55 protein-coding genes, 2 tRNA genes and 1 pseudogene (2 of these 58 running past the window's edge) are annotated in these 57,671 nt (G+C 50.2%); 34 read left to right on the top strand and 24 right to left on the bottom strand.

The features are described from left to right. Window positions 1-842: the 3' portion of a histidine kinase gene (locus LCH85_19535; GenBank protein MCA0354193.1), read on the top strand. The gene continues 202 nt to the left of window position 1, outside the view; 842 of the gene's 1,044 nt are visible here — the last part of the coding sequence; the start codon falls outside the window, past its left edge; it ends in the stop codon at window positions 840-842. A gap of 101 nt (window positions 843-943) precedes the next feature. After that, window positions 944-1,099, top strand: coding sequence for a Flp family type IVb pilin (locus LCH85_19530; GenBank protein MCA0354192.1), 156 nt, complete (start codon window positions 944-946; stop codon window positions 1,097-1,099). Window positions 1,100-1,198: 99 nt separating this feature from the next. On the opposite strand, the gene mtnP is transcribed toward LCH85_19530, so the two are convergent. The 5 genes from mtnP to LCH85_19505 all read right to left on the bottom strand — a co-directional run bounded on the left by mtnP (window position 1,199) and on the right by LCH85_19505 (window position 5,969). After that, complete coding sequence (gene mtnP / locus LCH85_19525; protein ID MCA0354191.1) at window positions 1,199-2,059, bottom strand: S-methyl-5'-thioadenosine phosphorylase; 861 nt, start codon at window positions 2,057-2,059, stop codon at window positions 1,199-1,201. Window positions 2,060-2,156: 97 nt separating this feature from the next. Further along, a complete protein-coding gene (locus LCH85_19520) occupies window positions 2,157-2,549 on the bottom strand; it encodes a response regulator (GenBank protein ID MCA0354190.1) in 393 nt (130 codons plus the stop codon). 26 nt (window positions 2,550-2,575) lie between these two features. Continuing rightward, complete coding sequence (locus LCH85_19515; GenBank protein MCA0354189.1) at window positions 2,576-4,249, bottom strand: HAMP domain-containing protein; 1,674 nt, start codon at window positions 4,247-4,249, stop codon at window positions 2,576-2,578. A gap of 3 nt (window positions 4,250-4,252) precedes the next feature. Then, entirely contained in the window at window positions 4,253-5,326 is a 1,074-nt protein-coding gene (locus LCH85_19510) for a PstS family phosphate ABC transporter substrate-binding protein (protein MCA0354188.1), read from the bottom strand. Between the two features lie 160 nt (window positions 5,327-5,486). After that, window positions 5,487-5,969 carry a cupredoxin domain-containing protein gene (locus tag LCH85_19505; protein ID MCA0354187.1) on the bottom strand — a complete coding sequence of 161 codons (483 nt, stop codon included), beginning with the start codon at window positions 5,967-5,969 and terminating at the stop codon, window positions 5,487-5,489. A gap of 330 nt (window positions 5,970-6,299) precedes the next feature. Here LCH85_19505 and LCH85_19500 point away from each other — a divergent pair, with 330 nt between their 5' ends. The 6 genes from LCH85_19500 to LCH85_19475 all read left to right on the top strand — a co-directional run bounded on the left by LCH85_19500 (window position 6,300) and on the right by LCH85_19475 (window position 12,176). Continuing rightward, window positions 6,300-7,277 carry a MoxR family ATPase gene (locus tag LCH85_19500; GenBank protein ID MCA0354186.1) on the top strand — a complete coding sequence of 326 codons (978 nt, stop codon included), beginning with the start codon at window positions 6,300-6,302 and terminating at the stop codon, window positions 7,275-7,277. Window positions 7,278-7,460: 183 nt separating this feature from the next. Beyond that, window positions 7,461-8,348, top strand: a complete 888-nt coding sequence (locus tag LCH85_19495) for a DUF58 domain-containing protein (GenBank protein MCA0354185.1) — start codon at window positions 7,461-7,463, stop codon at window positions 8,346-8,348. Between the two features lie 10 nt (window positions 8,349-8,358). Further along, window positions 8,359-9,279, top strand: a complete 921-nt coding sequence (locus LCH85_19490; GenBank protein ID MCA0354184.1) for a hypothetical protein — start codon at window positions 8,359-8,361, stop codon at window positions 9,277-9,279. A gap of 154 nt (window positions 9,280-9,433) precedes the next feature. Beyond that, window positions 9,434-10,426, top strand: a complete 993-nt coding sequence (locus LCH85_19485) for a VWA domain-containing protein (GenBank protein ID MCA0354183.1) — start codon at window positions 9,434-9,436, stop codon at window positions 10,424-10,426. Beyond that, window positions 10,426-11,439: a VWA domain-containing protein gene (locus LCH85_19480; GenBank protein ID MCA0354182.1), complete on the top strand. Its 1,014-nt coding sequence runs from the start codon at window positions 10,426-10,428 to the stop codon at window positions 11,437-11,439. The genes LCH85_19485 and LCH85_19480 overlap by 1 nt, the downstream gene beginning before the upstream one ends. Continuing rightward, window positions 11,436-12,176 (top strand): tetratricopeptide repeat protein, encoded by a 741-nt coding sequence (locus LCH85_19475; protein ID MCA0354181.1) that lies wholly within the window; start codon window positions 11,436-11,438, stop codon window positions 12,174-12,176. The genes LCH85_19480 and LCH85_19475 overlap by 4 nt, the downstream gene beginning before the upstream one ends. A 3-nt stretch (window positions 12,177-12,179) precedes the next feature. Here LCH85_19475 and LCH85_19470 read toward each other — a convergent pair whose 3' ends face one another. Next, window positions 12,180-12,761, bottom strand: coding sequence for a redoxin domain-containing protein (locus LCH85_19470; GenBank protein ID MCA0354180.1), 582 nt, complete (start codon window positions 12,759-12,761; stop codon window positions 12,180-12,182). A gap of 204 nt (window positions 12,762-12,965) precedes the next feature. Between LCH85_19470 and LCH85_19465 the strand changes: the two genes are divergently transcribed. The 3 genes from LCH85_19465 (at window position 12,966) to LCH85_19455 (ending at window position 16,384) form a co-directional block, all read left to right on the top strand. Continuing rightward, a complete protein-coding gene (locus LCH85_19465; protein MCA0354179.1) occupies window positions 12,966-13,448 on the top strand; it encodes a DUF2306 domain-containing protein in 483 nt (160 codons plus the stop codon). 94 nt (window positions 13,449-13,542) lie between these two features. Further along, window positions 13,543-15,096 (top strand): histidine kinase, encoded by a 1,554-nt coding sequence (locus LCH85_19460; GenBank protein MCA0354178.1) that lies wholly within the window; start codon window positions 13,543-13,545, stop codon window positions 15,094-15,096. A 352-nt stretch (window positions 15,097-15,448) separates the two neighbouring features. Next, window positions 15,449-16,384: a YitT family protein gene (locus LCH85_19455; GenBank protein ID MCA0354177.1), complete on the top strand. Its 936-nt coding sequence runs from the start codon at window positions 15,449-15,451 to the stop codon at window positions 16,382-16,384. A 29-nt stretch (window positions 16,385-16,413) separates the two neighbouring features. Here LCH85_19455 and LCH85_19450 read toward each other — a convergent pair. Next, window positions 16,414-16,489, bottom strand: a tRNA-Thr gene (locus tag LCH85_19450). Between the two features lie 362 nt (window positions 16,490-16,851). Here LCH85_19450 and LCH85_19445 point away from each other — a divergent pair. Further along, window positions 16,852-17,532: a deoxynucleoside kinase gene (locus tag LCH85_19445; protein ID MCA0354176.1), complete on the top strand. Its 681-nt coding sequence runs from the start codon at window positions 16,852-16,854 to the stop codon at window positions 17,530-17,532. 40 nt (window positions 17,533-17,572) lie between these two features. Here LCH85_19445 and LCH85_19440 read toward each other — a convergent pair whose 3' ends face one another. The 5 genes from LCH85_19440 to LCH85_19420 form a co-directional block, all read right to left on the bottom strand. Next, window positions 17,573-18,667: a hypothetical protein gene (locus tag LCH85_19440; protein ID MCA0354175.1), complete on the bottom strand. Its 1,095-nt coding sequence runs from the start codon at window positions 18,665-18,667 to the stop codon at window positions 17,573-17,575. 86 nt (window positions 18,668-18,753) lie between these two features. Further along, window positions 18,754-19,137: a hypothetical protein gene (locus tag LCH85_19435; protein MCA0354174.1), complete on the bottom strand. Its 384-nt coding sequence runs from the start codon at window positions 19,135-19,137 to the stop codon at window positions 18,754-18,756. Window positions 19,138-19,189: 52 nt separating this feature from the next. Beyond that, a complete protein-coding gene (locus LCH85_19430; GenBank protein MCA0354173.1) occupies window positions 19,190-21,610 on the bottom strand; it encodes an endonuclease MutS2 in 2,421 nt (806 codons plus the stop codon). A 41-nt stretch (window positions 21,611-21,651) separates the two neighbouring features. Next, on the bottom strand, window positions 21,652-22,209 hold the full coding sequence (locus LCH85_19425) for a CvpA family protein (GenBank protein MCA0354172.1): 558 nt from the start codon (window positions 22,207-22,209) through the stop codon (window positions 21,652-21,654). Between the two features lie 138 nt (window positions 22,210-22,347). After that, window positions 22,348-22,896, bottom strand: coding sequence for an RNA 2'-phosphotransferase (locus tag LCH85_19420; GenBank protein MCA0354171.1), 549 nt, complete (start codon window positions 22,894-22,896; stop codon window positions 22,348-22,350). A gap of 226 nt (window positions 22,897-23,122) precedes the next feature. Between LCH85_19420 and LCH85_19415 the strand changes: the two genes are divergently transcribed. The 8 genes from LCH85_19415 to LCH85_19380 all read left to right on the top strand — a co-directional run bounded on the left by LCH85_19415 (window position 23,123) and on the right by LCH85_19380 (window position 32,689). Further along, a complete protein-coding gene (locus LCH85_19415; GenBank protein ID MCA0354170.1) occupies window positions 23,123-24,019 on the top strand; it encodes a hypothetical protein in 897 nt (298 codons plus the stop codon). Further along, window positions 24,020-25,318: a fumarylacetoacetase gene (gene fahA / locus LCH85_19410; protein MCA0354169.1), complete on the top strand. Its 1,299-nt coding sequence runs from the start codon at window positions 24,020-24,022 to the stop codon at window positions 25,316-25,318. It begins immediately after the preceding gene. Window positions 25,319-25,602: 284 nt separating this feature from the next. Next, window positions 25,603-26,319 (top strand): glycosyltransferase family 2 protein, encoded by a 717-nt coding sequence (locus LCH85_19405; GenBank protein MCA0354168.1) that lies wholly within the window; start codon window positions 25,603-25,605, stop codon window positions 26,317-26,319. 94 nt (window positions 26,320-26,413) lie between these two features. After that, window positions 26,414-26,950 carry a bifunctional pyr operon transcriptional regulator/uracil phosphoribosyltransferase PyrR gene (gene pyrR, locus LCH85_19400; GenBank protein ID MCA0354167.1) on the top strand — a complete coding sequence of 179 codons (537 nt, stop codon included), beginning with the start codon at window positions 26,414-26,416 and terminating at the stop codon, window positions 26,948-26,950. Then, on the top strand, window positions 26,950-30,033 hold the full coding sequence (locus tag LCH85_19395; GenBank protein MCA0354166.1) for an AAA family ATPase: 3,084 nt from the start codon (window positions 26,950-26,952) through the stop codon (window positions 30,031-30,033). The genes pyrR and LCH85_19395 overlap by 1 nt, the downstream gene beginning before the upstream one ends. Before the next feature lie 75 nt (window positions 30,034-30,108). Beyond that, entirely contained in the window at window positions 30,109-31,065 is a 957-nt protein-coding gene (locus tag LCH85_19390; protein ID MCA0354165.1) for an aspartate carbamoyltransferase catalytic subunit, read from the top strand. Window positions 31,066-31,125: 60 nt separating this feature from the next. After that, window positions 31,126-31,893 (top strand): HNH endonuclease, encoded by a 768-nt coding sequence (locus tag LCH85_19385; GenBank protein ID MCA0354164.1) that lies wholly within the window; start codon window positions 31,126-31,128, stop codon window positions 31,891-31,893. A 25-nt stretch (window positions 31,894-31,918) separates the two neighbouring features. Further along, window positions 31,919-32,689, top strand: a complete 771-nt coding sequence (locus LCH85_19380) for a class I SAM-dependent methyltransferase (GenBank protein MCA0354163.1) — start codon at window positions 31,919-31,921, stop codon at window positions 32,687-32,689. Window positions 32,690-32,757: 68 nt separating this feature from the next. On the opposite strand, the gene LCH85_19375 is transcribed toward LCH85_19380, so the two are convergent. Together LCH85_19375 and LCH85_19370 are read right to left on the bottom strand one after the other, a co-directional pair. Continuing rightward, the gene (locus LCH85_19375; GenBank protein ID MCA0354162.1) at window positions 32,758-34,050 is read right to left on the bottom strand and encodes an MFS transporter; all 1,293 of its coding nucleotides are present in this window, start codon (window positions 34,048-34,050) and stop codon (window positions 32,758-32,760) included. Between the two features lie 214 nt (window positions 34,051-34,264). Continuing rightward, the gene (locus LCH85_19370) at window positions 34,265-34,531 is read right to left on the bottom strand and encodes a hypothetical protein (protein ID MCA0354161.1); all 267 of its coding nucleotides are present in this window, start codon (window positions 34,529-34,531) and stop codon (window positions 34,265-34,267) included. A gap of 390 nt (window positions 34,532-34,921) precedes the next feature. Here LCH85_19370 and LCH85_19365 point away from each other — a divergent pair, with 390 nt between their 5' ends. From LCH85_19365 to LCH85_19355, 3 genes are all read left to right on the top strand, one after another. Next, window positions 34,922-35,212 (top strand): hypothetical protein, encoded by a 291-nt coding sequence (locus LCH85_19365; protein MCA0354160.1) that lies wholly within the window; start codon window positions 34,922-34,924, stop codon window positions 35,210-35,212. A gap of 237 nt (window positions 35,213-35,449) precedes the next feature. After that, window positions 35,450-36,145, top strand: a complete 696-nt coding sequence (locus LCH85_19360) for an SGNH/GDSL hydrolase family protein (GenBank protein ID MCA0354159.1) — start codon at window positions 35,450-35,452, stop codon at window positions 36,143-36,145. 8 nt (window positions 36,146-36,153) lie between these two features. Continuing rightward, window positions 36,154-37,371: an MFS transporter gene (locus LCH85_19355; GenBank protein ID MCA0354158.1), complete on the top strand. Its 1,218-nt coding sequence runs from the start codon at window positions 36,154-36,156 to the stop codon at window positions 37,369-37,371. Window positions 37,372-37,475: 104 nt separating this feature from the next. Here LCH85_19355 and LCH85_19350 read toward each other — a convergent pair. Beyond that, window positions 37,476-37,549, bottom strand: a tRNA-Gln gene (locus LCH85_19350). 237 nt (window positions 37,550-37,786) lie between these two features. On the opposite strand from LCH85_19350, the pseudogene LCH85_19345 reads away from it, so the two are divergent. After that, window positions 37,787-40,348: pseudogene (locus LCH85_19345) on the top strand (lamin tail domain-containing protein). A gap of 748 nt (window positions 40,349-41,096) precedes the next feature. On the opposite strand, the gene LCH85_19340 reads toward LCH85_19345, so the two are convergent. Further along, window positions 41,097-41,612 (bottom strand): MogA/MoaB family molybdenum cofactor biosynthesis protein, encoded by a 516-nt coding sequence (locus tag LCH85_19340; GenBank protein ID MCA0354157.1) that lies wholly within the window; start codon window positions 41,610-41,612, stop codon window positions 41,097-41,099. 101 nt (window positions 41,613-41,713) lie between these two features. On the opposite strand from LCH85_19340, the gene LCH85_19335 reads away from it, so the two are divergent. Both LCH85_19335 and LCH85_19330 read left to right on the top strand, forming a co-directional pair. Next, window positions 41,714-42,802 carry a DPP IV N-terminal domain-containing protein gene (locus LCH85_19335; GenBank protein MCA0354156.1) on the top strand — a complete coding sequence of 363 codons (1,089 nt, stop codon included), beginning with the start codon at window positions 41,714-41,716 and terminating at the stop codon, window positions 42,800-42,802. A 4-nt stretch (window positions 42,803-42,806) separates the two neighbouring features. Beyond that, entirely contained in the window at window positions 42,807-43,433 is a 627-nt protein-coding gene (locus tag LCH85_19330) for an alpha/beta fold hydrolase (protein ID MCA0354155.1), read from the top strand. A gap of 42 nt (window positions 43,434-43,475) precedes the next feature. Here LCH85_19330 and LCH85_19325 read toward each other — a convergent pair whose 3' ends face one another. Next, window positions 43,476-44,555: a hypothetical protein gene (locus LCH85_19325; GenBank protein MCA0354154.1), complete on the bottom strand. Its 1,080-nt coding sequence runs from the start codon at window positions 44,553-44,555 to the stop codon at window positions 43,476-43,478. A gap of 262 nt (window positions 44,556-44,817) precedes the next feature. Here LCH85_19325 and LCH85_19320 point away from each other — a divergent pair, with 262 nt between their 5' ends. Further along, window positions 44,818-45,312, top strand: coding sequence for a DNA starvation/stationary phase protection protein (locus LCH85_19320; GenBank protein MCA0354153.1), 495 nt, complete (start codon window positions 44,818-44,820; stop codon window positions 45,310-45,312). Window positions 45,313-45,386: 74 nt separating this feature from the next. On the opposite strand, the gene LCH85_19315 is transcribed toward LCH85_19320, so the two are convergent. From LCH85_19315 to LCH85_19295, 5 genes are read right to left on the bottom strand one after another with little or no spacing between them, the layout of a single operon-like run. Further along, the gene (locus tag LCH85_19315) at window positions 45,387-46,136 is read right to left on the bottom strand and encodes a glycosyltransferase family 2 protein (protein MCA0354152.1); all 750 of its coding nucleotides are present in this window, start codon (window positions 46,134-46,136) and stop codon (window positions 45,387-45,389) included. A 1-nt stretch (window position 46,137) separates the two neighbouring features. Next, window positions 46,138-46,941, bottom strand: coding sequence for a hypothetical protein (locus LCH85_19310; GenBank protein MCA0354151.1), 804 nt, complete (start codon window positions 46,939-46,941; stop codon window positions 46,138-46,140). Window positions 46,942-46,952: 11 nt separating this feature from the next. Beyond that, window positions 46,953-47,468 (bottom strand): hypothetical protein, encoded by a 516-nt coding sequence (locus LCH85_19305; protein ID MCA0354150.1) that lies wholly within the window; start codon window positions 47,466-47,468, stop codon window positions 46,953-46,955. 14 nt (window positions 47,469-47,482) lie between these two features. After that, window positions 47,483-47,980: a hypothetical protein gene (locus LCH85_19300; protein ID MCA0354149.1), complete on the bottom strand. Its 498-nt coding sequence runs from the start codon at window positions 47,978-47,980 to the stop codon at window positions 47,483-47,485. A 48-nt stretch (window positions 47,981-48,028) separates the two neighbouring features. Beyond that, complete coding sequence (locus LCH85_19295) at window positions 48,029-48,679, bottom strand: NUDIX hydrolase (protein MCA0354148.1); 651 nt, start codon at window positions 48,677-48,679, stop codon at window positions 48,029-48,031. Between the two features lie 121 nt (window positions 48,680-48,800). Between LCH85_19295 and LCH85_19290 the strand changes: the two genes are divergently transcribed. The 4 genes from LCH85_19290 (at window position 48,801) to LCH85_19275 (ending at window position 53,440) form a co-directional block, all read left to right on the top strand. Then, window positions 48,801-49,769 (top strand): GDP-mannose 4,6-dehydratase, encoded by a 969-nt coding sequence (locus LCH85_19290; protein MCA0354147.1) that lies wholly within the window; start codon window positions 48,801-48,803, stop codon window positions 49,767-49,769. Window positions 49,770-49,784: 15 nt separating this feature from the next. Next, window positions 49,785-50,855 carry an NTP transferase domain-containing protein gene (locus tag LCH85_19285; protein MCA0354146.1) on the top strand — a complete coding sequence of 357 codons (1,071 nt, stop codon included), beginning with the start codon at window positions 49,785-49,787 and terminating at the stop codon, window positions 50,853-50,855. 76 nt (window positions 50,856-50,931) lie between these two features. Then, a complete protein-coding gene (locus tag LCH85_19280; protein ID MCA0354145.1) occupies window positions 50,932-51,912 on the top strand; it encodes an NDP-sugar synthase in 981 nt (326 codons plus the stop codon). A 112-nt stretch (window positions 51,913-52,024) separates the two neighbouring features. Then, window positions 52,025-53,440, top strand: coding sequence for a phosphoglucomutase/phosphomannomutase family protein (locus tag LCH85_19275; protein ID MCA0354144.1), 1,416 nt, complete (start codon window positions 52,025-52,027; stop codon window positions 53,438-53,440). Window positions 53,441-53,557: 117 nt separating this feature from the next. Here the strand turns inward: LCH85_19275 and LCH85_19270 are convergent, their stop codons facing one another. Further along, entirely contained in the window at window positions 53,558-54,184 is a 627-nt protein-coding gene (locus LCH85_19270; GenBank protein ID MCA0354143.1) for a nitroreductase family protein, read from the bottom strand. Between the two features lie 220 nt (window positions 54,185-54,404). Between LCH85_19270 and LCH85_19265 the strand changes: the two genes are divergently transcribed. From LCH85_19265 to pruA, 3 genes are all read left to right on the top strand, one after another. After that, the gene (locus LCH85_19265; protein MCA0354142.1) at window positions 54,405-54,800 is read left to right on the top strand and encodes a CoA-binding protein; all 396 of its coding nucleotides are present in this window, start codon (window positions 54,405-54,407) and stop codon (window positions 54,798-54,800) included. 278 nt (window positions 54,801-55,078) lie between these two features. Then, on the top strand, window positions 55,079-55,825 hold the full coding sequence (locus LCH85_19260; protein MCA0354141.1) for a hypothetical protein: 747 nt from the start codon (window positions 55,079-55,081) through the stop codon (window positions 55,823-55,825). A 78-nt stretch (window positions 55,826-55,903) separates the two neighbouring features. Next, window positions 55,904-57,457 (top strand): L-glutamate gamma-semialdehyde dehydrogenase, encoded by a 1,554-nt coding sequence (gene pruA, locus LCH85_19255; protein MCA0354140.1) that lies wholly within the window; start codon window positions 55,904-55,906, stop codon window positions 57,455-57,457. A gap of 105 nt (window positions 57,458-57,562) precedes the next feature. Here the strand turns inward: pruA and LCH85_19250 are convergent, their stop codons facing one another. Beyond that, on the bottom strand, window positions 57,563-57,671 hold the end of the coding sequence (locus tag LCH85_19250) for a response regulator (protein MCA0354139.1). 263 nt of this gene lie beyond the right edge of the window; only the last 109 of its 372 coding nucleotides appear in the window; its start codon lies beyond the right edge, outside the window; it ends in the stop codon at window positions 57,563-57,565.

The following is a 57,671-nucleotide window of genomic DNA, read 5'->3' as shown; positions in this document are numbered from 1 at the left end:
ATTTCTACACTTCGGCCCAAGAAGTTCAAACCCGTGTTCAGATGATGCGCAGCCAAGTTGAGCAACTGCAAACAAAGCAACAAGTGCTGCGCGAACAACAAGATACGCTGCAAAAACTAATTCAAAGCCTCGATGAGGTCAGCGTTGTGGCCGAAACAACCATTTCCAACTTGCCACACGTTAATCCACAAGAACAAATTGCCGCGATTATTCAAGCCCAAGAAAAGGAGCGCCTGCGGATTTCGTTGCAAATGCACGATGGCCCAGCGCAATCGATGAGTAACTTGGTGTTACGAGCCGAAATTTGCGAACGCTTCCTCGATCACGATACCAATCAAGCTCGTTCGGAGATGGCCAGCCTCAAAACGGCGATTAATACCGTGTTGCAGGATACGCGGCGTTTTATCTTCGATTTACGCCCGATGACGCTTGATGATTTAGGGTTGTTACCAACCCTCAAGCGCTATAGCCAAGAGTTTGGTGATAAAAACAACATCGAAATCAATTTAATGGTGCAAGGTTTAGAAACTCGCTTGCCTGGTCATTATGAAGTAACAATTTTCCGTTTTGTCCAAGAAGCGCTGAATAATGTGCACCGCCACGCCAATGCTTCACATGTCCGAATTATCCTTGAGGCTGATGCTAGCCGCATTCAAATTGCGATTGAGGATGATGGAGCGGGCTTTCATGTGGCCGAAACGCTCAACGACCCAACGGGCAAACGCAATATGGGGATTGCCAGCCTACGCCAACAGGCCGAAGTGCTCTTACGTGGCCAAATGGGCATAGAAAGCACGGTAGGACGGGGGACACGAGTTGTGGCAGTCGTACCTGCACCCTAGTCCCCCCTGTTGATAGTACTATCATCCTATTGTCGTTCCAACCAAGGTCGGATATTATGCACACATCGTAATTATATTCTTTCTCGTAAGGAGATACCGCAATGTTTCGTTCATTTTTCGCTAAAGAAGAAGGCCAAGGCTTGGTTGAATACGCTTTGATCCTCGCCTTGATCGCTATCGTTGTTATCGCTGTCTTGACCTTGCTCGGCAAGAACGTCAACAACAAACTCAACACCGTCGCTACCGCTTTGAACTAGGTTCAACCGGAAGTACACAAAACCAGCACCAATTGGTGCTGGTTTTGTATTTAACGATCGTTTTCGTCAACCTCGATCGGCGCAAACAATCGTTCAGCATCAGCCACGATAGAGCAAGGCCAAACGTTCACGCGCTGCCGCAGGAATCGCTTCTGGAGCAGTCATCACGGCATGAGCCAATGCTGAATGTGCTGGATAGACTGCCGTCGGATCAATCAAGGGAATTAATGCGGCAATTGTCGATTGAGCTGCGGTTACATTGCGATTGATCGTTTCAACCACCATCGCCGCCGTGACATTATCATGATCAGGATGCCAGCAATCGTAATCGGTAACAAGCGAAAGATTGGCATAGGCAATTTCGGCTTCTCGTGCAAGTTTGGCTTCTGGCAATAAAGTCATGCCAATAATCGAGCAACCCCAACTGCGATAAAGCTCCGACTCAGCCTTCGTCGAAAACTGTGGGCCTTCCATACAGCAATAGGTTCCACCATCATGCACGGTTGTATTGCTAGCAGCATGGGCAGCTTGGCTCACTAAAGCACTTAAATGCGGACAAACTGGCTCGCCAAAAGCCACATGCGCTACCATGCCCTCGCCAAAGAAGGTCGCAGGCCGCACGCCCTTGGTACGATCAATCGCTTGATTGGGAATAACCAAATGGCCTGGTACCAACTCTTCGCGCAGACTTCCAACCGCACTAACCCCAAGAATAAAACGCACGCCCAATTGTTTGAGCGCATGAATATTGGCGCGATAGGGCACTTCTGAAGGGGTAAAGCGATGTCCACGGCCATGACGCGGCAAAAATGCCACGCGTTGCCCAGCCAAATTGCCAACAATCACGGCATCGCTGGGGTCGCCAAATGGGGTTGTAAGTTGTATTTCGCTGCGGTCGGTCAGGGCTTCCATCGCATACAGCCCGCTGCCGCCAATAATCCCAATGCTAATTGGTTCCATTATTGATCCTCCTGTTGATATTGGCCTAGTATAGCAGAGCACACGCCAAATGCCCCATCACTAGCGTGACAGGGCAAGTACTTATTGATTAAGAAACTTAAGCGCCTAGCGCCAATTGTTTTTCATTTTTTTTTAGATATTGGGCCACTTTGCGCACAAGCACTTCGTAGTCGATCGGCTTTTCGAGATGATCGATACAGCCAGCCGCCGTGGCGCGTGATAGCTCGTTATAGGTAGTATGCCCAGTTACCGCAATCACCGGAATATGTGAATAGCGGCTTTGAGCCTTCAATTCGGCGGTTGCAGTCCAGCCATCTTTGACTGGCATCGCCATATCCATTAGCACCAAGTCGGGAGTGGTATTATGCACTTTATCAAGGGCATCTTGCCCATTCACAGCACTAATCACGCTATAGCCATTCAACGATAACATCTGTTGAAGCAAGAAACGATTATCGCCATTATCATCAACAACTAAAATCATCCCCATGGGAATCCTCCTAAGTTGGTTGGGTATCAGGCCACAGCGCTCGAATTAACCAGTGGCGATGCTGCCATCACCAGCGTAGCTTCAGATTGCTCTGGACATTGAACGGGTATCTGCAATGTAAAGGTCGAGCCAACATTGGGGCAGCTTTCAACACTGATCGAGCCGCCAAGCATCGCTGCAAGTTGCTGACTAAGCGCCAAGCCTAAACCAGTCCCGCCATAAGTGCGGGTCGTCGATTCATCGGCTTGGACAAATGGCTTAAACAAACGCCGTAATTGATCAGGAGCCATGCCGATGCCAGTATCGCTAACCGCAAATACCAGCCATGGCTCGCCAGCACGTTGCTCATCCCACACGCGCAGGGTCACTGTGCCAGCTTCGGTAAATTTAATCGCATTGCTCAATAAGTTGAATAAAATCTGGCGAATTTTGCCACCATCGCTGTAAATCAGGCTGGTACTAGCAAATTCAGTCGTCAGTTGATCAAAACGGGCTTCAGCTAAGGGCTGAACAATCCCCATCACTTCATCAACTAAGCTGGCCAATTGCACATCGCCAAGATCAAGGTTCATCTTGCCATGCTCAATTTTGGAGAAATCGAGTACATTCGAAACTAAGGTGAGCAGATGTTTGCCCGCCAAGCGAATCCGCTCAAGCTGGGGCAAAACATCTTCTTGGCCTCGCGCTTTGGCTCCGAGATGCAATAATTGGGTATAGCCCAAAATTGCATTCAACGGGGTGCGCAACTCGTGGCTCATGGTTGCCACAAACATACTTTTGGCTTGGCTCGCCGCTTCGGCTGCTGCCTGAGCGCGTAAAGCAATCTCTTCGGCCTGCTTGCGCCGAATAATATCCTCGGTCAATTGTTGCTGCACATACAAACTCTCGGCCAGTTCAGCATTGCGCAGTTCGAGCATATCGCGATGCTCGCGCAAGCTACGCACCATGCTGTTGAAGTTGCTCGCCAAGGTTTGCAATTCATCGCCGCCACGCACTTGCACCGTGCGTTCCAAATCACCACCAGCCACAGCCACGGTGGCATCAGTCAGATTGCGAATCCGCCGTGCCGTGCGGGTTGCCAGCATCAAGCCAATCGCGCCCGAAAGCAGCACGGTAAAGGCAATTTCGCCATAAATCACCAAACGCGCTGATTCAAAGGTTTGGCCAACCGAAGCCAAGGCCTCGTTGGCTTGATTTTGGCTCAACTGACCCAAAATATCGGTGGCACTAAGCACATCTTCATAATAGGGATTGAGGCGATTGAGCGCTGGCTGCACACTGCCAGTATTGCTCAAACGCGCAGTTGGCAAAAACTGTTCGTTAGTTTCTAGCACAAAGCGTTGCCAAGCCATCGCCACCGCGTTCAAGGTTTCGCCTTCGACCATAGTGGTATCAAGTTGGCGATATGCAGCAAATGCATTATCCATTTGTTGCTCAAGCGCTTGCATTTCGCCCTCGATGCGGGCTTTATCAGCAGCACTGTTGTTGATAATATATTCAAGCTGCAAGGCATGATATTTTGTGCTGATAAAATTAATCCGATCGCTCAAATCGAGCGAAGGAATGGTAATTTGCTCAATCATCGAGGCTTTTTGAAAAACGTTACTAAAGCCGTTTAACGCAAAAACACCCAAGGCGATCATCAAGGCCAAGTCGAGGGCAATTGAGCCAAGCAATTTTGTGCGAAAAGAAAGCCGCATCGCTTATTGTCCTTCTAGCTCAAGCAAGCGTTCAATCGAAACCCCGATTTGCGAACCACCTTCGAACAGCGAGCCAAGTTTGCGTTGTTGCACGCGCTCTTGGGCAAATTGATAGGCTCGGGCTGGTAAGGGCACATATTTCACGTCAGCCACCACCCGCGCCAAATCGCTGAGATAAAAATCAACAAACGCCGCCACTTCAGCCCGATCAAGCGCATCGGCTCGCACATAGATGAAAATTGGCCGCGAAAGTGGTTGATACGAGCCATCGGCAATCGTTTGCTCCGAAGGCAGGACGCAGCCATTGCCAGCATCAACCGCAATTAATTTCAGACGTTCTTGGTATTCGCGATAGTAGGCATAACCAAAATAGCCCAAGGCATTGGGGTCGCCCGCAATATCCTGAGCAATCAGATAATCGTCTTCGCTGCTGATCACGTCGCTACGGCTGGAACCCTCAGTTCCAACAATTGCGCTGGTGAAATAATCGAAGGTGCCTGAATCTTGACCTGCGCCATACAATTGCAAGGTACTGGTTGGCCAAATGGGGCGCAACATGCGCCAATTGGTAATAATATTGGTCGCATCTGGCTGCCAGAGCGTGTTTAATTCGGCTACAGTCATACATTCGAGCCATGTATTACTGGGGTTGGCAACCAACGAGAGGCCATCGAAGGCCACTGGAATTTCCACAAAATCAATCTGATTGGCAGCACACTCGGCAGCTTCGCTCTGCTTGATTGGGCGCGAAGCATCGGAGATCACCGTTTCACCAGCACAAAACTTCTTAAACCCGCCACCAGTGCCGCTCACGCCCAATTGCACTTGGACATTCGGCGCAGTCAGGGCAAACTCACGGGCAACTGCCTCAGTAATTGGAAACACCGTGCTTGAGCCATCGATCACGATTGTGCCGCGCAAAGCTGGATTCGCCGTTACTGCAGGAGTTGTTTGAGCGAGGGTGGTTGGAGCGGGTGTTGCTGTCGCGGGGAGGCTTGTAGCCGTCGGTTGGGCGGTAGTTACACCACATCCAGCCAACGTTACGAGGCAGCAAAGCAAAAAAAATCGTTGTAGCACAGCCCAACACTCCACAAACTATACAGCTTGTAGGGTAGTTGCCAATTGTTAAGTGTTGGTCATATCGAGGTTAAGAATCTCAAAAATCTATGTAGTGAATTAAACCAAAACGCGAATGGAAAACCCATTCGCGTTGATTGCTACGAGGCTTACTCGTTGCTTATTTGACGGTCAAAGTACCCTTCATGCCAGCAGCATAGTGGGCTGGGTAGGTACAGATAAAGCTGTAGGTACCTGGTTGCAAGCTGACGGTGAAGGTATCGCTTGCGCCAGCAGCAATCGTTTTGCTATGACCAAGGGTCGAGCCTGCGGGAGGCAAGAAGTCGGGAGCCGAAGCCATCGAGGCATCAACTGCAGCTTGTTCTTCGCCAGTTTTAACGATAACCAAGTTATGGGCCAAAGCGCCTGGGTTATTGAAGGTTACGGTTACTTCGCCAGCGGTGGTTTCGGCTGCCGTTGCGGCAAAAGCTAAAGTACCACCAGCTGCAGCGTCAATCGTCAGAGTCGAGCTACCGCCACCGGTGCTGGGTGCGCTGGTTGCAGCGCCGTTATCTGTTGATGGGGCGGTCGTGGCAGCTTCTCCACCACAAGCAGCTAAAGTTAACGAAACAACAAGCAAGAGTGCAAGACTCAACTTCTTCACGGAAGCATCCTTTCAAACGGTATTCATTAAAACAACCGTTGGCAGCTTGGCAACGGTCGTAAGGCACAAGCTCAGTATACCTGCCCCCACAGGGGATGGGTATCGGGCATTAACCTGATTGTCGTAAACATCACATCTGGTTTGGCAATTTTTAAGCATTTTGCTTGGGTATAGTAGCCTAGCATCGGTCTTCATTATTTCTTCATAGCTTAAGTATGGTGAGAATTGGCTTAAACGCAGCTAAAAAAGCGGGTTTTTGGCCCAAGGTTATGGTATTATCGACAACAGAAAAAAGATTCGGCTACCCGTTGTTGACGTGCGAGGTTCACCTTGGAAACAAATAGTAGCGATGTACGCCGCGCAGGCGAGGCCTTGCAAAGCCTTGTGGGCGAAGTAGGAAAAATTGTGGTTGGGCAGCGGGCCTTAGCTGAACGCATCTTGATTGGGTTGTTGGCCAATGGTCACTTATTAATTGAAGGTGTTCCAGGGTTGGCCAAAACCTTGATGGTCAAAAGTATGGCCGAAGGGATTCATGCCCAATTTGAACGGATTCAGTTTACCCCCGATTTGTTGCCTGGCGACTTGATCGGTACGCAAATTTACAATCAACGCACTGGCGATTTCTCGATTAAAAAAGGGCCAATTTTTACCAACTTTTTGCTGGCCGACGAAATTAACCGTGCCCCGGCCAAAGTGCAAAGTGCTTTGCTCGAAGCCATGCAAGAGCGCCAAGTGACAATTGGCTCGGATACCTTTAAATTGCCCCACCCGTATTTGGTGATGGCAACCCAAAACCCCATTGAAAACGATGGAACTTACCCCTTGCCTGAAGCTCAAGTTGACCGTTTTATGCTCAAAGTCGTGGTCGATTACCCAACCCGCGAGGAAGAATACGAAATTCTCAATCGCATGACTGGGGCAACCACTCCTAAAATGAGCACAACCATGACGATCGAGGAGCTTGATAACGCTCGCAAGATTTTCCATCAAATTTATATTGATGATCGGGTCAAGCATTATATTTTGGATTTGGTGTTTGCCACCCGTAAACCTGAACAATATGGCTTGGCCCAAATCAAGCCCTATATTGAATTTGGTGCATCGCCACGGGCCACCATTTTTATGACCTTGGCCGCCAAAGGGGCCGCCTTCTTGCAAGGCCGCGCTTATGTTACGCCCGATGACGTTAAACATATGGCCTTGGATGTGTTGCGCCACCGTTTGATCGCCACCTACGAAGCCGAAGCCGAAAATATCACGTCGGAAAACTTGGTCGCCCAAATTCTCAATCGAGTGCGGGTACCGTAGGAGTTGGGGATCGGTTTTTGGGGCTCGGGGGTCGGGATTCAATGCAGAGAACGATGGCTATAGACTAAAGGCATTTGGCTATCGGAACATCCTGTGGTAACTCAAGAATTCCGGTAGCCAATAGCCAAATGCCCATAGCCACATCACCCTTCATGTCCTTCGTGGATCAATTGCGGATACATCATGAACTTACAAGAACTCATGCGCCAAGTGCGCTTCATTGAATTGAAAACGACCAAGTTGGTAACTGGTGTGTTTGCAGGCATGTACATGAGCAGCTTCAAGGGGCGTGGCGTTGAGTTCGATGAAATTCGCGAATACGAGCCTGGCGATGATGTTCGTGCGATCGATTGGAATGTTACGGCGCGGACAGGTCGTCCGTTTATCAAGCGCTTCGTCGAAGAGCGTGAAATGACGGTGATGCTGTTAGTCGATATGAGTGCTTCGGCAGATTTCGGCACAACTCGCAAACTCAAACGCGAACTAGAAGCCGAATTATGCGCAACCTTGGCATTTTCGGCAGTGCGCAATAACGACCGCGTGGGCATGCTGCTGTTTACCGAAGAAGTTGAGCGCTTTATCCCGCCGCGCAAAGGCCGCAACCATGTGATGCAAATTGTGCGCTCATTGCTCACAATCGACCCTGAGCATCGCGGCACCAACATTACCAAAGCCTTGGATTACCTCAATAATGTGGTCGAAGGCAAAGCCTTGGTCTTCATCATCTCGGATTTTCGCTCGCTCGATAATTGGATTCGACCGTTGCGGATTACGGCGCGTCGCCATGATGTCGTCGCAGTGCGCGTAGAAGATCCGCGCGAACGCAAATTGCCCAAGGTTGGCTTGGTACGGCTACAAGATGCTGAAACCGGCCAAGAGTTGGTCGTCGATTTGCGCAACGAAAAATTACGCGAAATGTTTGAAAAGCAGGCCGAAGCTCAGCACCAAAGCCATGTGGCCGAACTACGGGCCTTGGGCGTTGATCATATGAGTTTGCAAACTGATGGGCGTTACGCCGATTCGCTGCAAAGCTTCTTTAATCGTCGGATGAAACGCCGTGAACGCGGCTAGAGGAACAGCTATGGCAAAATTGTGGTGGTTATTCGGATTAAGTTGTTTGCTCTTGATTGCTCCGGTCGCAGCCGCCGAGCCAGCCGTAGCCGTGCGTGCCCAACTCAATCGCACCAAAATTACGGTGGGCGATTTGGTCGAATACGAATTGCAAGTGACCACGCCCAACGGTTTCAAAAGCGAACTTCCAGCGATGCCAACCAAAATGTTTGGCGAATGGGAAGTGCGCGATTGTGCTCCGCTGACTGAAACCAGCGTTGCCGACGGCTTACGCCAAGGCTGGCGCTGCCAATTAACCAACTGGGATGTGGGCATTCATGCCTTTCCAACCCAACTGGTCAAAATAACCAATCCCGATGGAACCACTGGCCGAGCCAATACCCAGCCCGTTAGTGTTGAAGTGGCTTCGGTGCTCGATGAAAATGCTGAAGATATTAAACCATTGAAACCACAATTGATTATGAATGAACAAGCAAACTATTTATTGATTATTGGCCTTTCGTTGTTGGCAATTTTGCTGGCTGGCTTTGCGGCTTGGGCGATCACCTACTTCCGCAAACATCGGCCAGTGCCAGTTCCGGCCCAAGCGCTGCAACCAGTCCGTGACCCATTTGCGGTGGCGATGGCTGAACTTGAACGAATTGGCGGTTTACGCTTAATCGATCAAGGCCGAATTGTCGAACATTATGCCTTGATTGCTGATGTGCTGCGAACCTTCATCACTGATCGTTTCTCGGTGCCAGCGCTTGAGCGAACCACCAACGAAGTGCGGTTAGCGCTCTCGCACCCGAGCATGCAACAACGCCGTGATATGTTGTTGCGTTTGCTGGCCGAATCTGATGGCGTGAAATTTGCCCGCCAACTACCCAATCCAATCGAAGCCCACGCCATGATCGATAACGCCCGCCAAGCGATTTTGGCGACACGCTGATCGAAAGGATGAAGGATGAAGGATGAGGGATGAAACCCTATTGGTTGGGAAACTATTCGAAAATTATGCGTATTAATTGATCGATGGTAAAGGTCATGAAGCTGATTAATTCATCCTTCAGCCCTCATCTTTCATCCTTATATCAGAGTTGCTTATGACATTTGCTTATCCATTGTTATTTTGGTTGTTGCCAATTGTGCCGATTGTCTGGTGGTCGATGTATCGCCGAAGTCGCGGCGAAGTGGTAACCATGCGCTTCTCCGATTTGGGCATGCTGCGTGGGGTCAAGCCGTCGTGGCGGATTCGCATGCGGCCTGTGTTGATTTCGTTGCGAGCTGCGGCGGTTGGCTTATTGGTGGTTGTGCTCACCCGCCCACAATATGCCCAAAGCTCCGAACGGGTAGTGCGCGAAGGCATCGATATTCAGCTAGCCTTGGATATTTCGTTGAGTATGAAGGCTGGCGACTTCGATCCAAAAGATCGAATTACCGTGGCCAAAGAAGTTATTGCCGAGTTTGTCAAAGGCCGCAAAGATGATCGGATTGGGCTGGTAGTTTTTTCGGGCCATGCCTTTACCCAAGTACCCTTGACGCTTGATTACGACTTTTTGCAAAATTTATTGGGTCAAGTGCAAACCGTGCGTCGCCCTGATGGTACAGCGATTGGCCTCGCCTTAGCCCACTCGGTCAATGGCTTGCGTAATAGCACCACCAAAAGCAAGGTCGTGATTTTGCTCACCGACGGCTCGAACAATCGTGGCGATATCGAGCCAGCCCAAGCTGCCGAAATTGCCCGAGCTTTGGATGTGCGGGTCTACACCATTTTGGTTGGTAAACCAGGCAACGGCGAATATCCAGTGCATGATCCTTGGCGCGATGAAACCTATTTGATTCCAGCACCAACTGCCGAGGATGAAGTGGCCCTACGTGATATTGCTGAACAGACGGGTGGTATTTTCTTCCGTGCTGGCGATGAACAAGGCCTACGCGATGTCTACGATACGATCGATAAAATGGAACGTTCGCAAGTTGCTAGCGAAAAATTAGTTCGTTACACCGAGGCTTGGCAACCATGGGCCGCCGGAGCACTTTTGCTCTTGATGATTGAAATTTTGCTACGCAATACCATCCTACGGAGTATTGGCTAATGGCACTTGTACCAGCAAATTTATGGCTCTTATTGGTTTTGCTGCCCTTAGCGGGGGTTTTCTGGCTGGCTCGGCGTGCCGAAGAGCGCGATCGCGCCGCTCTCGGCGACCCAGGATTAATTGCTTCGTTGCTCTCGATGCAGCCTACCCGCCAACGTCGCATTCGGATCGTCTTGCAACTCAGTGCCGTAGGATTAATCATCGTCGCATTGGCACGGCCAGTTTGGGGCAGCGGCGACGAAACGCTCAAGCGTAGCGGTTTGCAAGTGTTAATCTTGCTTGATGGCTCCCGCAGTATGGCGGCTCAAGATGTGCGACCATCGCGAATCGATGCTAGCAAACGCATGGTTTTAGCCTTGCTTGACCGCTTAGAAGGCAATCAAGTCGGCATGCTGATGTTTGGTTCATCGAGTTATGTGCAATTTCCCTTGACCAGCGACCTTGCAGCGGCCCGCTCTTTGGTTGAGCCAATCAACCCACGCGGGCTTTCGCTCGGTGGAACCGATGTTGAAGAAGTCATCACCGAGGGCTTACGCTCATTTCCAATTGGCCAAATCGAAGGCCGAACCATGATTTTGATCAGCGATGGCGGCGATTCCGATGAGCAAAGCGATGGTGAAGCGGTTGCCGCCGCCCGCGAAGCTGCCAAAATGGGGCTGACAATTCATACAATTGGCATGGCAACCGAAGCTGGCGGCCAAATTCCAGTCTACGATGATCTCGGCAACATTAGCTATGTTGAAGATCAAGGCCAACGGGTGATTAGCAAACTCAATCGACCTTTGCTTGAACAAATTGCCTCAGCCACTGGTGGAACCTACTTCGATGGCAGCACGTTAGATCTTAACCAATTGCAAACGGCGCTTGAACAAAGCGCTCCGGTTGATCTGACTGATCAAACTCGGCGAGTTTACAGCGAGCGCTTCTATATTTTCGCAGGCTTAGCCTTTATTTTATTGGTTGCCGATGTCTTTGTTGGGCGCTTGGAGCAACGAAAGGTGGTAGCAGCATGAAACCTACAACGATTGTTAGCACGGGCTTGCTGTTATTAGCCCTGACTGGTTGCGGCGCACCGTCTGCCGCCGATATTAATGCTGAGGGCAACGCACTCTACGAGCAGGGCGTGTATGGCCAAGCCCTCAATCAATATAAAGAAGCTGTCTTGATGGCTCCTGATCGGCCTGAACCACAGGTTAATTTAGGCAATACGCGCTATCAAATGGGCGATTATTTAGGTGCAATCGAAGCCCCAAATAATGCCTTGCAAACTGCCGATGCTGCTACCCAAGCGATTATTTATTACAACCAAGGTAATGCCCATTTTCGGCTAGAGGAGCTTGATGAGGCGATTGAAGCCTATAAAAAAGCCTTGCGGATTAATCCCGATGACCTTGATGCCAAATATAACCTTGAGCTAGCCCAAAAAATTCAAGAGCAGCAGCAACAACAGCAACAAGCTAGCAATCAACAAGATCCCAATCAGCAGCCACAGGATGGCCAACAAGATCCTAATCAACCACCACAAGATGGCCAACAGCCTGAGCCAAATCAAGATCCAAGTGGCGGCGGCCAACCACCGGAACGCCCTCAAGCCCCACCATCGAGCATGAACCCTGATGAAGCTGAACGCCAACTCGATCAATTGGAGCGTAGCGAGGATCGCAATCGCGAAGATCTGTATGATAATTACGCGGTTGGAGCCGATGGCAACCCGACCGATAGCCAAGGCGGCGATGACGAAGGTTGGTAGCAGTTAAGCCAATTGACGGGCAAAACTGGGATTGATCTCTTCAGGGGTGTAAAATCGCTGTTGGGTATATTCCAAGACACTTTGCCAAGCTGGGTAGCGATAGATCGGATCGGCGACGTGAATATAACTTGGGGCGGTTGCGCGACATTTAATCAACGCGTGACCGCCATGTTGGGTCAACGATTGACCTTGCCCACCCCCAACCCAATGCCCCTGCAAAAATTGCCAAGCCTGATGCAACATCACCTGAGGACTAGCCACACTGTATAAACTACCCTCACTAAACCCAGTTGCCCGATAAATTTGGCGCTCTGGATCGCTATAGATTGGGATGGGCAAGCGATAAAGCCGCGCAAAGGCTTGGGCAGCGGCTGGCTCGGCCATCGTAATCACCGCCAAATTAATATCCAACATGCGAAAAGCCGTGGTGTAATCATACAAATCGAGCAAATTACGCCGACACACCGCACAACCTGGATGGCGCAAAAACACCAAAAGCGCCGCTTGATCGCGCCATAACGAGCCAAATGGTAAACTCTGGTTGTAGATATCGCGAATGGCAATCAGGGGTAAGGCCGTATCCATCACTAGGTTCCTCGTGGATTAAAGGTGGAGCATTGGAGATACGATAGCATTGCCCGACAGACAATAGTAGGCAACATTATGGTTAACCTCAACTAGTTCTTTTGATCTAGTTTGGTTGTAACACTTAGTACTGATGGACTAGCACGCGCACATTGCTAAACTCCAGTCATTGGAATTAGGCTTCTTTACTGGTGAGGTATGGCAATGTTTCTGATTTTGCATATTATGGGGGCGGTCTTAGCACTTGGCACTGGCTTGGCGGCCCATCGCTGGCCCAACGGCACAACCACCCATCGATGGATTGGCAAAGGCTATTTGTTGGGATGGGTAACCCTCTTCAGTACAGGCATCGTCATCAGTCGGGCAGGAGTTAGTGCGCCCGATGTCCTGAATGGATTGGGAATGGCCTCAGCCAGCTTTGCCTATAGCGTGATTTTCTTTCGTAAACGCTTGGGGCGACGCTGGCTACGCCTACACTATCAATGGATGACCCAATCATATGCCTTTGTGTGTGTCGCAACCCTCAATCAAATTATTGCCCGCCTTGGGGTTGATGTTAACATGTGGATTTTTGCGGCTGAAGTTTCTTTACCCTTCTTCATTCTGCCCTATGTGGGTCGCAAGCTTGATCAACGCTATGGTTTTGCCCCCAAATCCAAGCAATTGGGCAATGCAGCAAGCAACTAAACCGCGTAATTAATCACATAATCATTGGCTTCTAGCTGGGCGTTAGAAGCCAATAATGCTATAGTATGGGCAGATTTAGGTGAGTAGCTGGTTTATGATGCACCCAGAGTCAATCACAATTGATCAACAAACCCCGCAAGATCGCGTTCACAACCAAAGTTTATTGTGGTCGGGCGTTATTGCCGCCTTGGTAGCCTGTGGTGTGCCACCAATTATTGGATTGAGTGATGGCAGTCTGCGTGGCGTGAATTTGGTTATTTATTTAGGCGCAGCCATTGGTTATATAGGCTTGAAAAGTGTTTTTTGGTTTGAAACACCGCTTTGTAACCGTTTTCGCCGCAATCCACAACTGTTAATTAGTGTGGTTTTTGGGCTTGCAGCCTTGATGCAACTGCTTAGCCGCGATTTCACGACCCAACCAATTGCCTTTATGGTTCCAATGGTCTTTATCGCCGGAACCTATCCCCTCCCCAAAACCCTGATCATTGCTGGCTTAATTGCAATATTGATGAGTGCCAGTTTTATTGGCGCAGGCTTGCCATTAAGCAGTGCTGGTTTATCCGCCTTATCGAGCCAAATTGTATTGCTCCTGTTTGTTACGCTCTTTGGTTATGTCACCAACCAATCGGTGCTCACCCGCCAAAAAGTCGAGCAACTCGCCCAAGAATTGGCGCAAGAGCGCGATTATTTACAACAGCTCAGTGCGATCACTGCCGCATTATCCAGCGAAGTTCAATTAGCCCGCGTTTTAGCCCAAGTAGCTGAGGCAGGCCGCAGTTTAGCCAATGCCCAAGCAGTTACGGTAGCCCTGCTCGAAGATCAAGAATGGCGGATCGTGGCCAGCGTTGGGAGTCCTGATACCCATTTACAGAGCCTTGAGATCATGCTCCACGCCAAAGGTGAAACAATTGGTAGTTTGAGCTATTGGAGTATCCAGCCAGCCAATTCAGCTTTGCGCCAAGCGCTGCAACCATTTGCCGATGCCGCAGCAATGGCGATTTACAACGCCCAACTCTACGAACAAGCACGTTTCTCGGCAACCTTGGCTGAGCGCAACCGCCTAGCCCGCGATTTTCACGATACCTTGGCTCAACAACTAACAGGCTTGCGCTTACAAATTGAGGCTGGCATGCGCAACCTCCATCAGCCCGAAAAAGCCCAATTACGCTTGCAAAAAGCTTATGATTTGGCCTTGGCAGCCTTGCACGATCTGCGGCGCAGCGTCTGGAATTTATCTGCACCAGCGATTGATGGGCGGGTGCTCAGCGATGTTTTGGCTGAGTTGGTTGATACATTTCATCAACGCACCAATATTCAAAGCCAATACAGCCACGATGGTCAAGAGCTTACGCTGCCTAGCGATATGGCGATTCAGGTATTGCGGGTGGTCAACGAGGCCTTGAGCAATGTTGAAAAGCATGCCCAAGCCAAGCATGTAGCCATTCGCTCAACCGTCGCCGCCGGCCAGCTGCAAATCACGGTCAGCGATGATGGCCAAGGTTTTGAACTAGCCGCTGTGCAACAAACGGCCAGCGGTGGCTTTGGACTGACCAGCATGCGCGAACGAACTCAACTCATCCAAGGTTCGCTCTCGATTCAAAGCCAGCCAAGCGCTGGTACATTGCTAACGCTGTGTTTGCCGTTGTAAATCTTAGGAATCGGGGATCGGTTGTCGGGAGCTGGGGTTAGTTTTAACCACGAAGAACACGAAGATGCACGAAGGATCGGAACCGCGAAGCACGCGAAGGGCGCAAAGGTTTCATACCCCCAAATCCGGTGTCAATTCCTTAGTAGTTTCTGACTCCTGAATCCTGACCCCTATTGCTCTATGTTCTATGTTCTTTTTGCCTTCTGTCTTTTGCCTTTTGTTTTCATCCCTCATAATTCATCCTTCATCCTTTCAAGGCTTAGGACTAATGGCATAGTTTCATGGGGTTGGAAAATTAATAATTTCGCGGTAGGATAGCGCTATCAACAGCTACCTTGATAGCGAGCCATGTATGCACCACCTTGCTGAGGTGGTCTTTTTGGTTGGTTATCAGCATCTTGAGGTTTTTATGCACCGTTTAGCTATCCGCCGCGAACAAATTCCCGGCATTCTACGTGATTATTTGGTGATGACGATTGGTACGCTCTGTATCGCGCTCGCCTTGAATATATTTCTCGACCCCAATAATGTGATTTTTGGCGGGGTGACGGGGATCGCCGCCATGCTCAAAACGCTGCTCGGTTTGCCAATTGGCGTAACGTCGTTGGTGCTCAACATTCCTTTGTTTATTATTGGCTTGAAGCGGTTGGGCGGCTTTGTCTTTGGCTTGCGCACAATTTTCGCCACCGTAATGCTCTCGGTTTTTATTGATCTAACGGCTAATCGGGTAGGCCAGTTTGTGCAACGCGAACCATTGTTGTACATCGCCTATGGAGCTTTGCTCAGCGGCATCGGCACAGGTTTGGTCTTGCGAGTTGGCGGTACAACTGGTGGGGTCGATATTGTGGCTCGCTTGTTACAGCAATGGCGTGGCATTCGCCCAGGCCAATCGATGCTCATTTCGAGCGTTGTGGTGTTTGGCGCGGCTGGCTGGATTTACGGCGCAACTCCGGTGTTGTATGCCTTGTTGCTGGCCTTCATCGAAACCCGCGTGATCGATATTGTGTTAGAAGGCTTCAGCGATGGCCGTTCAGCCTTGATCGTTTCCGACAAACCTGAGGCAATCCGTGATGCTGTGCTGCACGATCTTGATCGTGGGGTGACCATGCTCGAAGGCCGTGGCGGTTACAGTGGCCGCGAACGAGCTGTATTGATGTGCGTCATCAGCCAAGCCGAAATTGCAATTCTCAAAAAGATGATTTACAACATCGATCCACGGGCGTTTGTGGTAATGACTGAAGCGGTTGAGGTGCTGGGCGAGGGCTTCCGGCCTGCCAAAGCTGAATAAAAAATCACTCGCCGCAGCGAGTGATTGAATGGAGCCGATGACGAGACTTGAACTCGTGACCTACTATTTACGAAACAGTTGCTCTGCCAACTGAGCTACATCGGCTGATGTGCGCTGAAAATTATAGCAGTGCCCATCAGCCTTGTCAAATGTCATTCGCGGGATCAGTTGCCAGGGGTCAGGGGCCAGCAAGGAGCACGAAGGGAGATTAGGCTATCGGCTGTAGGCTATCGGAGATTGTTTCGAAATGCCAACAATTGTTCCGATAGCTTATAGCCAATTCCTCATCCTTTTTTTAGCCACGAATGACACGAAGCATATTTCGATAGCCCACAGCCAATAGCCATATTCCTTATGTTCTATGTTCTTTGCTCTATGTTCTCTTTGCCTTCTGCCTTTTGATTTTTGACTTTATAATGGATTGGTTGCAGAACAACGATTCGCCTGGTAACAAGGATTGAAGCACCATGGGACATACATTTTTCGGCCAACACTTATATTTGAGTGTGGCGGGCAATATTGGGGTGGGCAAAAGCACCCTCGTCGAAACCTTGGCCGCCGCCTTTGGCTGGCAGCCCTACTACGAATTTGTGGCCGATCATCCGTATCTCGATGATTTTTATGCCGATAAACATCGCTGGGGCTTTCATTCGCAAATGTGGTTTTTGGCTCAGCGCTTCGAGCAACAACGCGAAATTGCTGATACGCCGATCTCATTAATTCAAGATCGCTCGATTTATGAAGATTATGAGGTGTTTGCCAAGGGGTTGTTGGAGCAGGGCATTATGAGCCATCGCGATTTTCGCACCTACCGCAAACTCTACCAAGCGCTGATTCAATCGACGACCCCACCAACCTTGATGGTCTATTTGCGCGGCTCGGTTCCCACCTTATTGGAGCGAATCAAAAAACGCGCTCGGCCAAGCGAGATGAATATTAGCGCCGATTATTTGAGCCATCTGAACAATCGTTATGATGAATGGCTACGCCGTTTCGAGTTGTGTCCAGTGCTTACAATCGAAACTGACGATCTGGATGTGGTCAATCGCGATGATCATCGCCAGCAGGTGATTGAAATTATTGGTCAGGCGGTGGGCCGACGCAGCAATTTCCAATATCGCTTGCCAATTAATGGCGATAAATCCTAGCTCGATTAGCCCAAGTTTCAATTGAGACTTGGGCTTAATCTTAGCCCTCAACCCGCACGGTAATGGTTGTACCCGCTTGGGGTTGCGATTGAACTTCAAATGTCCCATGATGGATTTCGGCTTGAGTTGCCAGCGCCGCCAAACTGGAATAATGCTGATCGTCGCGCAGCAAATTAGGATCAAACCCAATGCCATCATCACGAATTTGCAACACAACTGTCGCTTCATCGCCATATAACTCAACATCCAAATGCTGGGCTTGGGCATGGTCGCGCACATTGCTCAATAATTCTTGGGCAGCCCGCCAAATATAGGCTGTTGCTCTGGGCGAAAGTACGGGCAAATGGCCATCACAGGTGTAGTTGATGCTTAAATTACCTTCAGTTTTCAGGGTACGCAACTCGGCGGCCAAAGCTTCAGGCAAGGTACGTTGAGCCAAAGGCAGGCCACCAACATCGCGCAGGGTGCGGTGAAGCTGTTGGCGCAATTGGTCGATGGCCGAGGCTTCAGGGTTTTCGCGTAGGCTTTGCAATTGCTGAATTGTTTGTTGATAGCTTTTAGTTAGCTCATTCACCCGCGATTCGCTCAGATGATAGGCTTCGCTATGCAACAAATCGCGGCGAGTGCGCGACTCGTTGTGGGCGGCGGCCCAAGTGCCCAAAGCTGCTGTGACTGCTTGGAAAATAAATACTGGCAAGGCCTCGCGCCAAGCCAAACGCCCAAACAACACCGCTGCATCGGCAATCAACATTGCCGCCAAGGCCAAAGCTCCACCGCTATAGCTCCACCAACGCCCCGCCGCTACCAACAATGGAATATAAGCCAAGGCCCATAAACTGCCCCGTTCTAAGGCATTGGCGGGAGTTAGCCACAGCAGCGCAGTCACATGCACCAAATCAGTTAATAACAAACTGGGAATATACAACCAGCCCAGCCAGCGCCGAGCATGCGGCAATAACAAGAGGCCAACCACAATGCCACTACCAATAATTAATGGGGAAACAGGCCGCTCGCCAAGCCAATACAGCAATAACGCACCGCCAACCGAAAGCCCTAATTGCAAGCCGAAGTATGCCCGTAACCCACGCATTACCCGCCGATGGCGCTGCCTTAACCACGCTGCCGAATGAATCATGCCTTGTTGGCTCCTAGCTTTGGCTGAACTTCACATTCAGCTACCTTGCAGAGATCATACCAAAAAAGCCTTGATTTGGGCATATTTCAAGCAGATTGGGTTGAAATCATGCGCCATTGTTGCCAAAGTAATAGCCCAACCACAAGGCCCATTTGGCGCAGCCACGGCCAAACTGCACCTGAAATTGATGTGATCTGCACAAATATGACTGTGCCAACCAAACCCAAAGCAATACTTAGCACAATCAGCAGCCCATCGATCACCAACCGTCGCCGCTGAAAACTCAGGGTGCGCAGCCACGCCAGCAAGCCCGTATAGCCAGCCAACAATAAGCCAATCCACAGCAAATCAATTTGGGCTAACTGCTGCTGAGTTGACCAAACACTCCAGCCAGCATTCAGCCCGCTCAGCCAGAGCAATGGTTGATTGATGCTTTGATAGCTATCTTGATCGTGCGGCACAACATACATAATCGATCTCTAAAATAGCAACAGGGCTGAGCAAACTCAACCCTGTGCTAACTCAACGAGCAACCATTTTGGCGATAGTTACGCCATCGCCGCCATCACCTTGGCTGCCGCTATTGTACGATTCGACCAAGGGATGGCGTTTGAGCAATGTTCGGACAACTTGGCGCAGCGCCCCTGTACCTTTGCCATGGACCAAACGCACTTCTGAAAGATTGGCGAGGTACGCATCGTTGAGATAATGATCGAGCTGACTTTCAACATCCGAGGCTCGCCAACCACGCATATCAAGCTGCATCGAAACATTCGGCGGCGGTGGAGTATTGATCATGCGCTGAACAGGCACATATTTTTGTACCGCTTGGGTTGGGGTTGTGCCAGCTTTTTCCAGCCGCAGCTCGCGTAAATCGACCCGCAAGCGGAAGCCACCCAATTGAACTTCGGCCTCGTTGGCTTCTTCATCCAAGTCGAGCACCACGCCCGAAAGCTTCACGCTGCTTACAAACACCTGATCGCCAACTTGAATTGTGCGAGGAAGTGGGGCCAGCGCAACTTTGGGAACAACTGGAACTTTGGCTTTGGGAGGAGTTGGAGTTTGGGGAACCCGTTCGGCAACTCGGCTGAGGCGTTGTTCGGCTTGTTCCATCCATTGGCGACTAACCGAAACTGAGCGAAATTCATCACGTAAGCGGCGCAATTCAGCTCGTACTTCGCGCAATTCTTCATCAAGTTGGCGTTGGTAGCTGGCTAATTGCTGTTCGCGATCCTGTTCAAATTCATACAATTCGCGGCTCAGTCGATCACGCACCAATTCGGCATCTTCGCGCAATTCCAAGGCGCGGGCGGCTTCAGTTTCGGCGGTTGTGCGTTCGCGATGAATCGCAGCTAGCAAATCTTCAACTTGGACATTATCGCGGCTAATCGTCGCCCGAGCACGTTCGATTAAGTCGCGTTTAAGCCCTAAGCGTTCAGCAATTGCCAAAGCATTCGAGCGGCCTGGCAAGCCGATTGAAAGCCGATAGGTTGGTGATAAGGTTTCAACATCAAACTCAACTGAGGCATTTTCAACCCCATCAGTGCTGTAGGCAAAGGCCTTGAGTTCAGCATAGTGGCTAGTTGCCATCGCCAAACATCCCACATTCAATAAGCGTTCGATGATTGCGCGGGCCAAAGCCGCACCCTCAACCGGATCAGTGCCAGCGCCCAATTCATCAAACAACACCAATGAATCGGGGGTTACCCGATCTAGGATTTGGATGATGTTGGTCATGTGGGAGGAGAAGGTGGAGAGGCTTTGTTCGATGCTTTGTTCATCGCCGATATCAGCAAAAATTTTACCAAAAATGGGGAGGCGTGAGCCTTGATGCGCTGGAATATGCAGACCCGCCTGGGCCATTAATGCCATCAGACCGACGGTTTTGAGCGCTACGGTTTTACCACCAGTATTCGGGCCAGTGATAATAATCATCTGAGTTGGGCCACCCAGCCAGACATCGGTTGGCACAACCAGATCTTGGTTGAGCAGGGGATGGCGGGCTTTGAGCAACGACAAAGTTGATTCGGGATGCAAATCATCGACGGGAACTGGGGTATTGATCGAAGGCTGGCTAGCACGCAGGCTAATGCTATATTTAGCTTTGGCAAAGGCTAAATCTAATTCAGCGGTAGCCTCAACTCCAACAATAATTGGCATACCCTCGTTGGCAATTTTGCCCGAAAGCGCCGCCAGAATGCGTTGAATTTCTTCGCGTTCGGCCAATTGCAGCTCACGCCACTGGTTATTTAACTCAACCGTGGCTAATGGCTCGATATACAGGGTTGCGCCCGATGATGATTGATCGTGGACAATCCCGCGCAAGGCGCGTCGTTGCGGCGCTTTGACTGGCACGACATAGCGGCCATCGCGCACCGTGATAATTGGCTCTTGCAGCACATCGGCATATTGCGACGAATTGATAATTGCTTGCAAACGCTCTTGCAACCGATTAAACGCCACCCGAATGGCGCTACGCAAGCGGCCCAATTCAGCCGAAGCACTATCTAAAACTTCACCATCAGGGCCGATTGTGCGTTCAATTTCATGTTCTAGCGTGACCAAATTTGGCAGTTGTTCAGCCAAAGGGTGTAATGGCACAAAATCGGGATGATTACGCAAGACTTGGCCGCGCAACCGCCGCATCGCCCCCAAAGTAGAGGCAATTTCTTGTACCCGACTCGCCTCAAGAATCCCACCACGACGAGCATGCTCCACCGCAGGGCGAACATCACGAGCACCGCCAATTGAGACATCGGCAAACGATTCAATTAAAGCACGAGCGGCACTGGTACGAATTTGCGCCTGCAGAATCCACTGCCCATCGGTTGATGGATGGAGTTGCGCAACCAACTCACGGCTTGCGCTAAACGCAGCATGACGTGCAAGCTGATCACGAACTTTATCGAACTCAAGGGTTTGGAGTACAACTTCTGATATCATCACGAAACTTCTTCTATTGCAAGTGCAAAAGCACCGCACGATTACCTTTGAATACTACGGAATAATGTATCAGCACTATCGGGCATAATTGGACTAATTGGCCCGTAAATCAGCGGCAAGATAATATTTAAAAATACATCTTTTAATACTGATGCCCGTGTGCTAGCTTGTAGAAACTTCATCGCTGGATAATCGAGCACTGCTGCTGCATTTGTTGTAAATAAATAGCGTAACATCATTGCAAAAATACTGGCAATCATCGCCCCGAGAATTAACCCAAGGAAGGTTCCAATTACCTTATCGATATATTGGAGTTGACCGCCGACTTTGAGATAGCGAAAGGTATAGCTGGCCACCCACAGCAAAATAAAAAATAGTACGAACAACAAAATCAAAAACGATAACATTTCCAAAACTTGGAATGGCGTTGTCGAATTTTTGCTGATCATCAAGGCTAATGGCCGATAATACAGTGATGAAAGCACAATCGTTAGGTAAAAAACGAAAATGGCAACACCAACTTTTAACATGCCTTGAAAAAAGCCATAGAATAGCCCAATCACAACGAAAAGCAGCAACAGAATGTCTACAAATGGCATGAGCAAGTTCCTCATCTACCCACGCAGAGCCAAAACATCGCGGAAAATCCGTGGATGTTGCTGGATCATGGGTGGCCAAAGCGCGATGGGCGTATTATAGCATAGCCCGATCTGCCGCCTCAGAACAACCCAAGCGCCTTAGCTTTCAAGCGCCAGATAGGCAGGAGCGATGGCGGTAGTCAGCCAAACGCCGTTGTCGCTGCAAAAAAAGGCTTGCCCAGCCTGAAATAATTCGTCAGCTTGGACGATTAAAATCGCTGCTTGGCCGTGACGTGCGCCGACTTGCAGCGCTGTCGCCCGATCACGCGAGAGGTGGACATGCTGGCGTTGCATAGGCCGCAGCCCATCACTCAAAATTGTTGCTAGGTTGTGTTTGGCTGTACCGTGATACAGGATTGTTGGCGGTTGCTGGGCCACGAGACCTAAATCGACCGCCACACTATGGCCTTGATGGGCGCGAATTTTTTGGCCAGTTGGGTCGAAGCCAAAGCGTTGTTTGTTGTTCTGTTCAACAACTTCCCGCAGCTCGGCTTGGCTAATTGCAAAATTATTGGCCGCACAGGCCGCCAAAAGTTGCTCAACCCCAACCCAACCACCCAATTCAAGCGTTAATCCCAAGCGCTCTGGTTGATGGCGTAGATGTTTGCTCAGATATTTACTAACCCGAATTAATCGACGTTCATCCATGGCGTGGTTGGCTCCTTTGGGCCTTGAGATTAAGCGCTGCTTGAATTCCGTTGCTAGCTTTATTTGACCATAACTTAAGTGATTTGACATCAGTCTCTGGATTTAGACTGACGCTCGGTTTTGCGATGGAATTAATCTCAACTATTTGCCCCAAGTGCTCACTTCACGTACACTTGCAGTATCATCGGCTATCGTATGTCCCACAATGACGTGGAGGATTTTGGATATGTCACCGATTTGGGAACCATTGCTCGCTGGCTTGATTGATTATGCCGGGCTTTTTCCACCAGCCGCCCTGGCCATGGATCAAGCAACCAGCCAGTATGCCAACTATCGTACTAGCAATCAACACGGCTATTTAGCCCGTTTTATTTTGCCCTACAGCCGGATTGCCGAATGGCAAACCAGCCTTGGCAGCCAACCAAGCCAACCTTGGACAATCAGCCTCTTAGCCACTGATCCTGCTCAACTTGCTGAAATCCCCGCGCTTAATCAGCGTTATCAGGGTTGGTTCGTGATTGATACAGCTGAGATTAAGGCTGAGAGCCTCGAACAAATCGCCGCGATTCATGCGGCTAGGCCTGAACAAACTATGGTATTCGTTGAAATTCCTCATGATCACGACCCAAGCCATTTAATTGCAGCTCTGCGCAGCACTGGGCTTCGCGCCAAACTTCGCACTGGTGGGATTATCGCCGAAGCTTTTCCTGAGCCAGAGCAAATTGTGCGCTTTTTGCATACCTGCATCAGCAATGGGGTCGCCTATAAAGCGACTGCTGGTTTACACCACCCCTTACGCGGCCAATATCGCCTGACCTATGCAACGGATAGTGCTAAGGGCTGGATGTATGGCTACCTGAATCTGATTTTAGCCAGTGCCTTGTTGCAAGAAAATGCTGCTCATCACGACGTGCTAGCCGCCTTGCTTGAGCATGATCCAGCGGCAATTAAGTTAACTGAGCACAGACTCAGCTGGCGTAACTGGCATTTTGAGCATGATGACTTGCAGGCTGTGCGCCAGAACGGATTGATCGCCTTTGGTTCCTGTTCATTCGAGGAGCCGATCAACGAATTTGCCAGCTTTATCGAGCAGCCAGCCTTGGCCTATGGAGCAACCAATTAAATGTTAAACGAAACCCATGATCCAGCTTTGCGCAGTTGGGTATCCAGCGCCAACATCGCTGGAGCCGATTTTCCGATTCAAAATTTGCCATTTGGCGTGTTTCGCCGCCAAGCTAGCCAAGAGCAATGGCGCATCGGCGTAGCCATCGGCGCTGAAATTCTCGATTTAAGCCAAGCTGCCGAGTATCTGAGCGAGCTTGATCAAGCCAGTTTGGCAGCATGTCGGGCTGAAAATTTAAATCAATTAATGAGCTTAACGCCTGCGGTTTGGAGCACTATTCGTTTGCAACTCAGCCGAATGTTGCGCGAAGGTTCAAGCTTACAGGCTGAATTAACCTCACTATTGCTGGCCCAAGCCGAGGCCGAAATGGCATTGCCCGCTGCAATTGGCGACTACACCGATTTTTATGCCTCGATTTTTCATGCGACCAATATTGGCTCAATGTTCCGCCCCGACAGTCCACTTTTGCCCAATTATAAATATGTGCCAATCGGCTACCACGGGCGAGCTTCTTCGATTCGGGTCAGCGGTGCAAGCATCAAACGCCCGCATGGCCAAACCAAAGCTCCCGAGGCCGAAGTACCAACATTTGGGCCATGTCGCCTGCTTGATTACGAGCTAGAGTTAGGTTTTTGGGTCGGCCAAGGCAACGAGTTAGGCCAGCCAGTCAGCATTGAGCAGGCCGAACATCATGTATTTGGGGTTTGCTTGCTCAACGATTGGTCAGCACGCGATATTCAAGCCTGGGAATACCAGCCACTCGGGCCGTTTTTGGCCAAGAATTTCATCAGCAGCATCTCGCCATGGGTCGTTACCCTCGAAGCGCTTGCACCCTACCGCTGCCCCGCCTTCGAGCGCCCTGCCGATGATCCTGCGCCACTCGCCTACTTGGATAGCCCAGCCAATCGCAGCGCTGGTGGCCTTGATTTAACCCTTGAAGTTAGTTTACAAACTGCCAGTATGCGTGCAGCAAGCCAAGCCGCCGAAGTCATCAGCCTTGGCAATTTTAGCGATATGTACTGGACATTCGCCCAAATGCTGACCCACCACACTAGCAACGGCTGTAACCTTCAGCCTGGCGATTTATTGGGCAGTGGCACGATTTCAGGCCCAAGCAAAAACTCACGCGGCTGTTTGATGGAGCTAACATGGCGTGGCCAAGAGCCAATTCAACTCAGCAATGGCGAGCAACGGTGCTTCTTGCAAGCTGGCGATGAAGTGATTATTCGTGGCTGGTGCGGTGCTACCGCTGGCCTAAAAATTGGGCTTGGCGAGTGTCGCGGCATTGTGTTGGATTGAGCCTAGCACAAAGTTTTGATCCACGAAGCACACAAAGAGCACAAAGTTTGATTTTGTGGTTCTTTGCGCTCTTCGTGGGTTACCCAATATTTTGCCTTTTGATTTTTGCCTTCATCCTTTCTAGGATTGACACTACCCAAGCTGCCAACTATAATCGAGCAGTCCTTTAAATGCGGTCCGGCGAGGCTGCGAAGGCGTGTAGCTCAATAGCAATTTTTTGCCCATTTTCGCTCATGCCCTAGGTCGGATCGTCGGCTTAGGGTTTGTTGTTTCTCCGAGGTTGTATGGCACACACCGACTACTCTGTTGATATCGTAATTCCGGTATTGAATGAAGAGCAGCAGCTAGAGCAAAGCGTCTTAGCCCTTCGCGATTTTTTGCAGGCCTCGTGCCCTTATCGTTGGCGCATCGTTGTCGCCGATAATGGCTCAACCGACCGCACGCCCCAAATTTGCCAAGATTTGCGCAGCCGTTTTCCGGGCGAGGTCGACTTCGAGCGCTTGGAGCAACGTGGGCGCGGGCGGGCATTACGCACTGCTTGGCTCAAAAGTTCAGCCGATATCCTATGTTATATGGATGTTGATCTTTCGACCAATCTTCGTGCCTTGCCACCCTTACTCGCTGCCCTAATTCACAGCGATTATAGCCTTGGCACTGGCTCACGCTTGATGCACGGGGCGATTGTTACCCGCCAATGGAAGCGCGAAATGATTTCACGCGCCTACAATTTATTGATTCGAGTACTGTTTTGGCATCGTTTTCGCGATGCTCAATGTGGCTTCAAAGCAATTACCCGTCAAGCAGCCCAAGAACTCATCCCAATGGTGCGCGATAACGAATGGTTTTTTGATACTGAATTGTTGCTCAAAGCTGAACGACGCGGCTATCGCATTTTTGAAGTACCCGTTGAATGGATCGAAGACTTGGGCACAACGGTCAAAATTGTTAAAACCGCTTGGCAAGACATTAAAGGCTTGGTACGGGTTCGCTTGGGCGGCTAAATCATTCATTAGCCCTAGGTCGCTGTGTGGTAGCGCCGCCAGCCAATCGGGGCTACAATAGACAATACGCTATTGCTGGCAGGAGCAAGATCCCATGACACCCAAACAGTTGATGAATGACGAGGAAATTCGCCGCGCCCTCAAACGTATCGCCCATGAGATCGTTGAGCGCAACGCTGGAGCGAGTTTGGTTTCGCTGGTGGGGATTCACCGACGAGGTGTGCCGTTGGCTCGCCGCTTAGCTGCGATGATCGCCGAAACCGAACATGTGCAGGTGCCAGTTGGCGAGCTTGATATCGGCCTCTATCGCGACGATTTACATTCGCGTGGGCCAGCCCCAATTTTGGGTCGCACAATTTTGCCCGAATTAGGCAAACGGGTGGTAGTGTTGGTCGATGATGTGCTCTACACTGGCCGCACCATTCGTGCAGCATTGAATGAGTTGAGCGATTGGGGTCGCCCAAGTGCCATCCAATTGGCCGTACTGGTCGATCGCGGCCACCGCGAGTTGCCAATTCGCGCCGATTTTGTCGGCAAAAATATTCCAACCGCCAAAAATGAGCGAGTTGATGTACAACTCAGTGAAATTGATTCAGCCCAAGATAGTGTTGTAATTGTGCAGGAGGACTGATGGGGCGAAGCGGGCAAGCACGACGACGGCGACGGACATCACGCTTTTTGGAGCAGGTTGGGTCACGGCGCAAACGAGCAGCGGTGGCACCATTGCAACTTGATGGCCGCGAAGAAACTGCTGCGTTGTTGGCGACCCTTGATGAACTTGCACCATTGTTAGGTGAGCAGAGAATTATGGTTGAAGATGAAGAACTAGCCAATTTGTTGAGCCGCTGTACGATTGACCTTCGCGCTCGCGCTGAACGTGATGAGTTGCGTCCAGCCTTTTTGCGCGATGAGGATTTGCTGGCAGTCCAGCAATTGCTCACCTCGATGGATCATGTGAATCCAATTATTTTGGGCAAGGCGCGTTCGGGCAAAACAGCCTTGGTGCATGAATTGGTGCGGCGTTTGGTTAAAACACCCCAAGACATGCCCGAAAAACTGCGCGATTTGCCGATGTATGAGATGACTCCAGCCTCGTTATTGGCTGGCTTGCAATTTGGCGAGGGCTGGCGAGCCAATCTCTCAACCTTATTTGGCAAATTGGCTGAACATGGCGCGGTATTGTTATTTATTCGCGATATCCATGCCGCAGTTGGGGCGGGGGTCAAACGTGGTGATGATGATGATGATGATTTGGCCGCCGCGCTTGAGTCAAATTTACACAATGGCAAATTGAAAATTATCGCCGAAGCCCGCCCAGATCGGTGGCAGGCCATCGCTGCTGATCGTGAATCGTTCGCCGATTTGTTTACCTCGATTCAATTGGCGATTCCCAAGCCTGAGCAGGTTGCTGAAATTGTCCAGCATGTGGCTGAACGTCATCGCCAACGCGCCAATATTGAGGCTACCAGCCAAGCGACAGCGATTGATATTGCAGGCCGCTTTATTCTGAACCAAGCTTTTCCTGGCAAGGCGATTGAATTGCTGGAAGATTCGCTGCTCTTGGCTGAACGCCAGCACGAGCCCGAAGTGTTGCCGCGCCATGTGGTTGAATGTTTTGGCAATCGCACTGGCCTAACCAAATTATTGCTTGATGAAAATGAGCGCTTTGATGAAATTGCCTTGCGCCGTTCATTCAGTGAACGAGTACTTGGCCAAGATCCCTCAGTGATTGCCATGGTCCAAAAGTTGGCCTTGCTCAAAGCCCGTTTGCACGATCCGGCGCGGCCAATGGGTGTCTACTTTTTCCTTGGGCCAACGGGCGTAGGCAAAACCGAGCTAGCCAAAACCTTAGCCTCAACCTTGTTTGGTAGCGAAGAACGCTTTGTGCGCTTCAACATGGCCGATTACAGCGGCGAATACGATTTTGCCCAATTATTTGGCCGTACTTGGGGCGATAGCGATGCTGAACGCCGTGGCAAGCTGACCATGGCGCTGATCAATTTGCCCTTTGCGGTGCTGCTGCTTGATGAATTTGAAAAAGCTCATCGCTCAATTTTCAATCGCTTTTTGCAATTGTTTGATGAAGGTATTTTGGTCAATGCGATGGGCGAGGAAATTAACCTGCGCAATACGATCATCATTATGACCAGCAATTTTGGCGCGACGATTGTGCAAGGCGAAACTTGGGGCTTTGCCGCCCGCGAAGGTATCGAAGCGGTTGAACGGCGCGTGTTACGCGAAACTGAAGAATTTTTCTCGCCTGAATTTATTAATCGGCTTGATGGAGTGATTTTCTTCAAGCCACTTTCGCAAAGCGATATGCGCAAAATTGCCGCCCGCGAAATGCGCAAATTATTCGAACGCGAAGGCTTGGTGCGGCGCAACGTGCAGGTTGAGCTCGACGATGCTGTGCTCGATATTTTGCTCAAACATGGCTATAGCATCCGTTATGGCGCACGCTATCTCAAGCGCCAAATCGAAAAGATGGTCACCTATCCTTTGGCTTCGGCTTTGCTGACACGGCCTGAGCAAACCAATGGCTTGTTACGTTTGTACGTGGCACGCGAGCAAATCAAGGCTTCGTGGGTGGCAAATGATGATGATGAGCCGCTGCTGCCATCGCCTGAGGAACAAGCGCTGCAATTGCCGCAAACAATCGAAGAAGCAGCCCAGTTTATTGAGCAACTGCATAATCGGCTCAATCATCTGATCAAGCAATTGAATGTGGTTGAGGCCCGCGAACGCCAAACCGAGTTGATGGACGAAATGTCTAGCCCCAGCTTTTGGGATGATCATGAACAAGCGCAGTTTTTGCTGACAGAATTGAGCAATGTAGCCCGTCGTGTTGGCCGCTGCGATGATCTGCGGCGTTTATATGATGATGCCGACCAACTATTGCAACGGATACGTGATCGCAACGAGCGACGTTTGTTCCCCGAACTGATGCGCATGGCCAAGCGGCTTGAGCGCGATTTACGCTTTGCCGAACTTGAAATGCTGTTCAGCAACCCCGAAGATTGGCACGATACCTATATCATTTTGGAGAGCGACCAAGCGGGCTTGCGCTGGGTTCGCAACTTGGCCAACGCCTACTTGGAATGGTCGCTGGGCAAACGCTTTGAGGCCAAAGTAATCGACGAAACGCCCGCCGAAGATAATCTGATTCGCGTGACGTTACAAATTAGCGGCTCGGGCGCGTTCGGTTTATTGCGCAGCGAAGCAGGCACGCATCGCATCTCAGAAACTGGCGGCGAGCCACGGCTCAAAACCGTGACCCAAGTGCAGATAACGGTATTGCCTGTGCCAACCGAAGATACGCCCGCCCCGGCCAGCAGCGAAATTGAAATGGCCGTTATGAATACCCGCGCCGATGGCTATTTCTTACGCAAGTTGCGGGTAACCGGACGCGCAATTCATCGCTATAGTGGTGCAGCCGCCTTTGCATGTGCCGGCAGCGAACGGGCAGTGCGCGAAATGTTGCTGAGCATCTTGTTGGGACGCTTGGCGATGAAACAACTTGATGATTTTATTCAACCCAGCGACGATGCTTGGGGTTCGGTGGTGCGCAGCTATCACTTAGGCAAGCGCTCAACGATCAAAGACCCGCGCACCGAAATCGTCCATACGAATCCCAAAGCTGCCCTTGCTGGCGAGCTTGATCTCTTTATTGAAGCGGCGTTACGTTGGCGAGCAACCTTGCCAGCCCGTCGCTAAACCGTCAAGGCGCTTAGGCCACAACCTAAGCGCTTTTGTTTATTAGTTGCTACTTGCTATAGATGGAGAATTTTTATGAGTTCGCCAACCACTACCCCGCGCCGTCGGCATGTGCTTGATCTTGATGATTGGAGTGCTGATGAGTTACGCACACTTTTGACCATCGCCACCCAGATGAAGGATGTGCTGGAGCGTCCGGTTAAGCAAGTGCCAACGTTGCGCGGCAAAATTGTGGTCAATATGTTTTGGGAAGATAGTACCCGCACTCGTTCATCATTTGAACTAGCGGCCAAAGCGCTCTCGGCCAACGTGCTCAGCCTTGGAGCCAAAGATACCAGCGTCAAAAAAGGCGAATCACTGGTTGATACGGTGCGCACGGTACAAGCCTTGGGAGCCGATTATATTGTGATGCGCCATGGCCAAAGTGGCTCGCCCTATCTGGTGGCTCAGCATTTCCGTGGCTCGGTGATTAATGGTGGCGATGGTCGGCATGCCCATCCATCGCAAGCCCTGCTTGATCTATTCACGATGCACGAACGGCTAGGTGAGTTGGCCGACAAAAAAGTGGTGATTGTTGGTGATATTTTGCATAGCCGCGTGGCTCGCTCCAATTTGTGGGCACTGACGACGATGGGCGCAAAAGTAGTAGTTTGTGGCCCACCAACCTTGATCGGCCCAGCCAAATATTGGCAAAGCACATGGCCCAATGTTGAAATTTCGCACAGCCTCGATCAAGCTGCTGAGGGCGCTGATGTGCTGATGGCTTTGCGTTTGCAACACGAACGTATGGAAGGTGGTTTGTTGCCATCATTGCGCGAGTATAGCCGCCGCTTTGGCCTAAATGCGACCCGCGTCGCCAGCGCCAACTCCAACGTGATTGTGATGCACCCAGGCCCGATGAACGAAGGCGTGGAGATTATGCCCGACGTGGCGACTGGCCCGCATTCAGTGATTGAAACCCAAATTACCAACGGCGTAGCCATGCGCATGGCTTTGTTCTATTACCTTGCTACTGGCAGCGAGCAGGTTTAGGCCAGCAACCAGCCGTAAATGCCGCGATTTGCGGCTGGTCTTTTGTTGGGGAGAGTAGCGATGGCTCGAAATCTTTGGCAACGTGATGAATTAATCCCAGTCCTCAATCTTTATTATCAGATCCCTTTTGGTAAGATGCATGCCCGAAATCCCCAAGTCATTGCACTAGCACAACTAATTGGGCGTACTCCAGGGGCAGTTGCCCGTAAATTAGGCAATTTTGCTAGCCTTGATCCTTCAGAGCAACAGCGTGGGATTGCTGGCTCCAGCAATATTGGTCAAGCAGATGGTATTGTCTGGAATGAATTTTATAACAATTGGGAAGCTTTAGCGTTTGAAAGTGAACAATTGTTGGCAAAATTACAGCCAGCAGCAACAACAGAGCTTGAAACAAGTTTGCTTGAACTGCCGATTGTTGAGGGTTTAGAGCGTGAACAACTGCGTCGAGTGCGCGTTAATCAACACTTTTTTCGTAACATAGTCCTTGCAGCCTATGATCAGCGTTGCTGCATTACTGGCTTAAATATTCCTAGTTTGTTGAATGCCAGCCACATCGTCCCTTGGGCACATGCCGCCGAACAACGAGTCAATCCGCATAATGGGCTATGTTTGAACGCCTTGCATGATCGGGCTTTTGATCGCGGTTTGGTCACGATTACGCCTGATTATCAAATTCAGGTTGCCTCAACCCTCATCAAATCCTCAGCTAACTCAGCTACAAACGATCTATTATTGGCCTACGATCGACGGCAAATTGAACTGCCTGCACGATTTCAGCCTGATCCAGCCTTTTTGCGCTACCACAATCAACATATTTTCCAAGGCTAGGATGTAAATATGGGAGCACGTGATTATGACCATGCGCCAGCAATTAGCCCAACAATATGGCACCAGCAATAATCTGCAAGCCCGCATCGCGATTCACGAGCGATTTAGCACCAATCCCCAAGATTGGGTCGAGTGGCTGTGGGATGTCATGCAATTGCCCAGCCAAGGCCGAGTTTTGGAGCTTGGCGGCGGCACTGGGCGTTTGTGGCACGAGCATCGCCACGATTTAGGCCAATTGCAGATTAGCTATAGCGACCATTCGCTGGGCATGGTACAAACCGCCAAAAATCAACTTGCCGATCTAGCTCAATTGAATTTTAGCCAGGTCGATGCCCATTATTTGCCATTTACGGATGCCTCATTTGATGTGGTGATTGCCAATCATATGCTCTACCACGTTGCCGACCAACCTCTAGCCTTGGCCGAAATTCGGCGGGTACTCAAACCAAATGGCCTGTTTTTCGCCGCGACCAATGGCAATCAGCATATGCACGAAATCAAAGAACTGATTCAAGCAGTCGATCCTAGCGCCGATGTTACGCCGTTTAGCCTGAGTTTTACACTCGAAAATGGTGTTGCTTTGCTCCAAAGTCAATTTGAGCAGGTTGAAATGATCAAATTCGAGAATAATTTAGCTGTAACTGAAGTTGAGCCAATCGTCGAGTATGTGCGTTCGACCCAACGCTTGAGTGAGGAGCATTTGGCAGTTTGTCGCGAGTTGGTCAGCGACCAATTGGCGGCCAATCAAGGCCTATTTCCAATCCAAAAATCAGTCGGTTTATTTGTGTGTCGCTAAAATAAGAGCGCCGTGATCGCCTAAAAACGATCACGGCGTTGTTGTACGCACCATTGCGCACCTCCTATTTAGGCTTGTTCTTGCTGCGGAACTAAGGTCAACAAGGCTTTGGAACGCAAACCGAGTAAGGCTGAAATCACACAGGCCAAGCCACCAATTCCAGTTGCGATTGGCGTGCCCCAATGTTCAGCCACAAAGCCAGCCTGCAAACTACCAACCAAGCCCAAGCCCACCAAGGTCATCACATAAAAGCCCATCACGCGCCCACGCAGCCGATCGATCGCCGTGGTTTGCAAAATCGTGTTGGCGGTAGCCAAAAAGCTAACCATCGAAAAGCCTGTAAAAGTCATAATTGGCAGCGCCAACCAAAACGAGCGGTTAAAGGCTAGCAAACAGATACCTAGGCCAAAACCAAGCGCCCCATTCAGCAATAATTTGCGCCGATCAGTTTGGGCATTCGTGCGAGCAACCCGCAGCGCCGCCAGCAACGCACCGATGCCGTTTGCCACCATCATCGCGCCCAAACGGGTTGAACCTTCAGGGATGAGCGGCGTAACCAAAATTTGGTCGGCAAAAATCGGCAGCAGCGAGGTATAGCCAAAACCCAAAATACTTGGCACAAGCACCAACACCAAAATGATTCGAATTAAGGGCGTTTGTAACGAATAGCGTGCGCCATCCATAAAATCGCTGACTGATGAGCTGTTGCTTTTGCGAGGTGCTGGCGCAATCAAACCTGTCATCATCATCAAACCAATGAGCACAGCGATAAAACTCAAGCCATTCAGCAGAAAGGCCCAAGCCAAGCCTACTGCGCTCACCAACATTGCGGCAACGGCTGGCCCAATCGCCCGTGCACCATTGAAAATCGAGGCATTCAGGCCAATCGCATTCATCAGATCATCACGATTGCCAATCATTTCTGAGGTGAATGCTTGACGCGCAGGCATATCGACGGCATTAACTACCCCATTGACCAGCGCTAAAGCCAACACATGCCAATATTGCACGCTATCGCTAAACGTTAAAATTGCCAAGATCAACGATGAAATCATTGCGCCCATTTGCGCCCAAAACACCACCCAGCGCTTGGAATAGCGATCAACCACCACGCCCATAAATGGCGAGAGCAAGAGCACTGGCAATGAGGTTAATGCAGCAACCGTGCCCATGGCAAAGGCCGAACTGGTTAGTTGATAGACTAGCCATTGCAATGCTAGCGATTGCATCCATGAGCCAATCAGCGAAATAAGTTGGCCAAACCAAAATAAGCGAAAATTGCGGTGGTTCAGCGCTCGAAACATATACGGCCATTGCCGTGGAATATGCAAAGTTTGAGCTAAAGTTCGTTTTTCAAGCATCTGTCGGCTTCCTGTCTAAGCAGTAATGGGTTTATCATATCACGATATGCTAATTTTTGCATACAACTATAGAATGAATAACCGCCCATTATTCCTATTCAGGGGGCTAGGCATGAGCAAACCCATGGTTAAATTGCTTCAGCCATGGGTTCAATCCAGAAATGACTATTTTACGAAAAAGCTGGTTATTTGATTGAGGTAACCGAGGAAATATTTAGGCTTCGCGGCGAGTCAGCAAAAAAACGCCTAAGCCAACCACAAAACTAGCGATGGCCTTGCCCAAATCGCCAAGTGGCATATCACCGCGCATCACAGGCACACCGAGCGCCGCGCCCATCCATGGAAACCAAGCAGGGAGCACCAAAAGTCGTTTCAAGCGGGCTGAAATACGCTCGTGCGTCCGAATCCAATGGACGGTAGCCAACCAGCCAATCACTGCCACCACTAAAAGAACGATGATAAAACTGCTTGATGAAGCCATGGGCAACCCTTTATCTATCTTGACAATAATCGTGCTATCTATTGTAACAAAGGCTTGGGCAAAAAATCGCTGCTAATTGTCCTGTTTTGGTGAGAAGATGGTTAATCCTTGGGGGTATCTGCAAAATGATCCACGAAGAACACGAAGAACACGAAGCGCTAAAACCAAGTTATAAATCCAAAGAATGCTCAGCTGTTTTTGCCACAAACTTGCCGGATTAGCTTCAGATTCCCAAACATTTAATCCCTTCACATTGTGGCATCGCATTAATCCTAGCACCTTCATCCTTCATAATTCATCCTTCATCCTTTACTCATGGCACAGCTTTTGCTTTTACAGAACAGCAGATGACAGACACGCTTATGAATATCAAATCTAGGAGGAAATGCAATGGAATTCTCAGTTATCGGCTTATTGTTGATGTTGTTGATTGCCGCAGTTTGTGGTGCAGCTGGTCAAGCGATTGCTGGCTATAGCATGGGTGGTTTGTTGGCCTCAATCGGGGTCGGCTTTATCGGCGCATTGCTCGGCTCATGGCTGGCTGCCAACTTAGGTTTACCCGAACTTTTGACCCTCGATATCGAAGGCAAGCCCTTCCCAATTATCTGGTCAATTATTGGCGCAACCTTATTTGCTTTGGTCATTTCGTTTATGCGGGCACCTCGTCGCCGTCGCATCTAAAAACCGATTAAGCTAAAACAAACTTCAAGCGTTCTGTCGTCATACGACAGGACGCTTTTTTGATTGTTGGCAGAAATGAGCGTTTGATGAGTTTAGGCGTTCAAGCGAACGCTGGTAACTCAAAAACTCGTTTTATGTCATGCTAAAAGTTGTCAAAAGTAGACGAGACCGCTATACTGCCGTATGTGATGTTTGCTGTGGATGCCGCAAATATCAACGTTTCGGCGGAGGTTCTGGATGGCTGGCCCGTTGGTTTTGCAAGTTGGTGATTGTACGGTTGCTTGTTCGTATGCATTGCCGCATCAGCGTGGCGATGCCTTGCTGCAAACCCGTTTGCGTAGCGTCTTTGCCGACGAAACGCTTGTCCATAACGAAGGCTTAGATGGTGAAGCAACTGAGGATTTTCTCAAACGCTACGATCGCACGATGGCTCGCTATCCCGAAATCGATCTGATTATTGTGCGGTATGGCGTGAATGATCGGAAACGCTATGGGATTGGGCCATTTGAAGCCAAATTAATCGAGCTTTGCGATTTGTTCGAGCGTGATTATCCCCAAGCCAAAATCATCTTGGAAACTGGGATTTACGTCGATTACCCAGCCCATTATGCCTTTGATCGTAACTCTAAGCTTGAGCCAGTCTATCGGATGATCGCCAAACTTGCCCAGCAGCGTGGCTATGCACTAGTCGATATTTTCGAGCGCATGAAACGCGAAACCCAACAAGGTAACTGGGATTTACGGGCGCGGGGCTTTGGCTCAGTCGATGAGGATTTTCCGGTATTGGGGCCAGCACTTGATCATATTCATGGCCATGATGTGCGTTGGTTTACCAATATTCACCCAAATATCCAAGGCATCCAAACGATTGTTGATGAAGAAATCTCCGTAATTACCCAAACCTGGCCAACTGGGTTGCGGGCAATAGCGTGAGGAGTATTATGCAGCAGGTTCCTTCGACGCATGTGCGTCATCCAATGTGGCCAATTTATCTCTGCGTTGCGGTTACTGCCCTTGGAATTGGGATCATCAACCCGTTGATTCCGCATTTGCTTGAACAAAATGGCGCTGATGAATTTATCGTGGGCTTAAGCACTAGTGTGATGTTCGCCAGCCTTGTGCTAACGGGCATGCCGATTGGCCGCACAATCGATAAATTTGGCATTCGACTCTTTTTGATCGTTGGTTTAATTTCCTACACCGTTGCCATGCTGGCAATGCCATGGACAAATAATATCCCGCTCTTTTTTATGTGGCGGATTTTCGAGGGGATTGGCTGGTCGTGCGTTTGGACTGCCGCTGAAACCTATGTCAGTCGGGTTAGTTCGCCTGCGCAGCGGGGGCATAATACGGCAGTTTATGGAATGTCGCTGGCCAGTGGTACGGCAGCTGGCCCAATTATTGGCACAGCAGTTTATGAATGGACCAAAAATCCTGTCCATCCATTTTTAGTAGCCGTCGCTGCGGCAATCGTGGCAACCGTGATTGTGGTGCTCGTTGTGCCAGAGCCACATGTGGCGCATACTGAGCATGAAAGTGGCGGGGTGAGCTTTAAAATCACTCGTCCATTAATTTTGCCTCTGGCAATTGCCTTCCTCTATGGCTATGGCACGTTGTCGTTAGTTTCATTGCTGCCAACCCTCAACTACAGCAACTGGGAGCTTGGCACGCTAATTTCGGTAACCGTCATTGCCAACATTGTGGCTCAGGTGCCAATTGGGCGAATGCTTGATCGCTATGGCTATCGGCCATTGCTGATTGGATCGTTATCGCTCCTTTCGGCGGCAGCTTTGTTCTCGACCCTGCACCCACCATTTTTGCTAACCCTGTTTCTCGGGATGTTGCTGGGAGCCTTCGCTGGAACGCTCTACCCAATTGGTTTAGCGGTATTGGCGGCACGCGTTCCACCAGCCAAATTAGGTGGGGCAAGCGGTATGTTTACGGTTTGTTATGGGCTTGGCAGTTTTGTTGGGCCGGCGTTAACTGGCGGCGTTATGGCCATGGTTGGCGATAAACATAGCGATCAAGCGCTGTTTGGCACGATTGGCTGTTTGGTGCTAGCCCTCTTAGGTTTAATGATGACGGGGATCGATCGAGTCAACGTCAAAGAGGAACATCCGGTTAGTGTGGCTTCAAGTGGTATCAAGCCACCAATGTAGTTAGGCTAGGTAGAAGATTCAAAGGCTGGCGTGTTGCCAGCCTTTTTTGTTAGGCCAAAATATCAAAGTTAAACAAAAAACTCAGCAAAATTGCTGAGTTTTGTTGGCTGGCGGACCAGGATTCGAACCTAGATAAACAGTGCCAAAAACTGTTGTCCTACCTTTAGACGATCCGCCATCACCGAGTTATCTTCAACGCTTCCGTTGACTTTGATAGTATAGCATAGCTGCTACTTTTTTGCAAATCGGGCGAAGGTCGTAGATTTATAAGCCATCAGTCATTGCAAAACTTGGGCCGAAATTGCTTGCTTGAGCATGCCAGAAAACGCTGGCTTGTGTATCTAAGTAGGGCAATCTTGGCTTTTGGTGCTCCAATTGCGAGGCGGCTATGCAGCGATTTGTTTGGCTATTGATGATGATTGGTTGGCTCTGGCCACAACCAATACTGGCCCAAATCAGCCCAACTCAGGTGGTGCTCAACGAGTTTTTGGCGATTCCGATCAGCGGCAGCGAATTTGTCGAGTTGTACAATCCAACCCAAAGCACCATCGATTTAAGTGGTTGGGCGGTTGATGATATCGAAGGTGGCAGCAGCCCTAAAATCTTGCCAACGCCCACCCTGCTTGAACCAAACGCTTGGCTGGTTGTTTCGCTGAGCAATGTGTTGAATAATAGCGGCGATCAGGTGCGTTTGCTCAATCCTACGGGTCAGGTTATCGACCACTACAGCTACACCAGTGCTAGTGCAGGCCTATCGTGGAGCCGCATGCCCGACGGTGCTGGCTCATGGCAAGCAGCAACTACGCCAACTCCAGGCAGTGCAAATAGCCAAACCACGCCAACCACAATCCCTACCAACACGGCTACAACAGTTCCTCCCAGCACAAGCACAGTTATAGTTCAACCAACCAACCCGCCCTCACCCCAACCTAGCCCAACAAGGTTGCCAACCTCAATTCCAGTACCAAGCCAGACCCCAACGGCCACACCGAATCCATCGCTCATTCGGATCAACGAATTAATGGCAGCGCCAAGCAGTGGCAAAGAATGGGTCGAGCTATACAATGCTGGCGATCAAGCGATCGATTTGCATGGTTGGCAGCTTGATGATGCCGCTGCTGGAGCCAACCCAATCCTGCTTGAAGCAATTATTCAGCCCACAAGTTGGCTGGTCATTTCAATGACCAATGTTTACAACAATAGTGCTGATGATGTGCGTTTATTTGATCCAACTGGTCAATTGATCGATGCTTTTAGTTATCACGCCACCATCAGCAATCGTACTTGGGCCAGAATTCCCGATGGCACAGGAGCTTGGGCGGCCAATCGAGCACCAAGTTTGGGTCAAAGCAATCCGGCTGATCTGCCAATTACACCAACTCAAGCACGGATTGTGATCAACGAAGTGATGAGTCAACCCTTGACTGGCACCGATTGGATTGAACTCTACAATCTCGGCCCAGAGCCGCTTGATGTGCAAGGCTGGAAAATTGACGACCAGCTTGAGGGTGGCGGGGCAGCCCAAACCATCCAATATTCAACGATCATTAGCCCCAATTCATTCTTGGTTATTTCAGTTGGTACGCTGTTGAATGCTGAATTGGATAGTGTGCATTTGATTACCAATCAAGGCATTATCACCGATAGCCTTGAGTACGCCAGCAGTCTGAGTGAACGCACTTGGAGCCGTTTGCCCGATGGGATTGGCCCATGGCAAGCAGCCTCGCGATCTACTCCAGCCAACAGCAACCGCCAAAATCCCAGCCTTGAACCAAATCAACTCCTGATCAATGAGGTCTTAGCATGGCCAAGCGCTGGCGAGGAATTTGTCGAAGTATATAACGCTAGTAGTAATGCGATCGATTTGAGTGGTTGGTGGCTTGATGATCAAGCTAATGCTGGGGGTGTGCCGATTCGGATCGCCGACGACACCTTGATCGAGCCACGCAGTTGGCACACCATCTACAGCAGCAATTTGTTGAATGATAACGGCGACATAGTGCGCTTACTCGATTATCGCTTGCAAGAATATACTGTTTGGAGTTATAGCTCAGCTTTACCAGGTTTGTCGGCGGGGCGTTGGCCTGATGGCGGCCTGAGTTGGCACAACGGCATGAGAATCAGCCCTAATTATCGTAATCGTGAGTTGGCAGCAATTCCCACAGGCCTTGTGATCAACGAAATCTCGCCGCTTGGCAATGAATGGCTCGAACTGTATTCTACAAATGCTCAAACCATTGATTTGAGTAGCTGGAGCATCAGCGATAGTTCGGGCACAAGCATCAGAATTGCTGCCAATACCCGTATCACTCAAGGCCAATTTTTAACGATCACGCTGAGTAGTTTGCTCAACGATAGTGGCGATAACGTTGAACTAGCGATGGCTGATGGTCGGGTCGTTGATCAATTAAGCTATACCAAGCCGCTCGCAAACAGCACTTGGAGCCGCATTCCCGATGCTGGGAGTTGGCAGAATAATGCTCCGGCCACGCCTAATCAGCCCAATCGTGCGCCGCAACCAACCGCCATCCCAACAACCAAAACGCCGAAACCAACAGCGACACCGAAACCTACCAGCACGCCCAAAGCCAGCGCCAAGCCAAAAATTGCCAAGCCAAAACCGACTGCTCAGCCAACCAGCGCATTGCAAGCGAATTATCCATCACTGCAGATTAACGAAATTGTGCCAGCCCCACGGGCCATCGATTGGAACGCTGATGGCGAGAATAATAGCAGCGATGAATGGATTGAACTATATAACCCAAATAATGTTCAGGTCGATTTAACTGGTTGGCAGTTGGATGATACCGCTGATGCTGGCTCGCGATCATGGCGCTTCCCCGCTGGAATGCGCATCGCCGCCCAAGGATATCTGGTGATTTTTGCCAGCCAAAGCAAACTAAGCCTCACCAATACTGGCGAAGAGGTGCGCTTGCTTCAACCAAATGGAGTGGTGATCGATCGGGTTAGCTATGCCAAATTGGCTTATGATCAAAGTTGGGGTCGGCATCCAAGCAATCAACAATGGCAACTTTTTGAACAACCCAGCCCGCAGCAAGCCAATAATTCGGTGCAGCTCAAACCAAGCAAAACCTTCAGTCTGCGCGAAGCTCAGCAAGCGCCAATCGATAGCCACGTTGTGGTTGAAGGCGTGGTCAGTGCTGAACTCAATTTGTTTCGGCAACGGGCGTTTTATTTGCAAGATGCTAGCGCTGGAATCTTAGTATTTATCAGCAATAACGTCGCCTTGCCTCAACTACGCCAAGGCATGCACCTACGAATTCAGGCCAAAGTTGGCAGCTATCATCAAGAACCACAGTTGATTGTGGCTGATGCCGCTGATCTCAACATTATTAAAAATCAAGCCAATTTAGTCATTCATAGCCCGCAGAAGCTAGAACAAGCCAATCTTGGACAGTTGGTTAAATTGCCATTACGCTATAAACAACGCCATGCCGATAGTTTATTGGTCGAATTTGGCTCTCAGACCTTGCAAATACGTTTGGCTCAAGGCCAAAGTTTGCCGCAATTGCCAACATCAACCCAATTGAATGCCACAGGAATTATTAGCCGCTATGATGATGTTTGGCGATTGCAAGTACGCCAAGTTGCCGATTTGGGTTTACCGCAACGGTTGCCAGCGACCAGCCAACCAAACTTGCCAACGTTCTGGCCTTGGCTGCTTGGCTTGCTTGGGCTTGGTTGGCTGATTCGGTATTATGGCGTTACTGGCGGGCTATTTCCCAAACGAGGTGTTTTAATTCAGGCAAAATCAACGATTGCATGGCCAAACGCACCGCTCCCGACGAGCCAGGCATACAAAAAACCAAGGTTCGGCCAGCGATGCCCGCGATCGCGCGTGAAAGCATGGCTCCTGCGCCAATCTCGTTGTAGGAAAGCATGCGAAAAATTTCGCCAAACCCAGGCAATTTTTTATCAAGCAACGGGGCAATCGCTTCAATCGTGGCATCGCGACGGGCAATCCCAGTACCACCATTGGTTAAAACAGCGTCGCAATCGCTCCGTGCAATGCACTGTTGCACAAACTCAGCAACCTGATCTGGTTCATCGGGAATAATGCGATATTCGACCACTTGAAAGCCTGCGGCAGTTAATAATTCCTGGGCCAGCGCCCCACTTTTATCGGTTTCGCTGGTTCGTGTATCGCTAATGGTAATAATTGCACAGCGCACTGGTACTTGATGTTGTGCCGCTGCCTCAGCATGATCATTGTAGCCCATACGACCTCCTTCATTAAATCGGGCATTCTGCCTATCGTAGCGCATTTGCTCAAAGCTGGCTATAGGGTGATAATCAAGCCAAGTATGTCCAAGGAGTCGTCATGGATCAGATAGGTCGTCGAACGGTAACCAGTTTATCAGTAGGCTTGGTGGCGATTGTGATTTTGTTGGTCACGATTGGTCAACAACCTAGTGCAGGTCAAGTTGCTAACAATAAGCCAAATCAAGCGCAAGCCCAAGTTAGTGGTATTTTATTTTTGCGCAATCCCGCTCAGCAAGCTGAATTGTGGCGGTCGGATGCAAATGGTCAAGGGCAGCAATTACTTGTGCCACAAGTTAGCGATTATAGCCTTAGCCCCGATGGGCGCAAAGTCGCCTATGCCACTCAAGCCGAAGCCCAACCAAGCCGCATCGAAATGTTTGATCTGACCCAAAATCAGGTGATTACGAGCACAGGTTCGGCTGATTGGACTGGCTATACGCCAAATTGGTCGCCTGCTGATGGCGTGATTGTCTATGAACGACGCACAATTAGCACTGGCGGAGTTGGTTCGCCCAAACTTTGGTTGATGCAGCCCGATGGAACCCAAGTTAGTCCAGTGGTTAAAGGCGGCGATGTGGTTACCTTTGGCGCACATTGGTCGAATGCTGGACGTTTGCTAGGCTTTACCGATCCGTTACGCAACGAATTGGTTTTATTTGATTTTAGCGATGTGTTGCGGCGCATTCCATTTAGCGGCGATTTTGATTGGTCGCCCGATGATCAGCGTTTAGTAATTAGTGTATTGCGGGAGTCGCAAGCAGGGTTTCGCAACGAATTAATCCTATTTGATCTGGCAACTGAGCAACAAACGCCCTTGACTAGCCAAACTGATACTGATGATTTTACCCCCGTTTGGTCGCCCGATGGCACGAAAATCGCCTTTGTGCGGCGCACCCGTGAAGTACCTCGCGGCGAAATTTGGGTCGTTAATGCTGATGGCAGCGAACCACGGGCTATTACGGCTGGCGGCGGCTACGATAATGTTGATCCGCAATGGACTCCCGATAGCCAACAATTGCTCTGGACGCGCTTAACCGTCGGTTCGGCAAACGTACCCTCGGCAATCTGGACGGTTAATTTAGCTGAAAAATCAGAGCCTCGGGTGTTGATCGAAAATGCCACCCAAGCTCGTTGGATCGTTGAGTAGGATGATGCAAACAACAATTCATTTTCTTTCTGCCGATGGCAGCACGTTACTTGAGGGCAAATGGCTAGCGCCCAGCCAATCGCCACAATTGGTTGCCGTGTTGGCCCATCATTTTCCGCCAATGTCGAATATGGATCAGCGGGCGATTTTCGCGACCTTCAAGGTGTTGCGCGACCGTGGTTGGGGGATTTTGCGCTACAACTCGCGTGGAGTTGGCCAAAGCCAAGGTGAATTTAGTGGCGGCCCAGGTGAAGATCTCGATTTGCAGGCAGCCTTGGCCGAAGCGCGTCAACGTGCACCGCAAGCTCAAATCTGCTTAATTGGCTGGTCGTTTGGCGCACAATTGGTATTACGGGTGATGGCCAGCGACCCAACGATTCGCGCAACCGTGGCAGTTACGCCCAACCCTGTTGGTTTGCAGGAGAGTGCTCAAGGCCAGCATGGACCATTATTGGCAATCGTCGCCGAGCGCGATCAATTTTTCGATTTGATTGAAACGCGCACGGCCTTTGAACAAGCGACCGAGCCAAAAAGCTGGCATCTACTCAAATGGGCTGATCATTATTATCTAACCCGTGAAGATGAAGTTGCGCAATTCACGGTCGATTGGCTCGAACAAGCGGTTAAATAACAACACGGAGCAGTTTATCCTGCTCCGTGTTATTCAGCAAAACTAAACTAGGGTGCGCCAGCGCTCCACATACGGGCTGCGCTCGATCCAGAGTGCACCCGCCCAAACCGCAAACAAAAGAATTGCTGCGATTGGAATTGTATTGAGCGGAATTTCTGGCATAAGGGTCATTTGGAAACTGATCAAAGCCCCAGCATAAAACATAATCAAGGTTCCAACTGTGGCAACCAAGGCATTCACGCGATAGGTTATACCAAGATCGATGGCTAGAGCTGTACCAATCATAAATAATGGTACAAACGATGGTGGAAACTCGATGCCACGTAAAATATAGAACGAGACAACCCGATAGATCAGATAACTGCCTGCAACCAAGGTTGCCGTCCAGCGCCCACGCATAATCAGGCGAGCAGCCACCAACACCAACACCAACGAAGTGATCAACCATAGTGGGTAGAGCCATGTTGGTACAGGAATGGCAAAGCGCTCAGGGTTGGCTCCGGCTTCAAGCAACAATTCCGCATCAGCATAGGGCTTGCCAATTCGCATCGCTTCGATTGCCGTTACCCCATATTCTTGTTGACCCAAGGGAAATAGGAAATCTTCGAGCAAAAAGGCCCAGAAGCCAATCCCAAAAACTGTTTTAATTGAGCTTTCAGGGGTGAGCAGTAACCAGCCACGCAACACGCCCAGCAACATCACCGCCGTACCAAGATAGAGTAAGGCATGAGTTGGGCTCCAACTCGTAATGTCGAGGCCAAACAAACGGTGGTTGATCAAATCCAAGGGAATTGCAATCAGAAAGATCGAAATCCCCGCCTGCATCAAGCGCAATGTCAGCCGATCAACCCCATAACCCGTCCAGGTATGAAACATCACCAGCATAATCACGATAATCGTGCCAACCGTGTTAATCATATGCGGTGGGGCGAGATCATCGCGCAAAAAGCGGAAGTGCCAAGCCACATCCCAGCCCGAACCCATCAATTTGAGCACAAATGCAAACAACCAAATGCCATAAATGGTGTGCAGCGCCCGCGTATTTGTCGGGCGTAGTGGTTGCCCTGGTGAACTGTAGGTTTGCCAAAGCGGCTTCACATAGCGGTCAAGATACTGGCGCATACGTGGACCCTTTCTGAATTAAAACGTGTTGAGATTCTCTCTGCATCGACGTTTACAGCGGCGTGGTTGTTGCAGACACAACAACCTTAAAAGGCGTTAATCAAGGTGTAAGCATTGATGGGCTTATTCTAGGGATTGATTAAAGGCTTGTCAATCCCTTGCAACGCAAGGTGTCATGAATCGGATTCATAATCATGATCTTGTGGCACAGCATCTGCAATGTTGTTGGTAGAAAATCGTTGTTTGAAGGAGCTAAATCGCCATGGATAAACGCTTAAAAACCCCAACTGACTTGGATACAAAAGCGACTGGACCCGTCATTGAGGCACTCAACCGCAGCTTGGCCAATTCGTTTGCCTTATACATGAAATACAAAAATTTTCATTGGCATTTGACTGGTCGCCATTTTCGCGATTTGCATTTGATGTTCGATGAGCATGCCAACCAAATTTTTGCCACAACCGATATTTTGGCCGAACGCGCTCGCCGTATTGGCGGCACATCGTTGCGCTCAATTGGCCATATCAGCGAATTGCAAACAATTGATGATAATAATGCTGAGTTTGTTGAGCCAGCCACTATGCTAACTGAGTTGGTCGGCGATAATCAAACCTTGGTGAAAAATCTGCGCAAAGCCCACGATGTTGCTGATGAGGCCAATGATGTAGCCACCGCTAGCGAGCTTGAACCAATGATCGATCAGGCCGAAAATCGAGTTTGGTTCCTTTTTGAACTTTCTCAAGAAACCAAAGGTTAAGTAAGCGAGCGAAGACATTAACAATGATGTCAAGTCAAGAATGGGCTGGGGCAATTTCCCCAACCCATTTTGATTTAAGCTCTATGTTTGGCCAAAGCCAGATACATTTTAAACTCATACCAGCCCATCACCAAGGCCAAAAGCATGCCCAACAAGCCATCGCGATAGCCGCCCCACGTGATATAGCGCCGCCAAATCGCCCGCAATGGCTGCAAAATATAGTTTTGGGGCTTGACGCGCACGCCATTACGATAGAGCGTGGCAGCCTCGGCTTGCGCATAACGCTGCTGTTTTTCGCGCAATTCGGCCCACGATTCTATGTTAATATGCTCAAGATGTTGGGTTAAGCGACCTTTGAGGCCATCTAAAATGACTAATTCATGGACTAAACGGCTGGTCTCGTACTGGGCTTTGCTGCGCTGCAATAAACGCAACTGATGGTCAGGATACCAACCACCGCCGCGCAAAGCTCGCCCCCAATAGCGATTGAAGCGCGGAATCCAGTAGCCAGCATATTCAGGTTGGCCTTGCAAAAGCTGGCGAATTTCATGCTGTAAGTTGCGGGTTATCCGCTCATCAGCATCTAAAAACAAAACCCAATCGCCTTGGCATTCGGCCAAAGCACGATTACGCTGCGCCGGAAACGACTCAAAAACCACTTCGACCACGCGTGCTCCAGCTTGCAGGCAAATTTCAGCGGTGCGGTCGCGGGTACGCGGGTCGAGCAAGACCACAATTTCAGCGGCCAAATCGCCGATTGAGGCCAACGCGGCCCCGATATGGCGCTCTTCATCACGAGCAATAATAGCAACAGATAACAACATATTAGCGTGGCTGCTTCTTGCGAATCAAAAAGGCAATACTTGTAACGAATAAGAAAATTGAGCTAAGAAACATCACCAACAAACCGCTGCCCATTTCACTACCAACATCGCTGACTGCGGCCCCTAAAACAATAATGCCACTACAGCAAAAGGCAATAATTGCAACAATCAGATTTAAAACGCCCCACAGATTGCGCCGTTTAAAATAGGCCAACATGCCTATGAGTATCCCCAAACCTGCACAAATCGGAATCCCATAGAGAATGGCAATCACTGCTTGATAATTATCCATATCTTGCGAACTGGGTTCGTTGGCATAACTCAGCACTTGAAATAAGTTTTCAGTAGTCGCGTTTGTGTCGATCATCGGCAGAAATGCCCCAACCAAAATAGCCAAGGCACTCACAATCATCAAGATTGCGGGAATACTGCCATTAGCCGCAGGAATCGCCGCATAGCCCGCTTGGTTGGGCACTGCATAGCCGATCGGCGCTTGGCCATAATTTGCTGGCGGCATTTGGCCATACTGTTGGGGTTGGCTATAGCCCTGCTGCGGGTAGGCATTGGGTTGGGCTGGCGGGCCATAATTCGGCTGAACTGGCGCTGGCGGGCCATAGTTTGGCTGAGCGGCTGGCACTTGCGCCGGATTGATCGCTTGAGTTTTATCAACTGGACTAGCCATTGGTGGTAAGTTGGGCAAGGCCATGGTTTTATCAACGGCAGCAGGTTGCGTGATTGTCGCACCACACGAGGTACAAAAACGGCTGCTATCGGCCACAGCGGCGGAACATTGAGGACATTGCATCGCGTTTCCTTTCATTTTCTGGTCAAGAATTGAAATAGTGTACTTGTGGTGATCAAAGTAAAACTACCAAACAAGCCAATCCAAAGGCCAAAGCCAGGGCTATACCCGGAATCGTTGAATAAGCTGCCAGCCCCAAAGGTTGCCAAGATTGCCAGACCAGCCATGCCACACAGCAGCGTACCCATGGCCCAACGCCGATTTTTGGTAATCATGCAACTGATGCTGAACAATAATGCCAGCAAGCCCACGATCGCATAGCCATAACTGAGGCTTGCCCACAAAGCTGGCCATTCAGTGCTCGGTTGGCGGATACTGCTAAGCATGCGAAAACTTTGACCATCACTGGCTCGTTGAGCTAGGCCTAGTCCGAGTGCAGCCAGCATCAGGATCGCATCTAAAAACATTGAAGAGCCAAACGCCTGGAGGCTGATACTGTTTTGTGCTTGGTGCTGCCTGAGCGATTTGCCGCAATAGGGGCAATTATCACTCACCATCGGAATCGTCATGGCGCAGTGGGGACATTGCATCGCTTCCTCCTTGCTTAGTTGGCGATTTGTGGTCGAGTAAGGTAGCGGAACAAAAAGCCACTGATTAATAAGCCAACTCCTCCAATTACCATGAACCAAAAACCTTCGCCATAGCTCGCACCTTTGATTTCAGACCGAAAGAAAACCCTGACAAACATCAAAGTAGTTCCCGCAATGGTTGTAGCGCCTGTTGCCCAGATTTGGCGCAATGTCAGCGTGCTCCCAATAGCACTAATCAAAGCTATGCCCCCAATTACAACCAATGTGTAGCTCATAAAGCGCCAACGCTCTGGCCAAGGGGTAAGTTGATCGCTAGTAAAACCATCGATGGGTTTAAAGGCTTGACCAGTCTGTTCGATCTGGATTAAGGGTAAGAAAAGTGATACCAACATTAAGCTAGCTGCAAAAACCATAACTAACCCAATAACTTGAAGTTCGTTCAAACGTTGGCTTGATTTGACCAATTTTTGCCCACAATATGGGCAACTAGGTGTAGAAACTGGAATGGCCATGGCACAGCGTGGGCATTGCATAAATGTTTACTCCTCTCGTTGCATGATTTAGGCTTGAAAATAATTCCAAATAACCCGATGTGGTACTGCTCGAAACCGACCCCAATCTTGCCAATTGCCTGCAATTTCGTGATCTTCGCTGCCGCTCAGGCTTTCGAGTTGGCTGGCGAGCGTCGGCAGATCGTTCACCTGAGGAAAGCCAAAGGCCGCAACTTGCTCCGATTCATCAACAGCCCCCAAGGTGCCACCCAATTCACGCAGCAAAAAGGCAAAGGTATAAAACGTTGGGGTTGGGCTATTGGTTGGGCGATAGCTGACCGCCGCCAAAAAGCGCTCAACCTGCACATCAAGCCCGGTTTCTTCGGCGGTTTCGCGCAACAACGCCTCATAGACTGGCTCATCGTAATTGATCCCACCAGTCAATAAGCGAAAGGCTTCGGGCGGATAATAGGCTTTTCGCGCACTAATCAAGCTGCCATCAGGCCGTTGCACCACCATACAAACCTCGCCATAACGGTCGGCTTTGCCAAAGGGGGCAAAGAGGCCTTGGACAGCAAGCGCTTGCTCATCGGCGCTAGCTGGATACTGACCATCGGGCAAAACTAAGGCAACTTGGTGCAAACGGGGCATGCCAAAACGAGCGACTAAATCGGCTAATTCGGCGCTAACTGCAACCGGAAGGTGAAATTGCTCGAACATTCAACAATCTCCAGCACAAATATCCAAAATGCTAGCCTAAGTATAGAAGATTAAGTCATGGATGCGAATAGGCTTAAACAGCTTCTTGCCAACAATCTCAACTCGCAGTATAGTGCGGGCTATGACACGAGCATTAATTACTGGCGCTAATGGCTTTGTTGGCCAACATCTTGTTCGCTATTTGCAGCAAGCAACGACTTGGGAATTATGGGCCTTGGGGCGTGAAGCCCACCCACAACTCCCAACCGTGCTGGCTGATCTGCTTGATCGTTCGGCGGTAGCAACGGCGGTGGCAAATGCAGCTCCCGATGTGGTGGTGCATTTAGCGGCCCAATCAGCGATTCCCCAATCGTTTCGTGATCCCGCTGGGACATTTAATATCAATGTGCTCGGCCAATTACACCTGTTTGAAGCGATCAAGTCGGCTCAACTTGATCCAATTGTGTTGGTGGTTGGCTCGAATGCGATGTATGGCATGGCCCATCGTTCAGGTTTACCCGCCGATGAAAACACCATGCTTTGCCCAGCGGATCCGTATGCTGTTTCCAAGGCAGCCCAAGATTTGCTAGCAGGGCAATGGTGGTATAGCCATGGCCTGAAGGTGATTCGTGCTCGGCCATTTAACCATACTGGGCCTGGCCAACGGGCTGATTTTGTTGTGCCAGCCTTTGCTCACCAAATTGCTCGCATCGAAGCGGGCTTGCAGCCGCCAGTGATTCAGGTTGGCAACCTTACGCCGCAGCGCGATTTTAGCGATGTGCGTGATGTTGTCCGGGCCTATCATCTGCTGCTTGAACGAGCGCAGCCTGGCGAAATTTATAATATTGGCGTAGGTCAGAGTGTCTCAATTCAGTCAATTCTTGATCGCCTCATTGCACTCAGTGGCCAAACGATCACGGTCGAAGTTGATCCTCAACGCTTGCGTCCAGTTGATGTGCCAATTGTGGCGTGCGATGCCAGCCGTTTGCGCAGCCAAATCGGTTGGGAGCCGCAGTATCGCCTTGATGATACGCTGCGCGATATTCTAAATGAATGGCGCAGCCACGTCGCAACCGAGTTGGAGAGAGTTGGTTCCCACATTAACGAATAACAGAGGATTAACCATATGGATATTTTAGTGCTTGCTGGGGGTACTGGCTCGCGATTGTGGCCGCGTTCACGTCGCACCAAGCCCAAGCAATTTTTACCCTTGCTTTCCAATCGCACCATGCTGCAAGAAACCGTTGATCGAGTCCGGCCTTTGATGGAAGAAGGTCGGGTATTCGTGGTAACTGGCTCGGATTACGAAGAATTAATTCGTGAGCAGTTGAACGACGTGCCGCGCAATAACGTTATTTTAGAGCCAAGTGGTCGTGGCACGGCTTCGGCAATTGGCTTGGCGGCAATTCATATGCGCCGCTCAGCTCCTGATGCAGTGATGGCAGTGTTGAGTGCTGATCACTTGATTTTGCGCAACGAAGCCTTTCGTCAAGCGCTGCAAGCCGCCGAAGTTGCCGCCCGCGAAGGCTATTTGGTGACGCTGGGGGTCAAACCATCGTTTGCGAATACGGGCTATGGCTACATTCAATGTGGCGAATTGATCACCGAAGCGCATAATCATAAAATTCATCGGGTGCAGCGTTTTGCCGAAAAGCCCGACCAAGATACTGCTGAGCGCTATCTCGCCAAAGGCAATTATTTCTGGAACGCTGGGATTTTCGTTTGGCAAACCAAAACCTTCCTTGATGCGATTGGTCGCCACATGCCCGAATTGCGCAACCAACTCAATCAAGTTCAAGCCTCGTTTGGCAAATCGCGCTACCACGATACTTTGGCCCACGTCTGGGAGAACGTCGAAAATATCACGGTTGATTATGGCATTATGGAGCGTGCACCAAACGTCGCGGTTGTGCCAGTTGATATTGGCTGGAGCGACGTTGGCGATTGGCACACCCTGACAACCTTGATGAGCGACGACGATTCGGCTAATGTAGTGATTGGGCCACACGTCGAGGTTGATACCAAATCGACCTTGATTTACAGCGATTCTGGCCGCATGATCGCCACGATTGGCCTTGATGGCTTTTTGGTGGTCGATACCGGCGATGCCCTGCTGATTGCCCCACGTGATCGCGCTCAAGATGTCAAGAAAATTGTCGATCAATTGCGGACTGAAGGCCGCAATGATGTGTTATAAGTTATAATTGAAGGGCACGGCAGCAGGTGGTTAGCGATAACCAAACCACTGCCGTGCTTTTTATGAAAGCAGTTGTATGCGTGCAGTTATTTTAGTTGGCGGATTAGGCACGCGCCTCCGCCCATTGACCAACCAACTCCCCAAGCCACTCGTGCCAATTGCCGGCGAAGCCTTGATGAGCCGAACCTTGCGGCGTTTGCACCAGCAAGGTGTGCGTCATGTGATTTTGGCGGTGCAATATTTGGCCGAACAATTTTTGGCAGCCTATGGCGATGGCGCGGCTTTTGGGCTAGATTTGCAGATTGTGCAAGAGCCAGAAGCCCTGGGCACAGCTGGCGCAGTACGTTACGCCCTTGAACAAACCAATTTGCTTGAGGCTGGGCCGATTTTGGTGCTGAATGGCGACGAACTGACTGATTTCGATGTGGCTCAACTCTGGCAAGCTCATGCCCAATTTGGCGGCGTGGCAACCATTGCCGTGCGCCAAGTGGCCGATACCTCAGCCTTTGGGGTAGTTGCTAGCGATGCGAATCAACGAGTATATGCCTTTCAAGAAAAACCCGCAGCTGGCACGGCCTTGGCCACCACCATCAATAGCGGAGCCTATATATTTGAGCCAGCGGCGCTTGCCCAGATTCCAGCCCAAGGTTTTGCCATGCTCGAACGTGATCTCTTCCCCAGCTTGCTAGCGGCTCAAGCTCCGATTTATGCCTATCAACACAACGCCTACAGCCAAGATATTGGCACATTGGCAGGCTATTTAGCCGCCAACGAAGCGGTATTGTTGGGCCATTTGCCGCATGAAACGGTGCATGGCATACAATATGCAGCAGGAGTGTGGGCTGCGGCTGATGCTCAAATCAGCCCTAGTGCCCAACTAATTGCCCCGATTATGCTTGGTAGCGGCTGTGTGGTGGGCGAGCATGCCCGACTTGAACGGGTGATCGCATGGGATCGTGTTACAATTGAAGCCGCTGCAAACCTAAACAATGTCGCCATTGCCAATGATGTGCAGGTTGCCCACCATGCAACTGTCGAAGGTCTCGCGCTTGGTTAATATCATTCAATCCCATTCAAATTTATGAACGCTATTTCGTTGTATTGACGAGCGATCGTCACCAATCTTCATTCATGGGAAACCAATTTCAATCGCAAGCTCAGGAGCGTGTATGGCATCAGCAATCAAATTTGGCACCGACGGTTGGCGAGCAGCGATCGCCGAAGAGTATACCTTTGACAATGTGCGCATTGTCACCCAAGCCGTCGCGGATTATCTGCATGAGTCGGGCTTGGCCCCGCGCGGGTTGGTGGTTGGCTATGATACTCGTTTCGGTTCCGAGCGCTTCGCCGCCGCCACCGCCGAGGTGCTGGCTGCCAACGGAATTCATGTTTATTTAACTGAAAAAGCGACTCCTACGCCTGTGGTTTGTTGGAGCATTTTGTGCAAAAAGGCTGGTGGAGCCTCGATTATCACGGCTTCGCACAACCCACCAAGCGACAACGGCTATAAATATAAGCCCGAATATGCTGGCTCAGCCTCGCCCGAAGTGATCGCCCGCTTGGAAGATCGTTTAGAAAAAGCGCCAGTCAAGCGCATGGCACTGCGTGAGGCCGAAAAACAAGGCTTGGTTGAACGGATCAACGGCACGCCCGATTATGTCGCGCAAGTCAAGCAAATGGTTGATCTTGAGGCGATCAAACGCGAGGGCTGGACGATCATCAACGACGCAATGTATGGGGCTGGCGCTGGTTTCTTGCCATTGTTGCTTGATGGTGGCCAAACCAAAGTTGTGCCAATCAACGATACCCGTAACCCTTTATTTCCTGGAATGCGTTCGCCCGAACCAATCGACGACAATTTAACCAAACTCAAAAATGTGGTTAAGCAAAGTGGGGCTTTTGCGGGCTTGGCCTACGATGGCGATGCTGATCGGGTTGGGTTGGTTGATGAAAAAGGCAAATTTGTTGATCAGTTACGGGTTTTTGGCTTACTAACCTATTATTTATTAGAAGTTAAAGGTTGGCGCGGCCCAATCGTTAAGTCACTTTCAACCACTTCGATGGTTAATCGTTTGGCCGAGCTTTACAATGTGCCAATCTACGAAACTCCGGTTGGCTTCAAGCATATCGGCCCCAAGATGATCGAATCGAATGCAATTATTGGTGGCGAGGAATCGGGCGGGTTTGCCTTTGCCAAGCATTTGCCGGAACGTGATGGGATTTTATCGTCGCTGCTGTTGCTCGATTTGTTCTTGAAGCGTGGCAAAACGCCCAGCGAAACCATGGAAGAGTTGTTCAGCAAAGTTGGGCCACATTTCTACGATCGCTTGGATATTACCTATCCTGCTGAGCAACGCGATACGATTCTCAAGCGGGTTGATTCGGCTCGCCCCGATGCCTTAGCTGGCTTGACGGTTAATTCGATTACCACCCAAGGCGGCTACAAATACCACCTGCAAGATGGCAGTTGGCTGTTGATTCGCTTCTCAGGCACTGAGCCATTGTTGCGTATTTATACCGAAACCCGCTCACCAGAGTTGGTCGAAAAATTGTTAGCCGAAGGTCGGGTCATCGCTGGCGTATAGGCATTGATCCACGAAGAGCAGGAAGCATAATTTGGAATGAAACCGCGAAGGACGCGAAGATCAAAAAAGGCCAAAGCGTAATGCTCTGGCCTTTTACTTTATTGGTTCAAACCAAACTTAGTCAACGAATTGGGTGATTTTTTCGACAGCGTGGCGGTGGTGTGGGTAGCCTTCTTCAGCGGCAACACCCAAGGCCACCAAGCCAGCCAATTGCACGTGCGCTGGCAAGCCCAAAATTTCTTTGACTTGGGCTGGGTCAAAGCCCAACATCAACGAGGTGTCGTAGCCCAATGAGCGAGCGGCCAATGAAAGATAGCCAAGGGCGATGTTGGTTTGACCCAAACCCCAAGCTTCTTTTTCTTCGGGGCTGCGCTGAGCGAACGCACCCAAAATGCCATCGATTGCGCCTTGGCGTTGCTCGGCTGGCACGCCTGGGTGAATCACATCGGCGAGGGTATCGAGGGCTTCAGCGGTATTGCTATAAACGGCGATCACCACTGGAGCGCTACCAACTTGGCCTTGGCCATACGCAGCAGCTTGCAATTTATTTTTGACTTCTTGGTTGCGCACAGCAACGAAGCGCCATGGTTGAATGTTCCAGGCTGAAGGAGCTTTGCCAGTCAATTCCAAAATGGTGTTGAGGTCGGCTTGGCTTACTTGGTCGTTGGTATATTTACGAACTGAGCGGCGGCTTGAAATGGCTTCGGCAACGCTCAAGGTATTGTTAACGGCTGGCTGAGTCATTGGTCTATGCTCCTAGAAAATAGTGCAGCGCCGACGTTTGGGCTGCGTTTGCTGTATCTGTAACTATGATAATTACATATTGTCCTTGAATTGATCTATCGGCATGTCCTTTGACGCGTCCCAAGCCATGAGATTGCTGTCCTAATCCTCGGCAATTTCGGGCAAGCTCGCCTTTTTGGGGTACAATCCTTGCGATACGTGTTGGTTATAAGGAGGAATTATGAGCGATATTAAACAACTGTTGAGCAACTCCAAAACGATTGCCGTGGTCGGCCTGAGCAACAAGCCCGATCGGGCGAGCTATGGTGTGGCTGAATATATGCAACGGGCGGGCTATAAAATTATTCCGGTCAATCCGGTGCTCAAAGAGCCAGTGCTTGGCGAACAACCAGTTGCATCATTGAGCGATATCAAAGAGCCAATTGATATTGTCGATATTTTTCGCCGCGCCGAAGATGTGCCGCCAGTGGTTGAAGAAGCAATTGCGGTTGGCGCAAAGGCAATTTGGATGCAACTCGGGATCGTCAATCACGAGGCTGCTGCCGCTGCCGAAGCCGCTGGCTTAGAGGTTGTGATGGATAAATGTATTAAAGTCGAGCATATGCAGCAATTGTAGTTGTTGGGGATCGGTTGTTGGGGATTGGGGATCGGGTTTTGACCCAGCGATAAGCGCGATCCGTCAGAATGAAATGCTTAACCGCGAAGAACGCGAAGAGCGCTAAGCTGGATTAGTTAAATATCTGAATTACTAATCGATGCCATAGAACTATTAAATCGTTCTTGGTGCTCTTCGTGTCCTTCGTGGTTAAACGTTACGCCTCGCTCCTGATCCCTATATTCTATGCTCTTGCCTCACTCCTTGCATAAGCCCCGATCTTCTCGGATAATGCTGCTATGCAAACAGTTATTCTTGATCAGCAACAATTGAATCAACATTATGGCTTGCTGACGGTGGCTTCGCCACAACTAGCCAGCGCTCAGCCTGGGCAATGGGCGATGCTGCATCACGGCTTGAGCCACGACCCACTCTTGCGCAGTCGGGCTTGGATTATTGCGACTAATCGTAGTAGCACCGCCACCTTGGCCTTGGATTTACAAGACCCGTTGTTGGCCAGCATTGCGCGGTTGCCCAAAGGCTTTGAGCTTGATTGTCTTGGGCCACTTGGACGACCGCTCAGCAGCGACGGTCAAAAAGCAACCTTGTTGATTGCAGAGGGTAATGCAATCTACAGCCTGCTGTTGTATGCCCAACGGGTAACCGAAACTGGCTCACCGGTATTGCTGTTGGCGAGTGCCAATGATGCAATGCGCGTACCGCCGTTTGTACTCCCAGCTGAGATCGAATATTTGGCGACCGCCGACGATGTGCTTGATTTGCTCGAAAGTAGCACCAAACTTGATGCCCCGTTGGTTTGGGCCAATCGCTTGCTGGCCGCTGGCAGCCTCGATTTGGCCAGTCGTTTGAGCCAACGGATTCGGCGTGAACGCTATGCTTGGCAACAAGGTTTTGCGGCATTTATCGTCGATCAAGCCTATCCATGTGGCATTGGGATGTGTGGTGGGTGCTGGCAACTTACCCGACAACAGCCAAAATTGCTGTGTCATCATGGGCCAGCGTTGGATCTGCGCGAATTGGCCTAACTTAAGCTAAGCAATTTCGTATAGAATATCCACAATCTGATCCAAATAAGCAATGGCGCTTATCGCTAGGAGATGTACATGTTACCCGAGTACCGCAACGAACCGTTTGTCGATTTCAGTGTGAAAGCCAATGCCGATGCGATGCGCACGGCACTGAGCAAGGTTGGCGATGAATTAGGGCGTACTTATCCGCTTCTGATTGGTGGCGAACATATCGAACTGGCTGATACATTTGATTCACTGAATCCGGCCAAGCCAAGCCAAGTTGTCGGCAGTTTTGCCAAGGCAACGGTTGAGCATGCCAATCAAGCGGTGGAAGTTGCCGCCACAACCTTCGAATCATGGCGCAACGTCGCGGCAGAAGAACGCGCCCGCTATTTGTTCCGCGCTGCGGCTGTGATGCGCCGCCGCAAGTTTGAATTTATGGCATGGTTGGTGTATGAAGTAAGCAAAAGTTGGGCTGAGGCCGATGCTGATGTGGCCGAAGCAATCGACTTTATGGAATATTATGGTCGTCAGGCGATTAAGTTTGGTGGCCCACAACCAGTCGTCGCTTACAACGGCGAGGAAAATGAATTACGTTATGTGCCGCTCGGCGTAACCGTGGTAATTCCACCATGGAACTTTGCCTTGGCGATTATGGTCGGTATGACCACCGCTGCGATTGCTGCTGGCAATACGGTGGTGTTGAAACCAGCCTCGGCATCGCCCGCGATTGCCGCCCAATTTGTGCGCTTGTTGGTTGAAGAAGCTGGCTTGCCCGATGGCGTAGTTAATTTCGTGCCTGGCTCAGGCGGCGCAATGGGCGATGCCTTGGTTGATCACGCCAAAACCCGCTTAATCGCCTTCACTGGCTCGAAGGAAATTGGCTTGCGGATTTTCGAACGCTCAGCCAAATTGCAACCTGGCCAAATCTGGCTCAAACGCACAATCTTAGAAATGGGTGGCAAAGATGGGATTGTAGTTGATGAAACTGCCGATCTCGATGCTGCTGCCGATGCGATCGTGGCCTCAGCGTTTGGCTTCCAAGGCCAAAAATGCTCAGCCTGCTCGCGAGCAATTATCGTCGATAGCGTTTATAGCACAATCTTGAAGAAGGTTGTTGATCGCACCAAAAAGCTGACCATGGGCGATCCAACTGATCCCAAGCACCATCTGGGCGCGGTGGTTGACCAAAAAGCCTTCGACAAGATTCGCGAATACATTGAAATTGGCAAGAGCGAAGGTCGCTTGATGCTTGGCGGCGAAACTGGCGATGGCTCGGAAGGCTATTTCATTCCGCCAACGATCATCGCCGATATTGCCCCCGAAGCTCGGCTCTCATTGGAAGAAATTTTCGGGCCAGTCTTGGCATTTATCAAAGCCAACGATTGGAAACATGCCTTGGAAATTGCCAACAACACCGAATATGGCTTAACTGGCGCGGTATTTAGCCGCTCACGCGAACGACTTGAAGAAGCTCGGCGCGATTTCCATGTCGGCAACTTGTATTTCAATCGCAAGTGCACAGGCGCGTTGGTTGGGGTTCAGCCGTTTGGTGGCTTCAACATGAGCGGCACCGACTCGAAAGCTGGCGGCCCCGATTACCTCTTGTTGTTCACTCAAGCCAAAACCATTACTGATCGCTTCTAAAAAGGCATGGCAGCATGGAGTTGTTCCATGCTGCCATGTTTTGGCAATAAAAAAGCCCGATTATTGCTCGGGTTTCATGCCGACACCCCACTTGTCATCACACATTTAGGCCACTTGTAGCACCAATTGCGCAATCACCCCGCGAAGTTTAGCAAAATCCAATGGTTTTAAAAGATATTCGCTACAACCAGCTGCCATAGCTTGGGTACGATAA

This window comes from Chloroflexota bacterium (assembly GCA_020161265.1).
Taxonomy (GTDB): Bacteria; Chloroflexota; Chloroflexia; order Chloroflexales; family Herpetosiphonaceae; genus Herpetosiphon.
Note: the sequence above shows the minus strand (reverse complement) of the source record. Positions and strands in the feature narration are given on the sequence as shown.

Bases quoted from the DNA above. Each gene is read 5' to 3' on its own strand.
- LCH85_19530 (MCA0354192.1), top strand. From the start codon at position 944: ATGTTTCGTTCATTTTTCGCTAAAGAAGAAGGCCAAGGCTTGGTTGAA.
- mtnP (MCA0354191.1), bottom strand. From the start codon at position 2,059: ATGGAACCAATTAGCATTGGGATTATTGGCGGCAGCGGGCTGTATGCG.
- LCH85_19520 (MCA0354190.1), bottom strand. From the start codon at position 2,549: ATGGGGATGATTTTAGTTGTTGATGATAATGGCGATAATCGTTTCTTG.
- LCH85_19515 (MCA0354189.1), bottom strand. From the start codon at position 4,249: ATGCGGCTTTCTTTTCGCACAAAATTGCTTGGCTCAATTGCCCTCGAC.
- LCH85_19495 (MCA0354185.1), top strand. From the start codon at position 7,461: ATGAACTTACAAGAACTCATGCGCCAAGTGCGCTTCATTGAATTGAAA.
- LCH85_19490 (MCA0354184.1), top strand. From the start codon at position 8,359: ATGGCAAAATTGTGGTGGTTATTCGGATTAAGTTGTTTGCTCTTGATT.
- LCH85_19485 (MCA0354183.1), top strand. From the start codon at position 9,434: ATGACATTTGCTTATCCATTGTTATTTTGGTTGTTGCCAATTGTGCCG.
- LCH85_19480 (MCA0354182.1), top strand. From the start codon at position 10,426: ATGGCACTTGTACCAGCAAATTTATGGCTCTTATTGGTTTTGCTGCCC.
- LCH85_19475 (MCA0354181.1), top strand. From the start codon at position 11,436: ATGAAACCTACAACGATTGTTAGCACGGGCTTGCTGTTATTAGCCCTG.
- LCH85_19470 (MCA0354180.1), bottom strand. From the start codon at position 12,761: ATGGATACGGCCTTACCCCTGATTGCCATTCGCGATATCTACAACCAG.
- LCH85_19465 (MCA0354179.1), top strand. From the start codon at position 12,966: ATGTTTCTGATTTTGCATATTATGGGGGCGGTCTTAGCACTTGGCACT.
- LCH85_19460 (MCA0354178.1), top strand. From the start codon at position 13,543: ATGATGCACCCAGAGTCAATCACAATTGATCAACAAACCCCGCAAGAT.
- LCH85_19455 (MCA0354177.1), top strand. From the start codon at position 15,449: ATGCACCACCTTGCTGAGGTGGTCTTTTTGGTTGGTTATCAGCATCTT.
- LCH85_19445 (MCA0354176.1), top strand. From the start codon at position 16,852: ATGGGACATACATTTTTCGGCCAACACTTATATTTGAGTGTGGCGGGC.
- LCH85_19440 (MCA0354175.1), bottom strand. From the start codon at position 18,667: ATGATTCATTCGGCAGCGTGGTTAAGGCAGCGCCATCGGCGGGTAATG.
- LCH85_19435 (MCA0354174.1), bottom strand. From the start codon at position 19,137: ATGTATGTTGTGCCGCACGATCAAGATAGCTATCAAAGCATCAATCAA.
- LCH85_19430 (MCA0354173.1), bottom strand. From the start codon at position 21,610: ATGATATCAGAAGTTGTACTCCAAACCCTTGAGTTCGATAAAGTTCGT.
- LCH85_19425 (MCA0354172.1), bottom strand. From the start codon at position 22,209: ATGCCATTTGTAGACATTCTGTTGCTGCTTTTCGTTGTGATTGGGCTA.
- LCH85_19420 (MCA0354171.1), bottom strand. From the start codon at position 22,896: ATGGATGAACGTCGATTAATTCGGGTTAGTAAATATCTGAGCAAACAT.
- LCH85_19415 (MCA0354170.1), top strand. From the start codon at position 23,123: ATGTCACCGATTTGGGAACCATTGCTCGCTGGCTTGATTGATTATGCC.
- fahA (MCA0354169.1), top strand. From the start codon at position 24,020: ATGTTAAACGAAACCCATGATCCAGCTTTGCGCAGTTGGGTATCCAGC.
- LCH85_19405 (MCA0354168.1), top strand. From the start codon at position 25,603: ATGGCACACACCGACTACTCTGTTGATATCGTAATTCCGGTATTGAAT.
- pyrR (MCA0354167.1), top strand. From the start codon at position 26,414: ATGACACCCAAACAGTTGATGAATGACGAGGAAATTCGCCGCGCCCTC.
- LCH85_19395 (MCA0354166.1), top strand. From the start codon at position 26,950: ATGGGGCGAAGCGGGCAAGCACGACGACGGCGACGGACATCACGCTTT.
- LCH85_19390 (MCA0354165.1), top strand. From the start codon at position 30,109: ATGAGTTCGCCAACCACTACCCCGCGCCGTCGGCATGTGCTTGATCTT.
- LCH85_19385 (MCA0354164.1), top strand. From the start codon at position 31,126: ATGGCTCGAAATCTTTGGCAACGTGATGAATTAATCCCAGTCCTCAAT.
- LCH85_19380 (MCA0354163.1), top strand. From the start codon at position 31,919: ATGACCATGCGCCAGCAATTAGCCCAACAATATGGCACCAGCAATAAT.
- LCH85_19375 (MCA0354162.1), bottom strand. From the start codon at position 34,050: ATGCTTGAAAAACGAACTTTAGCTCAAACTTTGCATATTCCACGGCAA.
- LCH85_19370 (MCA0354161.1), bottom strand. From the start codon at position 34,531: ATGGCTTCATCAAGCAGTTTTATCATCGTTCTTTTAGTGGTGGCAGTG.
- LCH85_19365 (MCA0354160.1), top strand. From the start codon at position 34,922: ATGGAATTCTCAGTTATCGGCTTATTGTTGATGTTGTTGATTGCCGCA.
- LCH85_19360 (MCA0354159.1), top strand. From the start codon at position 35,450: ATGGCTGGCCCGTTGGTTTTGCAAGTTGGTGATTGTACGGTTGCTTGT.
- LCH85_19355 (MCA0354158.1), top strand. From the start codon at position 36,154: ATGCAGCAGGTTCCTTCGACGCATGTGCGTCATCCAATGTGGCCAATT.
- LCH85_19340 (MCA0354157.1), bottom strand. From the start codon at position 41,612: ATGGGCTACAATGATCATGCTGAGGCAGCGGCACAACATCAAGTACCA.
- LCH85_19335 (MCA0354156.1), top strand. From the start codon at position 41,714: ATGGATCAGATAGGTCGTCGAACGGTAACCAGTTTATCAGTAGGCTTG.
- LCH85_19330 (MCA0354155.1), top strand. From the start codon at position 42,807: ATGCAAACAACAATTCATTTTCTTTCTGCCGATGGCAGCACGTTACTT.
- LCH85_19325 (MCA0354154.1), bottom strand. From the start codon at position 44,555: ATGCGCCAGTATCTTGACCGCTATGTGAAGCCGCTTTGGCAAACCTAC.
- LCH85_19320 (MCA0354153.1), top strand. From the start codon at position 44,818: ATGGATAAACGCTTAAAAACCCCAACTGACTTGGATACAAAAGCGACT.
- LCH85_19315 (MCA0354152.1), bottom strand. From the start codon at position 46,136: ATGTTGTTATCTGTTGCTATTATTGCTCGTGATGAAGAGCGCCATATC.
- LCH85_19310 (MCA0354151.1), bottom strand. From the start codon at position 46,941: ATGCAATGTCCTCAATGTTCCGCCGCTGTGGCCGATAGCAGCCGTTTT.
- LCH85_19305 (MCA0354150.1), bottom strand. From the start codon at position 47,468: ATGCAATGTCCCCACTGCGCCATGACGATTCCGATGGTGAGTGATAAT.
- LCH85_19300 (MCA0354149.1), bottom strand. From the start codon at position 47,980: ATGGCCATTCCAGTTTCTACACCTAGTTGCCCATATTGTGGGCAAAAA.
- LCH85_19295 (MCA0354148.1), bottom strand. From the start codon at position 48,679: ATGTTCGAGCAATTTCACCTTCCGGTTGCAGTTAGCGCCGAATTAGCC.
- LCH85_19290 (MCA0354147.1), top strand. From the start codon at position 48,801: ATGACACGAGCATTAATTACTGGCGCTAATGGCTTTGTTGGCCAACAT.
- LCH85_19285 (MCA0354146.1), top strand. From the start codon at position 49,785: ATGGATATTTTAGTGCTTGCTGGGGGTACTGGCTCGCGATTGTGGCCG.
- LCH85_19280 (MCA0354145.1), top strand. From the start codon at position 50,932: ATGCGTGCAGTTATTTTAGTTGGCGGATTAGGCACGCGCCTCCGCCCA.
- LCH85_19275 (MCA0354144.1), top strand. From the start codon at position 52,025: ATGGCATCAGCAATCAAATTTGGCACCGACGGTTGGCGAGCAGCGATC.
- LCH85_19270 (MCA0354143.1), bottom strand. From the start codon at position 54,184: ATGACTCAGCCAGCCGTTAACAATACCTTGAGCGTTGCCGAAGCCATT.
- LCH85_19265 (MCA0354142.1), top strand. From the start codon at position 54,405: ATGAGCGATATTAAACAACTGTTGAGCAACTCCAAAACGATTGCCGTG.
- LCH85_19260 (MCA0354141.1), top strand. From the start codon at position 55,079: ATGCAAACAGTTATTCTTGATCAGCAACAATTGAATCAACATTATGGC.
- pruA (MCA0354140.1), top strand. From the start codon at position 55,904: ATGTTACCCGAGTACCGCAACGAACCGTTTGTCGATTTCAGTGTGAAA.